We start from the raw sequence: 57,671 nt of genomic DNA on the forward strand, positions 1-57,671 counted from the left end.
TCGACCAGCACACCGTCGTGCTCCTGGCCTGGCCCGAGGACGCGCCGGAGCTGCCCCGGGACGCGGCGGACCGGTTGCGCGACGCCCACCTGGCCCACCAGGCGGGGCTGGTGGAGCAGGGCCTCGTCCTGGCGGCCGGCCCCTTCCTCGACCCCGACGACGACCGGCTGCGCGGCTTCGCGGTGCTCGCGGTCGATCGGGCGGCGGCCCGCGAGCTGTACGGCAACGACCCGGCGGTCCGGGCCGGCCGGCTCGTCGTGCGGGTGATGAGCTGGCTGGTGCCGCAGGGCAACGTCCGGTTCGGCGGCGTGCCGGTCCCCCGGTCGATGCTGGAGACGGCGGCGGGCGACTGAGCCGATCCGGGCCGTGGGCGTCCCGCCGGGCCGGTCAGCCGGCGGCGCCCTCGCGGGGCGTCGGCACCCCGGCGCCCGCGTCGAGCTGGTGGTCGGCCCAGACGTACTGGGTGGGCAGCAGCTCGGCGACCGGCACGGCGCGCAGCGCGTCCGCCGGGCCGACGATGACCCGGATCGACGGGAAGTAGTCCAGCAGCACCTGCCGGCACCGGCCGCACGGCGGGATGACGCCCCGCCCCCGGTCGCCCACCGCCACGATCGTCTCCAGCTCGCCCGCGCCCTGGGTGGCGGCAGCGCCGATCGCGACCACCTCGGCGCACGGCCCACCGGTGAAGTGGTAGACGTTCACGCCGGTGAAGACCCGGCCGTCGGCGGTGCGGGCGGCGGCGGCGACGGTGTGGTTCTCGCTGCGACAGCGCAGCTTGGCGACCGCCGTGGCGGCCTGTACCAGCGCCCGGTCGGTGTCTCGCATGGTCATTCTCGGCGTCCCCGCGGTCGGTGTCGGTCGGCGGTCAACTCTAGACGGCGATAACCGGGGGGCGGTCGGCACTCGGGCTGCCTATCCTTGGCGACGACATGCAGAATCCAGCCGTACCCGCCGCGCCCGACACCGTCCGCGAGCTGCACCGCCGCCTGCCCACGCTGATGTTCCGCGACCAGCGCCGAATCCAGCGGCGCCTCGACGGCATCCGGCGGCTGCGCGACCCGCAGCGGCGCGAGGCCGCCCTGGCCGAGATCACCGCCGACGTGGCCCGGGCCGAGCAGCGCCTCGCCGACCGTCGGGCGGCGGTGCCCGTGATCACCTACCCGGCCGGGCTGCCGGTCAGCGACCGCAGGGACGACCTCGCCGCCGCGATCCGCGACCACCAGGTGGTGATCGTGGCCGGCGAGACCGGGTCCGGCAAGACCACCCAGCTACCGAAGATCTGCCTGGAGCTGGGGCGCGGGGTGCACGGGCTGATCGGGCACACCCAGCCGCGCCGGCTGGCCGCCCGGACGGTGGCCGACCGGATCGCCGAGGAGCTGGGCACCGAGCTGGGCGACGTGGTCGGCTACAAGGTCCGCTTCACCGACCAGGTCGGCGACCGCAGCCTGGTCAAGCTGATGACCGACGGCATCCTGCTGGCCGAGTTGCAGACCGACCGGATGCTGCGCCAGTACGACACGTTGATCATCGACGAGGCGCACGAGCGCTCCCTCAACATCGACTTCATCCTGGGGTACCTGCGGCAGCTCCTCCCCCGCCGGCCCGACCTCAAGGTGATCATCACCTCGGCGACCATCGAGACCGGGCGGTTCGCCCGGCACTTCGCCGCCCCGCCCGCCGAGGGGGAGACGGAGGGCAGGCCGGCGCCGGTGGTCGAGGTGTCCGGGCGCACGTACCCGGTCGAGGTGCGGTACCGGCCGCTGGTCGAGGTCGCCGAGGCCGAGGCCGACGAGGCCGACGAGGCCGACGAGGCCGACGAGGCCGACGAGGCCGACGACGAGGAGAACGTCCGCGACCAGGTCCAGGCGATCGGCGACGCGGTGGAGGAGCTGGCCGCCGAGGGGCCGGGCGACATCCTGGTCTTCCTCTCCGGCGAGCGGGAGATCCGGGACACCGCCGATGCGCTGGGCCGGCTGGTGGAGAGGAAGCGGTCGCTGCTCGGCACCGAGATCCTGCCGCTGTACGCCCGGCTGTCCGCCGCCGAGCAGCACCGGGTGTTCGCCCCGCACGCCGGGCGGCGGGTGGTGCTGGCCACCAACGTCGCGGAGACCTCGCTGACCGTGCCCGGCATCAAGTACGTGGTGGACCCGGGCACCGCCCGGATCTCCCGCTACTCCAGCCGGCTGAAGGTGCAGCGGCTGCCGATCGAGCCGGTGTCCCAGGCGTCGGCCAACCAGCGCAAGGGCCGCTGCGGGCGCACCTCGGACGGCATCTGCATCCGCCTCTACGACGAGCCGGACTTCCTGTCCCGCCCGGAGTTCACCGACCCGGAGATCCTGCGCACCAACCTGGCCTCGGTCATCCTCCAGATGACCTCGATCGGGCTGGGCGACGTCGCGGCGTTCCCGTTCATCGACCCGCCGGACCGGCGCAACGTCACCGACGGCGTGAACCTGCTGCACGAGCTGGGCGCGCTGGACCCGGCCGAGACCGACCCGGACAAGCGGCTCACCCCGCTGGGCCGGCGGCTGGCCCAGCTCCCGGTCGACCCCCGGCTGGCCCGGATGGTCCTCGAGGGCGAGCGCAACGGCTGCGCCACCGAGGTGATGGTGATCGCCGCCGCGCTGTCCATCCAGGACCCGCGCGAGCGCCCGGCGGAGCGGCAGGCCCAGGCCGACCAGGCGCACGCCCGGTTCGCCGACCGGGAATCCGACTTCGTCGCGCTGCTGAACCTGTGGCGGTACCTGCGGGAGCAGCAGCGGGAGCTGTCCTCCAGCGCGTTCCGCCGGATGTGCAGGGCGGAGTACCTCAACTACCTGCGGGTACGCGAGTGGCAGGACATCGTCAGCCAGCTCCGCCAGGTGCTGCGTACCCCCGACCAGGGCGGCGCCGGGCGCGGCGGGCGCGGCGCGAAGGAGGCCGGGACGGACGGCGGTCGGCGCGGCCCGGCCGCGGACCTGCCGGAGGAGATCGACACCCCGAAGGTGCACCAGTCGCTGCTGCCCGGACTGCTGTCCCACGTCGGGCTCAAGGACCCGCAGAAACACGAGTACCTGGGGGCGCGGGGGGCGAAGTTCGCGCTGTTCCCCGGCTCGGCGCTGTTCAGGAAGCCGCCGCGCTGGGTGATGGCCGCCGAGCTGGTGGAGACCTCCCGGCTGTGGGGGCGGGTGGCCGGCCGGGTCGAGCCGGAGTGGGTCGAGCCGCTGGCCCAGCACCTGGTCAAGCGCAGCTACAGCGAGCCGCACTGGGAGAAGAAGCAGGCGGCGGTGCTGGCGTACGAGAAGGTCACCCTGTACGGCGTGCCGCTGGTCACCGCCCGGAAGGTGAACTTCGGCCGGATCGACCCGGCGCTGTCCCGGGAGCTGTTCATCCGGCACGCCCTGGTCGAGGGCGACTGGCAGACCCACCACCAGTTCTGGCAGGACAACCAGCGGCTGCTGACCGAGATCGCGGAGCTGGAGAACCGGGCCCGCCGGCGGGACATCCTGGTCGACGACGAGACGATCTTCCAGTTCTACGACGAGCGGATCCCGGCCGACGTGGTGTCGGGGCGGCACTTCGACGCCTGGTGGAAGCAGGCCCGCCGGGAGCGGCCGGACCTGCTCACCTTCACCCGGGAGCTGCTGGTCAACGCCGGCCGGGGCGGGGTGGACGAGGCCGACTACCCGGACGAGTGGCGGGCCGAGGGGGTCGCCCTCCCGCTGACGTACACCTTCGACCCGGGCACCTCGACCGACGGGGTGACCGTGGACATCCCACTGCCGCTGCTCAACCAGGTGCCGGCGGAGAGCTTCGACTGGCAGGTCCCCGGGCTGCGCGAGGAGCTGGTGATCGCGCTGATCCGATCACTGCCCAAGGCGGTCCGGCGCAACTTCGTCCCGGTCCCCGACTACGCCCGGGCCGCGCTCGCCGCGATCACCCCGGGCGAGGAGCCGCTGCTGGACGCGCTGACCCGGCAGCTACGCCGGATGACCGGGGTGACCGTGCCCCGGGACGCCTGGGAGCCGGCGAAGCTCCCCCCGCACCTGCGGGTCAGCTTCCGGGTGCTCGACGAGGAGAACAAGCCCGTCGCCGAGGGCAAGGACCTGCCGGCCCTGCAACGCCAGCTCCGCCAGGAGGTCCGCCAGGTGGTGGCCGCCGCCGCGCCGGACGTGGCCCGCGCCGGGCTGACGGAGTGGAGCATCGGCGCCCTGCCGCGCACCATCGAGCAGGTCCGCGCGGGGTACGCGGTGACCGGGTACCCGGCGCTGGTCGACGAGGGGCCGACGGTCGGGGTGAAGGTCTTCGACTCCGAGGCCGAGCAGGCCGCCGCGCACTGGGCTGGCACCCGGCGGCTGCTGCGGCTGACCGTGCCGTCCCCGGCGAAGTTCCTCCAGGGACGGCTGTCCAACGAGGCGAAGCTGGCGCTGAGCCGCAACCCGCACGGCGGCGTGCAGCAACTCATCGAGGACGCGGCCGGGGCGGCGATCGACAAGCTGATCGCCGACGCGGGCGGCCCGGCGTGGGACGCCGAGGGCTTCGCCGCGCTGCGCGAGCGGGTCCGCGCCGACCTGGTGGACACCGTGGTCGAGGTGATGGGTCGGGTCCGGCAGGTCCTCGCCGCCGGGTACGCCGTCGAGCAGCGGCTCGGCAAGACCCAGAACCTGGCCGTGGTGGCCGCCCTGGCCGACATCCGGGCCCAGCTCTCCGGCCTGGTGCACGCCGGCTTCATCACCGAGGCCGGGTACCCTCGCCTGCCCGACCTGCTGCGCTACCTGACCGCGATCGAGCGGCGGCTGGACCGGCTGCCGGGCAACCCGCAGCGGGACCGCCAGCAGCAGGACCGGATCGCGGTGGTGCAGAAGGAGTACGCCGACCTGCTCGCCGCGCTGCCGCCGAGCCGGCGGGGGTCGGCGGCGGTGCGGCAGATCCGCTGGATGATCGAGGAGCTGCGGGTGAACGTGTTCGCCCAGGCGCTGGGCACCCCGTATCCGGTCTCCGAGCAGCGAATCTACCGGGCGATGGACGACGCCGAGGGCCGCTGAGCCGGCGGGACGGCGTGCTGGCGGCGGTGCTGCCGGGTCAGTGCACCGGGGCCGGCACCGCCCGGCCGACCGGGAGCCCCCGCACGGAGTTGGTCAGGCCGCCGGGGCGGGCCTCCGGGTACGCGTGCGCCCACCAGGCCCGGTTCTCCCGGTACCAGTGGAAGACCTCGGACAGCCCCTCGGCGAACGGGACCTGTGGCTCGAAGCCCAACTCGTCGGAGATCTTGGTGTAGTCGAGCGAGTACCGCTGGTCCTGGACCTTGCGGTCGGCGACGTGCCGCACCCGGTCCCAGCCGGCCCCGGCGAGCAGCAGGATCTTCTCGGCCAGCGCCTTGTTGGTCAGCTCGACGTCGCCGCCGATGTTGTAGACCTCCCCGGCACGGCCTTTGCCCAGCACCAGCGCGATGGCCCGGCAGTGGTCGTCGACGTGCAGCCACTCGCGGACCGCGCCGCCGTCGCCGTGCAGGGTGATGTCCCCGCCGGTGAGCAGGCTGGTGACGAAGCGCGGGATGACCTTCTCCACGTGCTGGTAGGGCCCGTAGTTGTTGGCGCACCGGGTGATCGACACGTCGACGTCGAAGGTGCGCCAGTACGACCGCACGACGTGGTCGCTGGCCGCCTTCGACGCCGCGTACGGCGAGTTGGGCTCCAGCACGCAGCGCTCGGTCCACGCGCCGTCGGTGATCGACCCGTACACCTCGTCGGTGGAGACGTGCACCACCCGGCCCACCCCGGCGCGGGCGCACGCGGCCATCAGGCGGTGCGAGCCCATCACGTTCGTCTCGAAGAACGGGGCCGGGTCGTCGATGGAGCGGTCCACGTGCGACTCGGCGGCGAAGTGCACCACCGCGTCGTGCCCGGGGACCAGGTCGGCGAGCAGCGGCCGGTCGCAGATGTCGCCCCGGACGAAGGCCAGGCGGGGGTGGCTGGCGGGCAGATTGTTCCGGTCGCTCGCGTAGGTCAGCTTGTCCAGGACCGTCACGTGGCAGTCCTCGAAGCCGACGTACCGCCCGTTGAGCAGGCTCCGGGCGAAGTGTGACCCGATGAAGCCGGCACCGCCGGTAACCAGGATCCTCATGTGGTGGCCTCCCTGCCACGCGAGCCCGCGCGTTCGACTTCGATTTCGATTTCGACAGGCCGACGGGGCGTCGAGCCGGTGCAAGGCTTCACCATAGGGGACCAACAGGAGCAACGCGGCTCATACGACGCGCTTAAGGACTATTTAACTCAAGCGCGGCACAAACGGACGGCATGATCGCGGCCGTTCCCCCGACCAGGTCTCACCGCGGCTCCACTCCGGGCGGGAGGTCGTCCAGCTCGGTCGCGGTGTGCACGTAGTCCAGCAGGATGCGGCGCAGCTCGCGTCCGGAGTGGGTGGGCACGACGTCGCGCCGGCGGGCCACCGCGATGGTCCGGCGCACCCCGGGCGGGGCCAGCCGGGTGACCCGGATGCCGGGGCGGCGGGCCACCACGATGCCGGGCACCAGCGCCACCCCGAGCCCGGCCTCGACGAAGCTGAGCACGGCGTCCATCTCGCCTCCGTCGACGGACAGGGTGGGCTCGAAGCCGGCCTCCCGGCACGCCTGGAGGGTGGCGTCGCGCAGGTCGTAGCCCTCGCGGAACATGACCAGCGGCTGGCCGCGCAGGTCGGTTACGCGCAGCTCGCCGGCCGCCGAGGTGCCGGGGACCTCGTCCAGCGAGGCCACCACCAGGCTCTCCCGCAGGATCTCCTCGGTGCGCAGCCCGGGATCCGCGCCGTGGGCGGGCATGATGATCAACGCCAGGTCCAGGTCGCCGCGGAGCAGGCCGCGGACCAGGTCCTGTGAGCCACTCTCCTCCACCCGCAGGTCGACGCCGGGGTGGGCGTCGCGGAACCGGCGCAGCACCGGCGGGGCGAGCGAGGTGGCCAGGCTCGGGGTGGCGCCGAGGCGGACCCGTCCGCGCCGCAGCCCGACCAGTTCCTGGACCTCGCGGGTGGCGGTCTCGACGTCGGCGAGGATGCGTTTGGCCAGCGGGAGCAGCACCTCGCCGGCGGCGGTGAGGGTGATGTTGCCCCGCACCCGCTCGAACAGCGGCGCCCCGAGGTCGGTCTCCAGGGCGTGAATTTGCTTACTCAACGAGGGCTGGGTGATGCCGACGACGTCGGCGGCCTGGGTGAAATGTCGCACTTCTGCGACCGCGACGAAGTAGCGGAGCTGATGGAGCTGCATCTACATAGCCTATGGCTATCAAGACTGCGAGGTTGATGCATTGGACGACTAATCCAAGTACTCCTAGCGTCGGTCGGGTGGTACTCACGAAAACTCGGTCGCCCATCCGCTCCAACGTCGGCCTGAAGGCCGTCATGGCGGTGACGGGCATCCTCCTTGTGCTGTTCCTGATCGCCCACATGCTCGGCAACCTGAAGATCTTCACCGGCGAGACCGCGTTCGACCACTACGCGCACTGGCTGCGCGACATCGGCACGCCGCTGCTCCCGTCGACCTGGTTCCTGTGGCTGCAACGCACGGTGCTGCTGGCGGCCGTGCTGGGCCACATCGCCGCCGCCACCGTGCTCGCGATGCGCGCCCGGGCCGCCCGCCCGGTGCGGTACGCCCACCGCAAGGCCGTCCGGGGCAGCTACGCGGCCCGCACCATGCGCTGGGGCGGGGTGATCATCCTGCTCTTCGTGATCTACCACATCCTGGACCTGACCACCGGTCACCTGAACCCCCAGGGCGCTCCCGGCAACCCGTACGGCAACGTGGTCGCCGACTTCGCCCCGCAGCGCTGGTACGTCACGCTCTTCTACACCCTGGCGATCGTGGCGCTCGGCTTCCACCTGCGCCACGGCGCGTTCAGCGCGTTCCGCAGCCTCGGCCAGCAGAGCCCGAGGGGCGAGCGCCGGGCGCGCGCCGCCGCGCTGGTCCTCGCCGTCGCGCTCTGTGTCGGCTATCTGGTGGTCCCCTTCGCCGTACTCACCGGATTGGTGGCCTGACCATGGATCTGTTCACCGAGGGCGACCCGATCGCCGACACGAAGGCCCCCGAGGGCCCGGTCGAGACCCGCTGGGACCGCCGCCGCTTCGAGGCCAAGCTGGTCAACCCGGCCAACCGCCGCAAGCTGACGGTGATCGTGGTGGGCACCGGCCTGGCCGGCGGCTCTGCCGCGGCCACGCTGGCCGAGCAGGGCTACCGGGTCAGGTCGTACTGCTACCAGGACAGCCCGCGCCGGGCCCACTCGATCGCCGCGCAGGGCGGCATCAACGCCGCCAAGAACTACCGCAACGACGGCGACTCGGTACACCGGCTGTTCTACGACACCGTCAAGGGCGGCGACTTCCGCTCCCGGGAGTCGAACGTGCACCGGCTGGCCGAGGTGTCGGTCAACATCATCGACCAGTGCGTCGCCCAGGGGGTGCCGTTCGCCCGCGAGTACGGCGGCCTGCTGGACACCCGCTCGTTCGGCGGCGCGCAGGTGCAGCGCACCTTCTACGCCCGGGGCCAGACGGGCCAGCAACTGCTGCTCGGGGCGTACCAGGCCCTGGAGCGGCAGATCGGCCTGGGCAACGTGGAGATGAACGCCCGGCACGAGATGCTGGAGCTGGTCGTCGTCGACGGCCGGGCCCGGGGCATCGTGGTCCGGGACATGGTCACCGGCGAGATCAGCACCGAGCTGGCCGACGCGGTGGTGCTCGCCTCCGGCGGGTACGGCAACGTCTTCTACCTCTCCACCAACGCCAAGGGCTGCAACGTCACCGCGACCTGGCGGGCGCACCGCAAGGGCGCGTACTTCGCCAACCCCTGCTACACCCAGATCCACCCGACCTGCATCCCGGTCTCCGGCGACCACCAGTCGAAGCTGACCCTGATGAGCGAGTCGCTGCGCAACGACGGCCGGGTGTGGGTGCCGAAGGCCGAGGGCGACGACCGCGCGCCCCGGGACATCCCCGAGGGCGAGCGGGACTACTACCTGGAGCGGATCTACCCCTCCTTCGGCAACCTGGTCCCCCGGGACATCGCCTCCCGGGCCGCCAAGAACGTCTGCGACTCCGGTCGGGGCGTCGGGCCGACCAAGCTTGGCGTCTACCTCGACTTCGCCGACGCCATCGACCGGCTCGGCCGCAAGGCCATCGAGGCCAAGTACGGCAACCTGTTCGAGATGTACGAGCGGATCACCGGCGAGGACCCGTACCAGGTCCCGATGCGGATCTATCCCGCCGTGCACTACACGATGGGCGGCCTCTGGGTCGACTACGACCTCCAGTCGACCATCCCCGGCCTGTTCGTGATCGGCGAGGCGAACTTCTCCGACCACGGCGCGAACCGGCTCGGCGCCTCCGCGCTGATGCAGGGCCTCGCGGACGGCTACTTCGTGCTGCCCAGCACCATCGCCCACTACCTGGCGTCCGGGCCGCTGGAGAAGGTCGACGCCAGCCACCCGGCGGCCGTCGAGGCCCGCGCCGACGTCGAGGACCGCATCCGGCGGCTGCTGGCGGTGAACGGCGATCGGACGGTCGACTCGTTCCACCGCGAGCTGGGCCAGATCATGTGGGAGCACTGCGGGATGGAGCGCAGCGAGGCCGGTCTGCGCAAGGCGATCGACGAGATCCGGGCGCTGCGCGAGGAGTTCTGGAAGCGGGTCCGGGTCCCGGGCGACGGCGAGGGGCTCAACCAGTCGCTGGAGAAGGCCGGCCGGGTGGCCGACTTCTTCGAGCTGGCCGAGCTGATGTGCGTCGACGCCCTGCACCGCGAGGAGTCCTGCGGCGGCCACTTCCGCGCCGAGCACCAGACCCCGGACGGCGAGGCGCAGCGCGACGACGACCGGTTCGCCTACGTGGCGGCCTGGGAGTACACCGGCACCGGTGAGCCGGTCGTGCTGCACAAGGAAGACCTGAAGTTCGAATACGTGCACCCGACGCAGCGGAGCTACAAGTGAACCTGACCCTGCGCATCTGGCGCCAGCGCGGCCCCGAGGACAAGGGTCGGATGGTGACCTACCAGGTCGACGACGTCTCCCCCGACATGTCGTTCCTGGAGATGCTCGACGTGCTCAACGAGCGGCTGATCCTCTCCGGCGAGGAGCCGGTGGCGTTCGACCACGACTGCCGCGAGGGCATCTGCGGCATGTGCGGCCTGATGATCAACGGCGACGCGCACGGTCCGCAGCGCGGCACCACCGCGTGCCAGCTGCACATGCGGCAGTTCTCCGACGGCGACACGATCGACATCGAGCCGTGGCGGGCCCGCGCCTTCCCGGTCATCAAGGACCTGGTGGTCGACCGGGGCGCCTTCGACAAGATCATCGCTGCCGGCGGGTACATCACCGCACCGACCGGCAGCGCCCCCGAGGCGCACTCCACGCCGGTGGCCAAGGCCAACGCGGACGCCGCCTTCACCTCGGCCGCGTGCATCGGCTGCGGGGCCTGCGTGGCGGCCTGCCCGAACGGCTCCGGAATGCTGTTCACCGCCGCCAAGCTCACCCAGCTCTCGCTGCTGCCGCAGGGCCAGCCGGAGCGGTACACCCGGGTGGTCGGGATGGTCGACGCGCACGACGAGGCCGGCTTCGGCGGCTGCACCAACGCCGGCGAGTGCACGGTGGTCTGCCCGAAGGGCATCCCGCTGAACACCATCGGCCGGCTCAACCGCGACTACCTCGCGGCCACCGCCAAGGGCGGGGGCACTCCGGGCTCCTGACCCGGCCGTGCCCCGACGGGCCGACCGCCGCACCCCAGCGAGGGCCGGTCGGCCCGTCTCCGGGCAGGCCGCGCGGGCGACGGTGCCGGCCCGGCGGGCGACGGCCGGCCACCGGCGGTTCAGATCAGCACGCTCCAGGTCACCGGACCGACGAGACCGTCGGCGACGAGACCGTTGCGGCTCTGGAAGCTGCGTACCGCGGTGGTGGTGACCGAACCGAGCCCGCCGTCCACGACGAGGCTCGCACCCCGGGCGTTGAGCGCGGTCTGGAGGCCACGGACCAGGTCGCCGGAGTTGCCCTCCCGCAGGGGCAGGACGAGGGCCGTCCAGGTGATCGGGCCGACCAGGCCGTCGGCGTAGAGTCCTCGACCGCTCTGGAACAACCTGACCGCCGAGGCACAGGCCGGCCCGAAGACGCCGTCCACGACGACGGAGACGCCGCGCGCCCGCACCAGGTACTGGATCACCCGGGGCACCCACCCCGAGGCGCCCTGGCTGACGCTCGGGTAGCCGGTGCTGCCGACGGGGGCCGTCGCGCCGAGGGTGATACCCCGGTTGGCCAGGAAGACCCGGGGGTCCGTCGAGGTCAGCCGGGGCCGGTGGATCTCGAAGTGCAGGTGCGGGCCGCTGGAGTTGCCGGTGGTGCCCATCAGGCCGATCAGCTGTCCGCAGCTGACCTGCTGGCCGACGCCGACCAGCACCCGGTGGAGATGGCCGTAGTAGGAGAAGTAGCTGTCGGCGTGGTTGAGGTGGACGCTGTTGCCGGTGCGACCGGCCAGGGGACCGCTCGACGTGTCCCCCGGGTACGAGTTGGTCTTGATGTCCCGGACCGTTCCGTCCGCCGTCGCGTAGACCGGGGTGCCCTGGTCGTTCGCCACGTCCCAGCCCGTGTGGGTGGGCCGGCTGGGAGTCTTGTACCCGGAGGTCAGTGCGCCGAGCGTCGGGTTGCTCCAGCCGGCGACCGCCGCCAGCGCCGGGCTGGGCACGCCGACGACCCCGACGCCGATCCCGACGCCCAGCGCCGTGAAAAGGGTGCGGCGCCGAGCCGGCGCGTCGAGTAGGCGGCCCGTTTCCGGATCGTCGCTCATTGTTGTCTCCCGATGCTCGCTCACGCGCGGTGACCGGCGGACGCTCCGGTACCGGCCGGTAGTGATCGTAGATATTCCATCTCGATAGATCAATGTCCGGAACTCTTCCGCCGACTGCCGAGCCGACCGGGCGAGCCTCCGGGGGACGGCACCCACCTGGCAGGGCATGCGGGACGCCCAGGACGGGCGGCGACCGGATTCGACCGGGGTGCTCCGGACGGTTGGCGGGCCGACCAGCACGGCCCGCTCGGCAGTGATGCGGCGGTCACGATGAGTGATTCCGGGGGCCCGCCGGAATCGATCTCTTCCCCTAGGGTGGCGGGACGGATGATCCGCGACCACCAACGGGAGAGACGAGTGACGATCAGGGTGAACCGCAGGGCCGCGCTGGGGCTCGGCACGGTGGCAACCGCCGGCACGGTGCTCGGCGCCGGCACGCCGGCCTCCGCCGCCGGCCTGCGCCCCCGGAAGGCGGCCAACGCGAGCGAGGCCGCGAGCTGGGTGGCTGCCAGGTACGCGCAGGAGTCCGCCCGGGCCGGCGGCAACTGGCAGGCGTACGTGACGGTCGCCAACCCGTCCGGTGCCCCGCTGGTGGCCGTCGCCGACGAGGCGGACGCCCAGATCGAGGCGTACAGCGTGAACAAGATCGCGGTGGCCACGGCGGTGCTGGACAAGGTCGACCGGGGACTGCTCACCCTCGACCAGCGGGTCGACGTGACGGCGTCGATCGTGGTGCCCGGCGGGGACGGGATCTTCAGCCTGGACGGCGCGTACCCGAGCAGCGTCACCCTCGGGCACGCGCTGGCCAACCTGCTCACCGTCTCCGACGACACCGCCGTCCGGCTCTGCGGCCTGGTCTGCCCGGCGGTCGAGCTGAACCAGATCCTGGTGGCGAAGGGCTTCCCGAACACGCAGGTGCAGCCGGTGGCCAACCCGAACCGGTTCTTCCTCGGCACCAGCACCCCCCGGGAGACGCACGACCTGCTGCGGGCGCTGGTCGCCGGCACGCTGCTGTCGGCGTCCTCGACGGCGTTCCTGCTCGGGCTGCTGCGCTCCCCCGTCGCGTTCACCGACGGGATCCGGCGCGAGATGTCCTCCGCGCAGCGGGCCCGGATCGCCACCAAGGCGGGCTGGTTCGGCGACGCCCGGCACGAGGCCGGGGTGATCTTCGACTCCGCCGGCGCGGCGGTGCTGACGTACGCCCTGTTCGCCAACGGGCAGGCCGACGCGGACAACTTCGGCGCGACCCACCCGGCGGTGCAGGCCCGGGCCCGGATGGGGCGCAGCTTCCTGGCCACCATCGACGGGCTGAGCGGCGTCGGGGCCAGCTACCGGCCGACCGTGCGGCGGCCGAGCAACGGCGGCTGACCAGCCCCCGGGCACCCGCGCGGCCGAGCCGACCGGCACCCGGCGCGCGGGTGCGGCGGCGGACTACCGTGTACTGGCGGGACACCGGCGGAGGGGGCGGGCGACGATGGGGGCACCAGCGGAACAGGCCGGGCAGCGGGCGCTCGGGCGGCGGCTGCGCGGTGCGGCCGGGCTGGCCGCGCTCGCCGGCCTGGCCTGGGTCGCGCGGGACGTGCCGGCGGCGCTGGGCGGGCGGCTGACCGGGGCGCGCGCCGCGCGGGCGGCCCGCTCGCCGCAGTTCCGCGACGGCACCTTCCACAACCCGGCGAGCACCCGGACGATGGCCGGCGCGCCCGACCGCAACCTGGTCCGCGAGCTGATCTTCGGCAAGCAGAAGCGCCGGCCGTCCGCCGCCGTCCCGCTGCTGCGGCCGACCGACGCGCCCGCCGCGACCGAGCGCGAACTCAACGTCGTCTGGTACGGCCACGCGTCGGCGCTGATCGAGATCGAGGGGCACCGGGTGCTGGTCGACCCGGTGTGGAGCGACCGGTGCTCGCCGTCGGCGCTGGTCGGGCCGCGGCGGCTGCACGAGCCCCCGGTCGGCCTCGACGAGTTGCCCGCCGTGGACGCGATCCTGATCTCCCACGACCACTACGACCACCTCGACATGGCCACCGTGCGAGCGCTGCTGGCCGGGCAGTCGGCGCCGTTCCTGGTGCCGCTGGGCGTCGGCGCCCACCTGGAGCGCTGGGGCGTGCCGGAACACCGGATCGTCGAGCTGGACTGGTCGGAGAGCCACCGGGCCGGGCCGTTGACGATCACCGCCACCGCCGCCCAGCACTTCTCCGGCCGGGGCCTGCGCCGGGACGGCACGCTGTGGAGCTCGTGGGTGGTGGCCGGCGCGCACCGGCGGGTCTTCTACACCGGCGACTCCGGCTACTTCGACGGGTACGCCGAGATCGGCGCGGAGCACGGCCCGTTCGACGTCACGCTGATGCAGATCGGCGCGTACGACCGGGCGTGGCCGAGCATCCACATGTTCCCGGAGGAGGCCGTGGCCGCCCACCTCGACCTGCGCGGCGGGCTGCTCGTCCCGGTGCACTGGGCGACGTTCAACCTGGCCCTGCACGACTGGTCGGAGCCGGTGGACCGGATCTGGGCCGAGGCGAAGGCCCGCGACGTGCGGCTGGCCGTGCCCCGCCCCGGCGAGCGGGTGGTGGTCGACGACCCGCCCGCGGTCGACGGCTGGTGGCAGTCGGTCGCCTGAGCGCCCGCGCCGCGCGGGACGCGCCCGCCGTCAGAGCACGAAGGCGTCCGTCCACAGCGCCCCGGAGCGGCCGGAGAGTGCGTCCAGCATCGCCACCGCCTGGCCGTCGGTGAGCTGCGCGACGAAGTCGATGATCGCCCGCCCCCGGGCCCGGCCGACCCGGTCCGGGGTGCGCGGATGCAACTCCGCCTCGGCCAGCTCGACCAGGTCGTGCAGCCGGCGCGGCAGCCGGGACTCCTCCTCCGGGTCGAGCAGCCACTCCCACAGCGCCTCGACGAGGGTGTCCAGCAGCCGGGCCTGGCCGCGCTGGTGCAGGGCGAGGTCCGGCCGGGCCAGCACGAACCGGTGGTGGACGAACTTGAGCACCTGCACCTCGTGCCACTGCGCCGGGCCCAGCAGCACGTGCCCGGAGCGCACCGACGGGTCCTCGGCAACGGTGATCGCGTCGACGAACCGGGTGGTCCACCGGGCGGAGAACCGCGCCACGTACTGCTCCGCCTCGATGGAGCCGTCGAACGGCATGGCCAGCAGCCCCTCGACCAGTTCCTCGCGGACGTGCTCCACGGCGGCGGCGAACGCCTCGTCGTCGGCGATCCAGCCGTCCTTGCGGTGCAGTTGCCGGCGCAGCCGCTCGATCGCCGCCCCCGGCCGGCGGGCCGCCCCGGCCAGGGCCGGCCCGGTGACGGCGCGGAAGTGCCCGTTCTCCCGCTGCCAGGCCATCAGCTCGGCGGCCACGGCGCCCTGCTGGAGCACCCCGACCCGGTAGAAGTCCTCCACGTCGTGGATGGCGTAGGCGATGTCGTCGGCGGTGTCCATCACCGACGCCTCGACGGTCTGCTGCCAGTCGGCGATCCGCCCGGCGAAGGGCTCCCGGGCCTGCCGCAGGTCGTCCAGCTCTGTGCGGTAGGCGCCGAACTTCGCCGAGCCGCTGTCCGGGTCGTCGGGCGGGGTGGCGGCGCCCCGGGGCGGCGGGTCGAGCTGCCGGGGGTGCGGGTCCGGGTGGTCCAGCCGGGTCCACGGGTACTTCAGCAGGGCCGCCCGGACCGCCGCGGTCAGGTCGAGGCCGGTGGTCGCCGCGCCCCGGATCTCGGTGCTGGTGACGATCCGGTACGACTGCGCGTTGCCCTCGAACCCGTCGGCCAGGCCGAGCCGGTGCCGGGCCAGCCGGTCGAGCACCCGCTCCCCGAGGTGCCCGAACGGCGGGTGACCGAGGTCGTGGGCGAGCGCGGCGGCCTCCACCACGTCCGGGTCGCAGCCGCCCAGCTTCTCCAGCAGGTCCCGCCAGCGCTCGTCGGCGGCGAGCCGTTCGGCGATCGCCCGGGCCACCTGGGCCACCTTGAGGCTGTGGGTGAGCCGGTTGTGCACCAGCAGCCCGGAGCCGCCGGGACTGATCACCTGGGTGACCCCGTTCAGCCGGGCGAAGAAGGGCGAGGCCACGATCCGGTCCCGGTCGGCCCGGAACGGGCTGCCGGCGAGGTCGCCGAGGGCCCGGGCGCTGCCGCCGAACAGCCGCCGCGCCCGCGGGTCAGCGGGAGGTTCCATGATCACCACGCTAGTGCGGTGTGCACAGATGTTCACCGGGTTTCCGGTCACGTTTTGTGGATCCGCACGGGTCGGCCGAGCCCACCAGGGCGGCTCCGGCTGAACGCCTTACCCGGACCAGGCATGATGTCGCCCATGAAGATCACCGGCGCCGGCGACTCCGGCGGCCGGGGGCCCTGCCCCTGCCGCAAGCCGACCCACTGCCATGCCACGGGCCACTGCCACGGCGAGGTCGGCGCGCGTCGTCAGGGACCCGGCTGCAAGGGCCGCAAGGGGGCCCTGGACTCCTGTGGCGACGACCCTTGCAGCAGCAGCCCGGGCTGCTGCGACTTCGGGCTCTACTCCACCCTGCTCACTCTGGGCGCCGCCGTCGCGGGCGCCGCCGGCGGCCAGGCACCCGCCCGCCGGGGCCGGACGGCCGGCATTCGGCCGGGACCGCTGGACCGGGCCGGTCTCGCCGCGATCCGCGGCTACCGCCGCTGGCTGTCGCACCGCTGGCCGGGGCAGTGCCGGTACACCCCGACCTGCAGCGCGTACGGACTCGCCGCGGTCGACCGGTACGGGCTGGCCGTCGGCGGGCGACTCGCGGCGGCCCGGCTGCGCCGTTGCCGGCCGCAGGTGCCGCTCGGAACCGCCGACCCGCTGCCCTGACCGGCCCCGCCGCTCAGCTTGAAGATCAAGCTGAGGAAGCCGTGGGGATCAGGACCAGCCACCCGCTACCCGGGCGGCGGCGACGCGCACGGGCGGCGGGTCAGGGCGGCGGCGTCGGGGGCGGGCGGCACAATGCAGGACGGAACCCACCCGAGAAGGCGGATCAGATCGTGACCCAGTCTGTGCACCAGCGGATCGCCGACGAGCTCGGCGTCGCCGAACGTCAGGTCCGGGCGGCCGTGGAGCTGCTCGACGGCGGCGCCACCGTGCCGTTCATCGCCCGCTACCGCAAGGAGGCCACCGGCCTGCTCGACGACGCCCAGCTACGCACCCTGGAGGAGCGGCTGCGCTACCTGCGCGAGCTGGACGAGCGCCGCGCCGCGGTGCTGGAGTCCATCCGCGGCCAGGGCAAGCTCGACGAGGCCCTGGAAGCGCAGATCATGGCGGCCGACTCGAAGTCCCGGCTGGAGGACATCTACCTGCCGTACAAGCCGAAGCGGCGGACCCGGGCGCAGATCGCCCGCGAGGCCGGGCTGGCGCCCCTGGCCGAGGCGCTGCTGGCCGACCCGGCCCAGGACCCTCGGGAGCGGGCCGCCGGATTCGTCGACGCCGAGCGGGGGGTGGCCGACGCCGCCGCCGCGCTGGACGGCGCGCGGGCCATCCTCATCGAGCGCTTCGCCGAGGACGCCGACCTGATCGGCACGCTGCGCGAGCAGATGTGGTCGCGGGGCCGGCTGGTCGCCCGGGTACGCGAGGGCCAGGAGTCGGCCGGGGCGAAGTTCGCCGACTACTTCGACTTCGCCGAGCCGTACCCGAAGCTGCCCTCGCACCGGATCCTGGCGATGTTCCGGGGCGAGAAGGAGGGCGTGCTCGACCTGACGATGGACCCGGAGGCCGAGGGCGACTCCGACGCGGCGCCGGCCGGCCCGAGCCGGTACGAGGCGGCGATCGCCGCCCGGTTCGGGGTCACCGACCACGGCCGGGCCGCCGACCGGTGGCTGGCCGACACGGTGCGCTGGGCCTGGCGCACCCGGATCCTCATCCACCTCGGCGCCGACCTGCGGACGCGGCTGTGGCAGGCGGCCGAGGAGGAGGCCGTGCGGGTCTTCGCCACCAACCTGCGCGACCTGCTGCTCGCCGCCCCCGCCGGCACCCGGCCGACCATGGGGCTGGATCCGGGCCTGCGCACCGGGGTCAAGGTCGCCGTGGTCGACGCCACGGGCAAGGTGGTCGCCACCGACACGATCTACCCGCACGAGCCGCGCCGGCAGTGGGACGCCTCGATCGACACCCTCGCCCGGCTGGCCGGGGCGCACGGCGTCGAGCTGATCGCCATCGGCAACGGCACCGCCAGCCGGGAGACCGACAAGCTCGCCGGTGAGCTGATCAAGCGGCACCCGGAGCTGAAGCTGACCAAGGTGGTGGTCTCCGAGGCCGGCGCGTCGGTCTACTCCGCGTCCGCGTACGCCTCGCAGGAGCTGCCCGGGCTGGACGTCTCGCTGCGCGGCGCGGTCTCCATCGCCCGCCGGCTCCAGGACCCGCTCGCCGAGCTGGTCAAGATCGACCCGCGCTCGATCGGCGTCGGGCAGTACCAGCACGACCTGTCCGAGTTGAAGCTGTCCCGGTCGTTGGACGCCGTGGTCGAGGACTGCGTGAACGCCGTCGGCGTGGACGTCAACACCGCCTCCGCGCCGCTGCTGACCCGGGTCTCCGGCATCGGCGCCGGGCTGGCGGAGAACATCGTGCTGCACCGGGACGCCAACGGCCCGTTCCGCTCCCGGGCGGCACTGAAGAAGGTGGCCCGGCTCGGCCCCAAGGCGTTCGAGCAGTGCGCCGGCTTCCTGCGCATCCCCGGCGGCGACGACCCGCTGGACTCCTCCAGCGTGCACCCGGAGGCGTACCCGGTGGTACGGCGGATCCTCACCCGCACGGGCCAGGATCTGCGCTCGCTGATCGGGCAGAGCGCCATCCTGCGCGGCCTGCGGGCCACCGACTTCGTCGACGACACGTTCGGCCTGCCCACCGTCACCGACATCCTGGCGGAGCTGGAGAAGCCGGGACGGGACCCCCGGCCGGAGTTCCGGACCGCGACGTTCGTCGAGGGCGTGGAGAAGATCGGCGACCTGACCCCCGGCATGGTGCTGGAGGGCGTGGTCACCAACGTGGCGGCGTTCGGCGCGTTCGTCGACGTCGGCGTGCACCAGGACGGCCTGGTACACGTGTCGGCGATGTCCCGGACCTTCGTCAAGGACCCGCGCGACGTGGTGAAGTCGGGCGACGTGGTCCGGGTCAAGGTGCTCGACGTCGACGTGCCGCGCAAGCGGATCTCGCTGACGCTGCGGCTGGAGGACGAGACCGAGGCCGGGCGGCGCGGCCCGGACGACGCGCGGCGCGAGCGCGGTGGCCGGGGCGAGCCCTCCGGCGGTGGCCGGGGCGAGCGGTCGGGCGGCGGCCGGGGCGAGCCCTCCGGCGGCCGGGGCGGCCAGGGGCGCGGCGGCGGTCAGGGGGACGGCCAGGGGCGGGGCGGTGCGCGCGGCGGGGCGCAGCAGCGGCCGGGCCGTGGCGGCGGGGGGACTGCCCCGGCCGCCGACGGGGCGATGGCCGACGCGCTGCGCCGGGCCGGCCTGGCCTGACCGGTCGCGGGGCCCGATCCGGCGCCGCCGGTCCGCCGGTCCGCCGGTCCGCCGGCCCGCCCGGTCGCGCGCCGGCCCTCGCCGGTCCTTGATCCACTCCAGGTCAGTGACATTGGGGGCTGTCGGGGCCGGGACACCGCCATGTGCGTGACATGAAGGCGACACCCGCCCGCCCCGGCCGCGCCCGCCGCCGACGGCGGGCCGTCGACACCCGCCCGCCCCGGCCGCGCCCGCCGACGGCGGCCGGCGGGCGCCGCCGGGTACCGGGGCGGCGGGCGCGGCGCGTACCGTCGCCGGCATGGGCGGGGACGACGACCTCCAGTGGCGGGAGCGGCAGCGGCGGGCGGTGCGGGCGCACGCCGAGGCGGACGAGCGGCGGCGGGCGGCCGAGCGCGCCGAGGCAGCGGAGATCGTGACCTGGTTCGCGGCCGAGGCGACCCGACGAGGGCTGCGGCCCACCCGGCTCGCCGCCGTGCCGTACGCGGGCCAGGGGCGGTACCGCACCCGGATCACCGGCTGGTACGTCGACCGGGCCCGTACCCGGGCGGTGGACACCGCCGGGCGGTGGTACCTGCTGACCGTCCCGGCCGGCCTGCGGGCCCGGCTCCTCGGCGCCGACCCGCAGCCCGGCCCGGCGCCCCTGATCGTCGGCGAGGGAGGCCGGGACGGCGAGTCGGTCCCGCTACGTGACCTGCTCACCCGGCGGCTGGCGGCCGGCGACGACTGGTGACCCGCCCCGGGGCGGCCCCGTCAGCCGCCGGCCGGCCGGGTCCGGTCCGCGCGGCGCCGGACCTGCCGGGCCACGTGCCACCACCACGCCTGCTGCGCGGCCAGGGTGGCCAGCCCGGCGAGCACGATCGCGCACAGGTTGATCAGCAGTTGCAGCGCCGAGCCGGCCGCCTCGTGCCACACCCCGTACGCGACGGCGACGGCCACGTTCGCGGCGGCCGGCACGGTGGTGACCGAGATCAGGACGCCCACCAGGGACCCGGACTTCTTCGAGGTCAGCGAGAGCATCCCGGCGATCCCGGCGAGCAGGCCGACCACCCAGGACAGCGCGTCCGGCCGCCAGATGAAGTCGGTCAGCGGCCGTTCGGCGAGCAGCAGCTCCCGGTTGACCAGGCCGGCCAGGGTCAGCGCCCAGGTGCTGAGCACGGTGGCGAGCATGGCGGCCAGGAAGCCCACCGCCAGAGCCTGCACGGAGCGGCCGATGACGGCCGGCCGGCGGCGCAACAGGGCCACGCAGAGGGCGGCCAGCGGGCCGAACTCCGGGCCCACCACCATCGCGCCGACGATCAGGATGGGCTGGTCGAGCAGGACCCCGATCCCGGCGATCATGGTGGCCACCACGATGAGCACCAGGTAGGTGGCGGACAGCTCGGTCTGCTCGCCGGTCTTCGCGGCCACCTCGTCCCAGACCACGGCGTCCGCCCCGCTGCCGGGCGCGGCCTCGGCGGCCCGGTCGGCGGCCTCGGACACGGTCAGCTCCACGTCGTCGGCGGCGATCCCGCCGCGCGCCTCGATGCCCAACTGCTGCAACTCGTGCAGCACGTTGTCGGCCCGCTCGCGGACCACGTCGCAGAGGATCAGGTCGCCCTTCGGCCGCCGGGCCGTTCCGGGGAGCACCACCAGGTGGGTGACGCCGGGATCGGCGGCGAGCAGGTCGGTCACCGCCGACGACTGGTCCGCCGGGGCGATCACCCTGAGGTGCAGCACGGCCCGTCCCCTCACGCCTAGCCCGGTACCGCCCGGCGCGGCCGGCAGCACTCTACCGCCCGCCGGTCCGACCCGCGCGAGCTCGCCGATACGTGAAAGCGGCGGGCACCGGTCCCCCGTTTGGTAGAACGGTTCTGACCACTGTGATGCGGTCCAGGCGAGAGACGGAGAAAGCGTGGATTCCTCCCGTATTATGCGGAGCGGTACCGACCTTCCGCCCCGCACGGCCCGGTCCGTGGCGGCATGACCGCCGGCCCCGTCTACCTGTCCCCGCCCGACCTCGGGCCGGTGGAGGAGGCCTATCTGCTGGCCGCCTTCCGGGCGCGGCAGGTCGGCCCGTTCGGCCCGGACATCACCGCCCTCGAAGACGCCACCGCCGAGCGGGTCGGCATCCGGGCCGCGCTGGCGACCAGCTCCGGAACGGCCGCCCTGCACCTGGCCATGCTCGGCCTCGGCGTCGGCCCCGGGCAGGTGGTGATCGTCCCGACGCTGACCTTCGCGGCCACCGCGAACGCCGTCGCGTACACCGGTGCCCGGCCGGTCTTCGTGGACTGCGACGAGGAGACCGGGAACCTGGACGTGCCGCTGCTGGCCGCTCTGCTGGCCCGCCTGCGGGCGGCGGGAACGCCCGTCGGGGCGGTCATGTCCGTGGACCTCTTCGGCACCTGCGCGGACTACACCTCGCTGCTGCCGGTGTGCGCCGCGGCCGGGGTGCCCGTGATCGAGGACGCGGCCGAGTCCCTGGGCGCGACCCACCGGGGCCGCCCGGCCGGCTCGTTCGGCCACGCCGCCGTCCTCTCCTTCCAGCACAACAAGATCATGACCACGTCGAGCGGCGGGATGCTGCTCTCCGACGACGAGGCGTTCGTCGCGCGTTGCCGGTACCTGGCCGCGCAGGCCCGCCAGCCGGTGATCCACTACGAACACACCGAGATCGGGTACAACTACCGCCCCAGCAACCTGCTCGCGGCGATCGGTCGCGGCCAGTTGCACCGCCTGGACGGCATGCTGGCCCGGCGGCGGCTGCTGCGGGAACGGTACGCGAAGCTGTTCGCCACGGTGCCCGGCGTACGCCTGCTCGGCGACGACGACGGCGGCGGCAACTGCTGGATGTCCACGCTGGTCGTGGACCCCGCCCGGGCGGGGTGGCAGGCGGCGGACCTCGGCGCCGCGCTCGCCCTCGACGAGATCGAGACCCGGCCGGTGTTCAAGCCGATGCACCTGCAACCGGTCTACGCCGACGCGCCCGCGTCGGTCACCGGCGTCGCCGAGCGCCTCTTCGACACCGGCCTCATCCTGCCCAGCGGGTCCGCGCTCGACGAACGGCAGATCGACCGCGTGTGCGGGGCCGTCGAACGGTTCCTGGACCACCGGTGACCGGTGACTTCACGCTGACCGGGCAGGGCCCGCGGGCCGGCCGGCTCGACGCCGACTGCCCCGACGTCTACTTCACCGCCGGTTACGGGACGGCGGACGCGGCGGCGCAGGGCGGCACCTGGTACAGCGCCCGGCTGGGGCGGCGGATCCAGCTTCCGTACGTGCTGCGGGCCGTCGCCGACGGGGTGACCGACGGGATCAGCCCGTACGGCTACTGCGGCCTGCACGTCGAACCCGGCTGCCCGCCGGACGACCTGGCCCGGTTCTGGGCGCGGGCCGTGGCCTGTTGGCGGGACCAGGGCCTGGTGAGCCTCTTCCTCCGCTTCTCGCCGCTGGATCCCGCGCCGGTGGCGGCCGTCCGGGCACTCGGGACGGTGCGGCTGGCGCCGCACGGCGAGACCGTGGCCGTCGCCGTGGACGCGGGTCCCCGCCGGGTGTGGGAGGCGATGGCGGGCCGGGCCCGCACCGCCGTCCGCAAGGCCGCGAACGCGGGGCTGACGGTCGAGCTGCGGCCGGCCACGGCCCTCGACCTCACCGCCGCCGCGCCGTTCCGGCGGGTGTACGAGCAGACCATGCGCCGCATCGGCAGCGCCGAGCGCTACCTGTTCCCCGACGGGTACTACCGGCTGCTGTCGTCGGGCCTGGACAAGAACCTGCTGCTCGTCTCGGTACGCGACCCCGACGGGGAGGTCGTCGCGGCGGCGCTCGTGCTGCGGCACGGGGACCGGGCGCACTACCACCTCGCCGGCTCGGAGCCGGCGGCGGCCCGCGACGGCGCCAACAACCTGCTGGTCTGGCGCATCCTGGAGTGGGCCGCCGAGACCGGCTGCACCCGGGTGCACCTCGGCGGCGGGGTGCGCGGCCACGACGGGCTGCTCCGCTTCAAGACGTCGTTCGGCGGCGCCCTCGTTCCCTGGTGGACGGGCGCGGCGGTGCTCGACCGGGACCGGTACGCGGCGCTGACCGCCGCCCGCGCCCAGCACCTGGGCTGCCCGGCCGCCGACCTGCGCGCCGGGGGGTTCTTCCCCGCCTACCGGGCCGGCGGGCGCTGACCCGCCCCCGGCCCGATCGGGCCGTCAGCGCCGGATACCGGCCCACCCGTGGTGCAGCCGCACCGTGGAGAGGATGAAGCTGACGACCCGGCGGGAGGTGTCGGTGACCTGGTAGTCCACCGGGCACGGCACGCCCGCGGACGTCACCTGGGCGACCGCGACCGTCACCGCCTCGCGGACCGCGTCCGGGTCGAGCTCGGTCAGCAGGATGCCGCCGCTGTCCAGCGCCTCCGGGCGTTCGATCGAGTTGCGCAGCGTCACCGCGGGGAAGCCGACGATCGCCGCCTCCTCACTGATCGTGCCGCTGTCGGACAGGGTGCAGCGGGCCTGGGCCTGGAGGCGCACGTAGTCGAACAGGCCGAACGGCTCGTGGAACGTGATGCCGGCCAGGTCGGCCGGATCGGGCGCCAGCTCGGCGAGCCGCTTGCGGGTGCGGGGGTGGGTGGAGACGAGCACCGGCAGGTCCCAGTGCTCCCGGACCGCCCGCAGGCAGTCCAGGAGCCGGGCCAGCCGGGGGGCGTCGTCGACGTTCTCCTCCCGGTGGGCGCTGACCAGGAAGTAGCCGCCGGGGGTCAGCCCGAGCTGCTCCAGGACGCCGGACTTGTCGATCTCGGCGCGGTAGTGCTCCAGCACCTCCCGCATCGGCGAGCCGGTGTGCAGGATCCGCCGCGGGTGCAGCCCCTCGGCCAGCAGGTTGCGCCGGGCGTGCTCGGTGTAGACCAGGTTGAAGTCGGCCACGTGGTCGACCACCCGCCGGTTCGTCTCCTCCGGCACGTTCAGGTCGAAGCAGCGGTTCCCGGCCTCCATGTGGTAGACGGGCACCCGCATCCGCCGGGCGATCAGCGCGGCGATGCAACTGTTCGTGTCGCCGAGCACCAGCAGGGCGTCGGGCCGAAGGTCCTCGATCGCCCGTTCCACCCCGGTCAGCACGCCGCCGAGCACGCTGCCCAGCGAGGTGGTGTCCACCCCGAGGTAGCGGTCGGGCTGGCGCAGCCGCAGTTCGGTGAAGAAGACGTCGGAGAGGGTCGGGTCCCAGTTCTGCCCGGTGTGCACGAGCACGTGGTCGACCGTCCGGTCGAGCCGGGCGATGACCCGGGACAGCCGGATGATCTCGGGTCGGGTACCGACCACCGTCATGACGCGCGTCATCGACGCCTCCCCCGGTCGGCGGCCTTGATCATGATGTCCTCCAACTGGTCGACTCCCACCCGTAGCGACATGCGGTCCAGGTACACCTGGCGGGCGCGGTCGGCCGTCGCCAGCCGCTCGGCGGCGGGCTGGGCCGCCGCCGCCGCGAACCGGTCGGCGAGCGCCCGCCAGTCCTCCGGCGGGCAGGTGAGTCCGACCCGGGACGAGCGGACCAGCCGGGCGGCGTCGCCGCCCGCCGCGACGATCACCGGACGGCCGCAGGCCAGTGCCGCCTGGAGCTTCGACGGGACCGTCCCCCGCAGGCCGGCCGCGTCCCGCAGGCAGATGAGCTGGTACTCGGCCGCGGCGTACAGCTCGGCCATCCGCTCGGGCGGGCGGCGGCCGAGGAACCGGACGTTGTGGGCGCCGAGGTCGGCGGCGAGCCGGCGGGCGCTCTCCTCCTGCACTCCCGAGCCGACCAGCACCAGGTCGACGAGGTCGCGGGTCGCGGCGGCAGCCCGGACCGCCGTCTCGATCCCCTGGAGCAGCCCCAGGTTCCCGGCGAACATGATCGTGCATCGTCCGGTGTGGCCGATGGCGGCGCGGGCCGCGTCGGTGGCCGGCACCGGCCGGAACAGCCGGTCGTCGGTCCAGTTCCAGACCACCCGCACCTGGTCCGGGTCCGCGCCGCGCTCGATGACGAGTTCGGCCATCGCCGGCGAGATCACCGCGATGGCCGTGACCGACCGGTAGATCCGGCGCATGGCCGCGGCGATCGCCCCGTCCAGCAGCCGGCCCGCGCGCCCCTGCGGGGCCATCCCCGAGTGCCGCACCGACTCCGGCCACGGGTCCTGGACGTGCAGGACGGCCGGCGTGCCGCGCAGCAGCCGGCCGAGGGCGGCCGGGGCGACGGACGTGGGCGGCGGGTGGTAGACGTACGTCACGTCGACGTCGGCGAGGTAGCGGGCCCCGGCGAGGGTGCTCGTCGCCGCGAAGGACAGGTAGCTGGCCGCCCGGCGCACCGGGGACCGGTCGTGGCTGGGGTACGACGGCACCCGGCGCACGGTCAGCCCGCCGGTGCGGACGCAGTCGTTCCACCGCTGCCGGTAGCCGGGGTAGAGGCGGCCGTACGGATAGCTGGGGAAGGAGGTGAGCACCTTGACCTCGTGCCCGCGCGCGACCAGTTCGGCGGCGAGATTGTCCTGGATGAAGGCGCCCTCCGGCGGGTACCACTGGCTGACCAGGCCGACCCTCATCCGGCGACCACCGCGCTCGGCACCAGGACCGGCAGGTCGACCGGCTCGGGGTACGTGTCGGGCCGGTCCGGGTCGAAGATCTCGTTGGTCCAGAACAGGGTGACCAGTTCACCGGGCCCGGTGTTGGTGATCCGGTGCGCCCACATCGTCGGCATGTCCACGGCGACCGGCTCGTCGCCGGCGACCGCGAAGCGGACGACGTCGGCGTGGCCGACCCGGCGCAGGGCGATCTCCGCCGAGCCGCGCAGCACGACGAAGCGCTCGATCTTGGCGAGGTGGAAGTGCTCCCCCCGGGTCACCCCCGGGTGGCTGCCCGAGCAGAAGCTCTGGCCGCCGCCGTCGTGCACCTTGACCGTCTCCACCAGTTCGCCCCGCGCGTCCGAGCGCCGGGGCAGCGGCATCGGGACGCCGGACGGGAAGACGTGCGAGCGGTAGGTGTTGAACAGCCGCACGTCGTGCCGGTCCCGCAGCGGCGGGATCTCCCCCCGGCGGTAGGCGTCGGCGAAGCCGGTCAGCCGGTGGGCCAGCTCGCCCACCCCGATCCGCAACGCCGGCATGGCCGGGTCCCAGGACCCGCCGGCCGGCTCGCCGACGAGCCGGGCGGCGGCGTCGGTGGCGTGCACCAGCTCCATGTCCCGGTCGAGCTGCACCTGCGGCGGGTCGCCGGAGGCGAGCAGCCGGCAGAAGGTGGCGACCACGGAGTTGTAGAAGGGCCGGCCGTGCTCGCCGTACAGGTTGGGCAGCAGCAGGTCGTCGAGGGCGGCTCCGGTGTCGGCCAGGATCGCCGCCGCGGTGGCCTTCGCGTCGCCGTACGGGGTGCCGTTGCCGGCCTGGACCGAGTTGGCGAAGACCACCGCCGGCGGGGCGGGGCAGCGCCGCAGCCCGTGCGCGAGCTGCGCGGCCAACTGGACGTTCCCGGCGGCCACCTGGGCGGGGTCGCCCCGGTTCACACCGGCCAGGTGCAGCACCCGGTCGACCCCGGCGAGCTTCGCGGCGACGGCGTCCGGGTCGGTCAGGTCGGTCCGGGTGACGACGACGGGCTCCGGGCGGCCCAGCGCGCGCAGCAGCGTCCGGACGTGCCAGCCGAGGAAGCCGTCGGCGCCGGTGACGGCCAGCCTCAGCATGCCGGCACCGGGTCGCGCAGGGCCAGCTCCGCCCGGATCTCCGGCAGGGTGCGCAGCAGCTCCATGATCTCCGGTACGCCGAGCCGGGGCGCGTTGGCCGAGTTGAAGTCCTCCCGGGGCACCTCGCCCAGCTCGCCCTCGGAGACGTACAGCGCGTAGTTCAGGTCCCGCCCGTCGACCGGCACCCGGAAGAACTCCCCGAAGTCGTCGGCCTGGGCCAGTTCCTCCCGGCTGGCCAACGTCTCGTGCCACTTCTCGCTGTGCCGCACGCCGATGACGTCGAGCTTGCACGGCACGTCGAACAGCCGGCAGACCGCCTCGGCGAGGTCGGCGATCGTCCCGGCGGCGGCCTTGCGGATGAACACGTCGCCGGGCTGCGCGCGGTGGAAGGCGTGCTCGACCAGGTCGACCGAGTCGGCCAGCGACATCAGGAACCGGGTCATCGTCGGGTCGGTGACGGTCAGCGGCCGGCCGGCCTTGATCTGCTCGACGAAGAGCGGGATGACCGAGCCGCGCGAGTACATCACGTTGCCGTACCGCACGCAGGACACCGTGGTGGCGCTGCGCGGGTCGTTACGGGCGTGGGCCTGGGCCACCTTCTCCATCAGGGCCTTGCTCATGCCCATCGCGTTGACCGGGTAGACCGCCTTGTCGGTGCTGAGCACCACCACGGAGCCGACCCCGTTGCGCGCGGCGGCCTCGATCACGTTGGCGCTGCCGAGCACGTTGGTGCGGACCGCCTCCAGCGGGAAGAACTCACAGGACGGCACCTGCTTCAGCGCCGCCGCGTGGAAGACGAAGTCCACCTCGCGGGTCGCCCGCTCGACCGTGTCCCGGTCCCGGACGTCGCCGACGTGGTAGCGGACCCGCTCGTCACCGAGCGCCCGGCGCATCGCGTCCTGCTTGGCCTCGTCGCGGCTGAGGATGCGCACCTCGCCCACGTCCCGGGCCAGCAGTCGCCGCGTCATGGTCTGCCCGAAGGAACCGGTGCCGCCGGTGATGAGCACCCGGCGGCCCGAGGTCGTGAAAGCCATAGCCTCTCCCGTTTTCGTCACGCCCGGCGGACGGCTTTCCCCGTCCCGCCCGCCCGTGCCGCGGCGGTGCGTCGGCCGCGAGGGCGACCGCCCGGGCCTGCCGGCTCCGGTGCGGCACCCGGGTCAACGACGCCCCCACACCCACAGATACGCGTTTCGGGTTATATCCTCGAATCACTCTTAAATGGATGAGAAGGAGGGAAAATACCTTCCGAGCACGCCGCGGGCGAGCCCGCCAACGGGGTTCGCGGCGGTCTCATCCACCACTGGCGGTTCCCCCGATTCGCCCACCTTGTCGCGTCGCAACTGGTACAAAGGGCGCGGACCATGCGGACCCGCCAGGTCACGTCACGCTCCACAGCGGAGTAGTCGACCGGGGCGGCGACGCGGTCCGACAGCGTAAGGAGCACCATGCCACCAGTTCGACCACCGCAGCCGGACCGGTGCCACCCGGCCGGCGCGGGCCCGACCGTGGCCGCCCGGGGGCGGTCCGCCCGCCGATGACCACCTCACCACCTCGACTCGGCCCGCGCACCCCCGCCACCGGACGGCAGCCGCAGGCGGCGGACCGTCCGCCGGGCCCGGTCCCGTTCGGCCGGGGGCAGCGGCGGGCGGCGGGCCAACCCGGCACGTGGCTGCTCCGCGCGTGGCCGAACGGCCTGCCCAGCGTCGCCCTGCTCTGCTGGATCGCGTTCTGGGCGGCCCGCCCGCCCTGGTGGTCGTTCAACTGGCTGGCCCCGCTGGCCGTGGCGGCGCTGCTGCTCAGCGGCCGGCTGCCCCGGCCGCGCTGGGCGGATGCCCTGGCGGCGGCGACCGCGGGCTGGGCGTACAACACCAACCTCTGGTCGGACCGGCCGGACCTCACCGTGATGGGGGCCTACCGGTACGCGACGGTCTGCCTGCTCTTCGTGGCCTGCCGGCACGTGCTGCGCACCCGGCGGGACCTGCTGCTGGTGGGCGGGACGTTCCTCGCCGGGTGCGTGTTCGTCGCCCAGGAGGTGGTCACCGGGGCGGCCGAGGACCTCCGCTCGCGGGGACAGGTGCTCGACGTGGCCCACCGGTTCGGCGTCGAGGGCCGGGAGGTGAATCTCACCGCCTACACGCTGGCCGCCGGGATCGTGGTCGCCGCGCTCGTGACCGTCGCCCTGGCACGTCACCGGCGGTGGCGCCTGGTGCCGCTGGCCGCCGCTGCGCTGCTGCTCTGGGCCATGCTGCTCACCGGCTCCCGGGGCGCCGCGATCGGGGTGCTGCTCGGCCTGGCCGCCCTGCTGGCGGCCCGGTTCTGGCCCCGGCCGACGGTACTCGTCCTCGGCCTGCTCGGGCCCGGGCTCCTCTTCCTGGTGCCGCTCGGCAGGACCCCGGACTGGACGATGACCTGGCTCGACAGCATGTACGGCCGGGCCACCGGCGACATCTCCGGGCGGCTGTGGCTCTGGCCCTACGCCATCACCACCTGGTCGGAGCACCCGATCATCGGCTCCGGGCCGGGGGTGCTCATCGCGACCAACCCGTACGGCGTCGGCCCGCACAACCTGCTGTTGACCGTCGGCAACGACCTGGGGCTGATCGGCGTGCTGCTCTACTTCGGCACGATCACCGCCGCCCTGGTGACGACCGCCCGCGCGGCGCCGGTCGGCCGCCTGCTGGTCTGCGGCTTCGCCGCGCTGATGCTGCCGATCTGGCTCACCGGCCAGTGGGAGGCGTCGCCGGCCGCCTGGCTGGCCCTGGCCATGCTGACCGTGCTGCCCACGCTCCGCGCCCCGGCGACGCCGCAGGCCCCCACCGCAGGACGACAACCGAGAGCCGAGGTGCCCGCCAGCGGGTGAGCCCGGGCGGAACCCGCCGTCGGGCACCGCCCGGCCCGCGCCCCGGCCGACGGGATCGGGGGACGCGAACGCTCAGCCGCGCTCGGCGCCCGGGGCCAGCCCGGCCGGGTCGCGCCGGGGCTGCGGCGCGGGACCGACCGGCCCCCGGGCGGCCCGCGCCAGGGTCTCGGCGAACCGGGCGGCCACCTGGTCCGCCCGGTGGTGGCGGACGGCGAAGTCCAGCCCCTGCCGGCCCAGCCGCTCGCGCAGCGCGGGATCCGCGCAGAGCCGGGCGACCTCCCGGGCCAGCCGGGCGGGATCGTCCACGCCGACCACGGCACCGGCACCGGCCGCGTCCAGGTGGGCCATCGAGGCCAGTTCCGCCGGACCGAAACCCAGCACCGGCCGACCGGCGGCGAGATACTGGGGGATCTTGGTGGACAGCGAATACCGGGTGAAGTGGCAGTGTTCCTCGGCGAACGACTCGACGTGCACCAGCACGTCGGCGCGGCGCAGCACCCCGGCGACCTCGTCGCTGGCCAGCGACCGGCCCAGCCGGACGCCGGGCAGCCCGAGCCGCTCGCCGTACCGGTCCAGATCCTGCGGGGGCGCGTGCACGGTCAGCCGGGCCCGCAGGCCGTCGGCGGCAAGCCGGCCGAGGGCCTCGCCGACCTGGCGCAGCGACCGCCAGCGGTCCAGGTGCAGCCCGCCGACGTAGACGAGGTCCAGCACCGCCCCGTCGGTGGCCGGGCGGGCCGGGCCCGGCCGGCCGGCGAAGTCCGCCGGGTCGACGCAGTTGCCGAAGGCCGCGAAGGGCAGCCCGTAGCGGCGCTGGTACTCCCGCGCCATCGGCTCGCTGATCCCCAGGCCGTACGACGAGTGCCGGATCACCTCCCGGACCTCGGCGAGCAGCGCGCGCCGGGCGACGCCGAGCGTCTGCCGGTCGGTGTACAGGGTGCTGGGCCAGTCGTCCATGAAGTGCGGCACCAGCGGCACCCCGCACTCCCGGGCCGCCAGCACGGCCAGCCGCATCTGCCGGATGCTGCCCAGCGTCGCGTACACCACCTGCGGGCGCTGCTCCCGCATCCACCGGCGCGCCCCGGCCGGCACCCGCAGCGGGCTGAGGTCGACGAACGCCCGCAGCTCGGCCCGCATCCGGGCGCGCAGCGACCCCAGCTCGACGCCCGCCCCGCCGGCCCCCGCCCCGCCCACGCCCGACCGGTCCGGCACGCCCGACGACGTCCCCCGGATGGTCCGGGCCCGCCAGCGGAAGAGGTGGTACTCCACGGGCGCGCAGCGCGGGTCGAGCCGCAGGAACCGCTGGCAGACGTCCGTGGCGGGGTCCCGGTCCTCGGCATAGAGCTGGGCCAGCCGCTGCCCCGGCCAGCCGGCGAAGAGGTTGGACAGGGTGATCCCGGTGCCCGAGGCGCGGCCGAACACCGCCGCGCCGACGACCAGCACCCGGGGATGCTCCTCAGCCCACCAGTTGTCCATCGGATCTCCATTCCGGCGCCGGACGCGCAGCCCGGCGCAGCGCCTTGCGGTAGCCGTACAGGGCGGCGGGGACGACGGCGAGCGCGAACCCGGCCACCGCGACCCAGGGGACCGCCCGGAGCCCGAACCAGGAGGCGGCGTACCACTTGCCGACCAGCGACAGGACGGCGAACGCCGCCCAGCCGACCAGTTGCGGGGTGACCACGCCGGCGGCGTTCTGCACCATGAACCGCGGCGAGAGCGCCGCCTGCACCACCCACCAGGCGCCCAGCCCGGCCAGCAGCCACGGGTCGCCCCCGATCGGCACCGGCAGCCAGGCGTCGAGGATCCGCTCCCCGGCGACCGCCAGGACGACCGTGGGCAGCAGGGTGGCCAGCACCGAGACGACGGTCATCCGGCGGGTGATCCGCCGCACCCAGGCCAGTTGGCCCCGGGCCAGGGCGTCCCCGTTGGCCGGCCAGAGCGGCACGTTCACCAGCACGACGAGCTGGCCGAGCTGGCCGAGCAGCTTCGCCGGCACCACGTAGGCGGCGACGGCGGACAACCCGAGGGCATGGGCGACGATCAGGGTGTCCACACTGGTCGCGACCGACGTCACCACGGTCACCACGAAGAACAGCCCGCTGAGGCTCAGCAGTTCCCGGGCGGCGCGCGGGTCGACGCAGCGCAGCCGGGGACGGATCCGGGAGCCGTCGCGCCAGAAGAACCAGAGGCTGTTGACCAGGTTGACCAGCAGCGGCGCGGCGGCCGAGGCCGCGATGATCGCCACCGGCGGCAGCCCGGCCCGGACGATGCCGAGCACCACCAGCAGCCCGACCAGGCCCGCGCCGGCCTGCCAGAGGTTGCTCCGGCCGACCTGCTGGTACGCGTACTGGACCCGGACGATCAGCGACAGCGGCACGTTGAGCACGAACGCGGTGAGGCAGATCAGGGCGATCGCCCTCGCCTGCCCGGGCGCGACCTGGCCGGTGGCGTTGAACAGCGACGCCCAGGGCACCGCGTCGGCGAGCAGCCAGAGCGCGCCGCAGAGGGTGACCGCCAGCAGGGACAGCGCCAGGTAGGCGCTGGAGACGTAGCGGCGGGCCAGTTCGTGGTCGCCGGCCGCCTGGCAGGGCGCCAGCTTGGTCATCAGTCCACTGCCCAGGCCGAGGTCGGCGAAGGCCGCCATCCCGGCGAGCGCGGCCACGGCCATCCAGAGGCCGTACAGGTCGGTGCCGAGGTAGGGCAGCGTCACCGGGACCAGCACGATCGGGACCACGAACCCGGCCAGCCGGCCGAGCACGGCGGTGCAGACCCCGGTGACGAGCCGGCGGGTGCGGTCGGGCGCGCGCCGGTGGGCCCCGGGCGGGGGGCGCTTCCGCTCGGCGAGTCCGGCCGGGACGCTCGGCACTAGTGTCCGGCGAGCACGTGGCCGGCCATCCAGGCCACGGTCTCCTCCAGACCGACGCGCAGCGGCACCGGGCGCGCCGTGGGGAACAGCTCCCGCAGCCGGCCGCAGTCGGCCTGCGAGTCGCGCACGTCGCCGGGGCGGGGCGGCTCGTGCACCACCGGCAGCCGGCGGCCGAGCACGTCCTCCAGCTCGGCGACGAGGTCGAGCAGCGACACCCGGGCCCCGAACGCCAGGTTGACCGCGTCCGGCGCCGCCACCCGGCGCAGCACCGCCTCCACGATCACCGCCGTCACGCTGCCCACGTAGGTGAAGTCGCGGGTCTGCCGGCCGTCGCCGTGCACCCGCAGCGGCCGGCCGGCGAGCGCGGCGGCGACGAACTGCGGCACCACGGCGGCGTACGTGTGGTGCGCCGCCTGCCGGGGGCCGAAGACGTTGAAGAAGCGGAACGGCAGCACGGACAGCCCGTAGCAGGACGCGTAGGCCAGGGCGTACGCCTCGGCGGCCAGCTTGGACACGGCGTACGGGCTGACCGGCATCGGCCGCAGCGTCTCCCGGCGGGGCAGGACGGGGTTCGTCCCGTACACCGACGAGGACGACGCGAGGACGACCTGGGGCACCCCGTGCCGCCGGGCGGCCTCCAGCACCATCAGGGTGCCGGTGGCGTTGGCGTGGTGGCTGGGCAGCGGCCGGTCGATGGAGCGGGGCACCGAGCCCAGCGCGCCCAGGTGCACCACGCTCTGCGCGCCCACGAAGGCGCCGTCGAGCAGGTCCGGGTCGAGGACGGTGCCCCGCGCCAGCCGGACCGGCACGTCGAGCAGGTTCTCCACCGCGCCGGTGGAGAGGTCGTCGACCACCACCACCTCGGTCACCTGCGGTACCTCGCACAGCGCCCGAACCAGGTTGGCGCCGATGAAACCCGCGCCGCCGGTCACCACTACCTTCACGGTCTCCCCCACCACTGGTCGGTCTCCCCGAGCGGCCGGCGCGCAGCCGGGCCACCCGCTGAACAACGACCGCCGATCCGGCAAGTTACTGCAAAAGGGACAGCCGGCGGTCGTCACCCGCGCCGGGCGGGCACGGTCAGCGGCTGCCGCCCTGTCCCGCGCCCGCCGGTCGGCTGCCGGCGGGCCCGCCCCGGTGGCCGCCGGCGTCGATCCGGCCGCCCGTGGGGCCGAGCGCGCCGAGGAACGCCCGCAGCCGGCGGCCCTGCGCGGCCGGGCTCCGGGTCTCGGCGACGAAGGTCCGCCCCGCCGCGCCGAGCGCGGCGGCCGCCGCCGGGGGCAGTTCCAGCACGCGCCGGATCGCGTCCCGGAGACCGGCGGCGCTGTCGTCGTCGGCGTACACCAGGTGCGGGTCGTAGTCGGCGGGTATGCCGGGCAGCCGGGTGGTCACCACCGGCACCCCCGCCGAGAGGTACTCGATGAGCTTGGACGGGAACGAGTACGGCACGAAGTGCTGGTCGACCGGCCGGGGATTGACCAGCACCGCTGCCCCGGCGAGCCACCGGGCCAGGTCGCCGCGGTCCAGCAGCCGCGGTGGCTCGACCCGCGGGTCGAGCGCCGCCTGCTCGTGCAGCCACCCCTCCAGTTCGCCCCGACCGAAGACGCCCAGCCGCAGGTCCGGCGCCGGCAGCCCGTGGAACGCCTCGACCAGACGGTCCACGCCGTAGGCGCGGCTGAGCCCGCCCGCGTACCCGATCTGCCGGGCGGCGGCGACGGCGACCCGGGGCCGGACCCCGACCGGCGGGTTGCAGATCCCCTCCAGCACCAGCCGGGGACGGCCGGGCGCGAAGTCCTCGGCGAGCCGACCGGTCAGGGCGACGACGCCGGCGCACCGGCGCAGCGCGGCCCGGACCAGCGCGACGTCCACGGACCGCAGCAGCCGGACCAGCCGGCCCTCGTGCGGCAGCGGCACCCCCGGCGGGTCGGTCAGCACCGGCACGACCCGGACCCCGCGCAGCCGGCCCAGCAGCACGCCGGCCCAGAGGAACGGCGTGTGCACCCCGTGGACCAGCAGCACGTCGGCGGGGCGTTCCCGCAGCATCCGGGAACCCCGCCGGCAGGCCGCGACGAACCGGGTGAGGTGCTTGAGGCCGAGCAGGTTGACGAAGCCGAGGAGCTGGCCGTCCACCCCGTCGTGCCGGAACCGGGCAGCCCGGTACCGGATCCGGGGGTTACGGGGGTAGGTGGAGACCGGGGCGGCGGACAGCAGCCGGACCGGGCAGCCGGCGCCGCGCAACGCCTTCACCACCCCCCAGGCGAAGGCGTGGGTCTGCGTGGCGTGGATGGCGTCCCCGGCCATCGCCCGGTCCAGCGCCTCGTCGGACAGCGTAAAGCCGAGCAGGACGATCCGTGGCGGCTGCCCGGGCCGGGCCTCCCGGTCACCCGCGTCGCCGGCCGGCACCGCTCAGCCCGCCAGGATCCGCTGGTACGCCGAGTCCAGCGCCCCGAGCATCGCGTCCAGGCTGTACCGGTCGACGACCGTGCGCCGGGCCCGCGCGCCGAGCCGCGCCCGGGTCCCGGCGTCGCCCAGCAGCGCGGCGAGCGCGTCGGCCAACGCCGTCGGGTCGCCGGCCGGCACCAACCGCCCGCCGCCGTCGCGCAGCACCTCCACGTTGCCGCCCACCGCCGAGGCCACCACCGGCAGCCCGTGGGCCATCGCCTCCAGCAGGGCGTTGGACAGGTTCTCGTGCAGCGTGGGGAAGACGAACAGGTCGGCGGCGCAGAGCAGGTCCGGCACGTCTGCGCGGTTGCCGAGCAGCCGTACCCGCGCCGTGCCGGCCGCCCGCAGGGCCGCCTCGACGTCGCCGCGGGCCGGGCCGTCGCCGGCCACCAGCAGCACCGGGCGGACCGGGTCCGGCGGCAGCCGACGCAGCGCCTCGGCCAGCACACCGAAGCCCTTCTCCCAGGTCAGCCGGGCCACCACGATCATCGCCAGGTCGTCGGGGCACAGCCCGAGGTCGGCGCGGACCCGGTCCCGGGCCGCCTCGGGCCGGGCCGGCACCGGCACACCGTTCGGGATGACGCCGAGGAACCGGTCCGCGCAGCCGCGCAGGAAGTCCCGGCCGGCGGCGTACTCGCAGACGGTCGCGACGTGGCTGGCCGCCCGCAGGGTCAGCGGCTCGGCGCCGCGCACCAGCAGCGCGCGGCGCACCGGGCGGTCGACCCGCCGCAGGTCCCGCACGGTCCCGTGCACGGTGACCAGGACCCGCCGGCAGCCGGCCAGCCGGGCGGCGAGGACGCCGTGGAACCCCTCGTTCTGCAGGCCGCGTACGTGCACCAGGTCGGGGCGGACCCGGCGCAGCAGGGCGACCCAGTCCCGCAGCAGGCCGACGTTGAGCGCGCCGTTGCCGCTGCTCTGGTGCATCCGGACGAAGTCGTACCGGTCGGCCAGCCGGGAGCCGAGCACCCGTTCGACGGCGGTGAGCGGCCCGTTGGCGCCCGGCGTCCCGGCCGAGTGCTGCACGACGACGGGCCGGGTACGGGTCCCGGGGCCCGCGCGCTCGGCACCGGCGAGGTCAGTGCTCAGATCCACTTCCGCTCCTATCGACGCGCCAGGCAAGAGGCGGGCCCTGCGCCGCCGGAGTGCCTACACTAAACCGACCTATGGGACACAAGTTACAGACACGCGAAGACAGGAATATGCCGACATCATCTGAAGAGGACGTCGCTCCGCCGCCCGGTGCCGCGCCGCCACGGCTGCTCGCGCTGGCCGCCTTCCGGTTCCCGCACGGCGACGCGATGTCCAACCGGCTGCTCCAGCTCGCCCGGGCCGCCACCCCGCCCGGCACGCCCACCCTCGTGGTCAACGACTGGCCGGCCGACGGGACCCGGCCGCCCGCCGACCCGCCCCTGCCGCCGGGCGTACGGCTGATCTCCATCGGCGGGGGCGCCCACGGGCCGCTGACGCGCTGGCTGCGCCGGCGCGCCCGGCCCCTGCGGATGCTGGCCGCGCTGCGGCGCGCCGGCGTGCGGCCCCGCGACCTGACCGGCGTCTACCTGCCGCTGAGCCTGTGGAACCTCACCACCTGGGCGGTGCTGCGATCCGCGACACGCTGCCGGGTGACGGTGGACGTGCTGGAACGCCACGACCCGGAGCAGTTCCCCCGGGGCCGGCTCGCCCCCTACTTCCTGCGGCACCGGTGGGGCCTGTTCCTGGCCGGCCGGCTCGCCGACCGGGTGATCGCCGTGTCCGAGACGATCGCCGGGCACTTCGTCCGGCGCGGCCGGCCGACCCTGGTCGTGCCGCCGCAGGTCGACCTCGCCGAGCACCCCGCGCCGGCGCCGCCCCCGATCGCCGAGGGGGTCCGGCTGCTCTACGCCGGCTCGGCCGGGCCGAAGGACCTGCTGTCGGTGGTGCTGGCGGGCATGCGGGGGTTGCCCCGGGCCGAGCGGGACCGGGTCCGCCTGGTGATCGCCGGCTTCGACCGGGACCGGGCCGCGAGCCTGTCGGACCTCGACGAGGGCCTGCTGACGGAGCTGGCCGACCGGGTCACCTTCCTCGGCCGGGTGCCCCGCGACCGGGTGCTTGAGGAGCTGCGCCGGTCGCACTTCTCCGTGCTGGTCCGGCCCCTGGCCGGGTACGCGCAGGCGGGCTTCCCCTCCAAGGTGCCGGAGAGCCTCGCCGCCGGGTGCCCGGTGCTGCTGAACTCCACCAGCGACCTGGGACGGTACGTCGTGGACGGCCGGGAGGGGCTGGTGCTCGCCGGGCCCACGGCCGACGACGTCCGGGACGGGCTGGTCCGCGCCCTGGCCCTCGACGACGCCGCCTGGTGGGCGATGAGCCGGGCCGCCCGGGAACGGGCCGGGTCCTTCGACTACCGGTTGTGGGCCCCGGTCGTCAGCGCGTTCGTCGCCGGCCCGGGGTCCGCCGCCGACGGAGCACCGGCGAGCTCCGCCAGCGCGGCAAGTTCGTCCGGCGTCAGCCGGTGACCGGGCGGGTAGAGCGCGCGCTCGTGCGCCGCGATCGTCGCCACCGGCCAGCGCAACCGGAGCACCCGCGCCGGATTGCCGGCGACGATCGCGTACGGCGGCACCGGACGGGTCACCACCGCACCGGCCCCGACCACCGCGCCCCGGCCCACCGTCACGCCGTGCAGGATGACGGCCCGGGTGCCGACCCAGACGTCGTCGCCGATCGTCACGCCCCGGTCCAGGGCCTCGTCGCCGGGCTGCTTGCCCACGGCGGTCATCGGCACGCCGACCCGGTCCACCCGGTGGTTGCCGCCCCGGATCGTGACCTGCGGGCCGAACATGACGTTGTCCCCGATCCGGATCCGGGACCGGGCGGCGATGAGGACCGGCCGGTGTCCCAGGTCGACGTTGCGGCCCACCTCGATCGTCTCGTACGTGTAGACGCCGTCCGGGTCGAAGACGAAGCCGTCGCCCCGGGCGGCGAACCGGCCGGCCACCGCCAGGCCGCGCACCGCCCGGCGGGCCCGGGAACCGAGGGTCCAGAGCCGGTCGAGGGCACGGGCCAGCCCGCCGAGGACCGGGCCGGGACGGCTGGCCGACAGCCGCATCAGGCCCGCCCCCGCCCGGCGGCGGCCCGGTCAGCGCGCCGGCACACCGTAGATCTCCCGGATCGCCGCCGCCTTCTCCTGGGCGGGCAGGTGGCCGCAGCCCAGCGACTTGGCCCGCATCCGGTCCAGGTACTCGTCGACGGTGCGCACCACCCGGGCGGGGGCGCCGACGGCGACGCTGTTGGCGGGGATGTCCCGGGTGACGACCGAGCCGGCCCCGATCACGCACCGGTCACCGATCGTCACCCCGGGCAGGACAAGCGTGCGCACCCCGAGGTACACGTCGTCGCCCACCCTGATCGGCGCCGTCCACTCCAGGTCCGGATGCTCCCGGCGCAGGATGAGCGTACCGCCGTCATGGGTGACGAACTGCACCCCGGCGGTGATGTAGACGTTGTCGCCGAGGGACACCAGCCACGGCTCGGACCCGAACATCGCCCGGTTGATCCCGTAGAACCGGACCCGGCCCCGCAGGTCCACGCCGATGGCCCTAGCGAACCCCTCCGGGTCGCGGGCCGCCGCCCGACGGTCCCGCACCGACGCCCACAACGCACGGAGCATTCCCACCACCATCCCCTCCCGACGTCGGAGTCCGCTCGACGCCGGCCGTCGTCCGACCCGTCGACCTTGCAACGACGTTCCCCGCCCCAGGTGACCGTCGCGGGCCGGTCGGCCTGCGGTCCACGGCTGGCGATCGCCGGCGTGTTGGCACTGGTCGGCGTGCTGGCGCTGGTTGGCCCCGGCGGCCCGCAACGACCCGGCCGCCCGCGCGTCCGCCCGGCGCACCGGGATCGACAACCCGCCGCGCATACCGGACCGGCACCCGGCATGAGAGCAAAAATCGGAAACATCACATGAAAGCCTCCCAAGGCTGATAGAAACACGATTCGGTCTGTTCACCCCCGAGTCCTGGGAGGTCGGAACGTGAACGTTCACCGGGAGCTGGCGACACCACGGGGATCGGGCACCGTCCGGTGAGCGGGCGGCCCTCGCCCGCCCGGCTGCGCGTCAAGCGCGCCGTCGACGTGCTGCTGGTGCTGGCCGCGCTGGTGCTCACCACGCCGGTCGTGGCGGTCGCCGCGCTGCTCGTGCTGGCCCAGTTCGGTTCGCCCGTGTTCTTCAGCCAGGTTCGGACCGGCCGGCACGGGCGACCGTTCCGGATCTACAAGCTGCGGACGATGTCCGACGAGCGCGGCGCGGACGGCGCCCTGCTGCCCGACGGGGTCCGCTGCCGGGGGGTCGGTCCCGTCCTGCGTCGGCTCAGCATCGACGAGCTGCCCCAGCTCTGGAACGTCCTGCGCGGGGACCTCAGCCTGGTCGGCCCGCGACCACTGCTGCCCCGCTACGACCCCTGGTACACCGACCAGGAACGGCGCCGCTTCCTCATGCCGCCCGGGCTGACCGGCCTGCAACAGATCAGCGGACGCAACACCCTCCGCTGGGACGACCGGCTCGCCCTGGACACCCGCTACGTCGACGAGTGGTCGCTGCGGCTGGACCTGTGGATCCTGGTCCGCACAGTCGGCAAGGTGCTGCGGGGCACCGGCGTCGTCCTCGACCCGTCCGCGCACATGCTGGACCTCGACCAGGAGCGGCAGCTCACGTGCCTGCCCTCCTGACCGCCGCCGGGGTCACCGTCGGGGTCACCGCCCTCGACAGGCCCACCGACCCCGCACTGGGTTCGGTCACCCGGCTGCTGGCCGAGGCGATCCCGGCCGACTGCGCGGGCCTGGTGCCGTACCACGCGCCCGGGTACGCCGCGTTCCTGGCCGCCGCGCTGGCCCCGCCGGCCGGCGCCCGCACCGTCCTGCTGCGCTGCGTGCGCGACGGGGCCGACGTGCTGGCCGTGGCGGACTGGCGGTGGCTCGGTCGGCAGTTGCTGCTCAACGGGGTCGCGGTGGCCCAGGGGGTGCGGGGCTCGGGCCTGGGTGGCGCGCTGCTGGCCGACGGCCTGCGGCTGGCCCGCCGGCTGCGGTGCGCCGCGCTGGCCCTGGACGTGTCGCGCGACAACGTCGGCGCCCGCCGGCTGTACCGGCGCTTCGGCTTCGCCGGCCGGTCGCACAGCTCCTGGGCCGAGGTGCCGCTCGCCGCGGGAGCCGGCCCCGGACTCCGCTTCGCCGACTGGCCGGCCTTCGCCGCCCACCGCGCCGCCTACGGCTTCGGCGACCTGCGGGTGTTCACCGCCGCCGGCCCGGTGACCGTCCGGGCGGTCGGCCCGACGCTGCGGGTGCCCGCCGGCCCGGAGGCCGGCGGGCTCGCCACGGCGCTCGCCGGGCCGCTCGGCGCCACCCGGGCCTGGGCCGTCCGGGACGGGCTGGACCCCGGCGGCTTCGCCCGGTTCACCAGGATGCTGCGGCCCGTCACGCCCGGCTGAGCACCGCCGAGACCAGCTCCCGCGCCTCCTGCTGGATCCGGGCCAGGTGGTCGGGGCCCTGGAAGGACTCGGCGTAGATCTTGTAGACGTCCTCGGTGCCGGAGGGGCGGGCGGCGAACCAGCCGGAGGCGGTGGTCACCTTGAGCCCGCCGATCGCCGCGCCGTTGCCCGGGGCGGTGGTCAGCGTCGCGGTGATCGGCTCGCCGGCCAGCTCGGTCGCCGTCACCTCGTCCGGGGAGAGCTTGGCCAGCACCGCCTTCTCCTGCCGGCTGGCCGGGGCGTCGATCCGGGCGTACGCGGGGGCGCCGAACCGTTCGGCCAGCTCGGTCCAGTGCTGGCTGGGCGTCTTGCCGGTGGTCGCGATGATCTCCGAGGCGAGCAGGCAGAGCAGGATGCCGTCCTTGTCGGTGGTCCAGGTGCTCCCGTCGCGGCGCAGGAACGACGCCCCGGCGCTCTCCTCGCCGCCGAAGCCGACCGACCCGTCGAGCAGGCCCGGCACGAACCACTTGAACCCCACCGGCACCTCCAGCAACGGCCGGCCCAGGTCGCCGGCGACCCGGTCGATCATCGAGGAGGAGACCAGGGTCTTGCCGACCGCGGCGGCCGGGCCCCACTGCGACCGGGTGCGGAACAGGTGCCCGATCGCCACCGCCAGGAAGTGGTTGGGGTTCATCAGGCCGCCGTCGGGGGTGACGATGCCGTGCCGGTCGGCGTCGGCGTCGTTGCCGGTGGAGACCTGGTAGTCGGCGCGGGCGGCGATCAGCGACGCCATCGCGTTCGGCGACGAGCAGTCCATCCGGATCTTGCCGTCGCCGTCGAGCGTCATGAACCGCCAGGTCGGGTCGACCGTCGGGTTGATCACCGTGAGGTCGAGGCGGTGCCGCTGCGCGATCTCCCCCCAGTAGGCGACGCTGGCCCCGCCGAGCGGGTCGGCGCCGACGCGCACCCCGGCGTCCCGGACGGCGTCGAGGTCCACCGCGGCGGGCAGGTCGTCGACGTAGCGGGCGAGGAAGTCGTACTCACCGGTGGTGTCGGCGGCGCGGGCCCGCGCGTACGGGATCCGCCTCACCTCCTTGAGCCCGGCGGCGAGGATCGCGTTCGCCCGGTCCTGGATCCACTTCGTGACGTCGGAGTCGGCCGGCCCGCCGTGGGTCGGGTTGTACTTGAACCCGCCGTCGTCGGGCGGGTTGTGCGACGGGGTGATCACGATGCCGTCGGCCAGGCCGGAGGTGCGGCCCCGGTTGTGGGCGAGGATGGCGTGCGACACCGCCGGGGTGGGGGTGTAGCCGTCGCGGCTGTCCACCAGCACGGTGACCCCGTTGGCGGCGAGCACCTCCAGCGCGTCGACGGCCGCCGGGGCGGACAGCGCGTGGGTGTCCCGGCCGAGGAAGAGCGGGCCGTCGAGGCCCTGCTCCCGGCGGTGGTCGCAGAGCGCCTGGGTGACGGCGAGGATGTGGTCGGAGTTGAACGCGTTGCGCAGGCTCGACCCCCGGTGCCCGGAGGTGCCGAAGGACACCTGCTGCGCCGGATCGTCCGGATCGGGGTGCTCGGCGTAGTAGGCGGTGACCAGCCGGGGCACGTCGACCAGGTCGGCGGGCTCGGCGGGCTGACCGGCACGGGGGTGGGCCACTGCGCAACCTCCAGGGACGGGACGGACGTTGACTCTTTCCCGGCGAGCGCCGGGGTCACACGTGGCTCAGGGCTCGACCCGTTGGCCCTTGCCGATCACCACGATGCCGTTGTCGGAGACCGTGTAGCGCTGCCGGTCCCGCTCCAGGTCGACACCGATCTCGGCCCCCTCGGGGACGACGACGTTCTTGTCCAGGATGGCGCGGCGGACCACGGCGTGCCGGCCGATCTCGACCCCCTCCATCAGCACCGCGCCGTCGACGTGCGCCCAGGAGTGCACCTTCACCTTCGGCGAGACGATCGAGTTCTCCACCAGGCCGCCGGAGATCACCGCGCCGGGCGAGACCATCGACGCCACGGCCCGGCCGACCCGCTCGCCCCACTGGTGGACGAACTTCGCCGGCGGGTACGGCGGCTGCTCGGTGTAGATGGGCCAGTCGAAGTTGTAGAGGTTGAACACCGGGTGCACGTTGATCAGGTCCATGTGCGCGTCGTAGAACGAGTCGAGCGTCCCCACGTCCCGCCAGTAGCCTCGGTCGCGGTCGGTGCTGCCGGGCACCTCGTTGTCGCGGAAGTCGTAGACGTTCGCCTCGCCCCGTTCGACCAGCATCGGGATGATGCTGCCGCCCATGTCGTGCTTGCTGGTCTTGTCCTCCGCGTCCCGCTCGACGGCCTCCAGGAGGACCTTCGTGGTGAACACGTAGTTGCCCATCGAGGCGTAGATCTGGTCCGGCGCGTCGGGCAGCCCGGCCGCATCGGTGGGCTTCTCGCGGAACGCCCGGATGCGCCGGCCGTCCTCGCCGACCTCGATCACCCCGAACTGGTCGGCCGTCGACAGCGGCTGGCGGATACCCGCGACGGTCACCCCGGCGCCCGAGGCGATGTGGTCGTCCACCATCTGCCGGGGGTCCATCCGGTAGATGTGGTCGGCGCCGAAGACGATCACGTAGTCCGGCTGCTCGTCGTGGACCAGGTTGAAGCTCTGGTAGATCGCGTCGGCCGACCCGGCGAACCACCACGGCCCGCGCCGCTGCTGCGCCGGCACCGGCGTGACGTAGTTGCCGAGCAGGGTCGACATCCGCCACGTCTTGGTGATGTGCCGGTCCAGTGAGTGGGACTTGTACTGGGTCAGCACGACGATTTTGATGAAGCCGGCGTTGGCGAGGTTGGACAGGACGAAGTCGACCATGCGGTACATCCCGCCGAACGGGACGGCCGGCTTCGCCCGGTCCGTGGTGAGTGGCATCAGGCGCTTGCCTTCCCCACCGGCCAGGACGATCGCGAGCACCTTGTCAGCCATGAACAGACGCTAGCGATCCGCGTGCCACTTCACCACTCGTACGGGCCGACTTCTGCACTAGGGTGCGGGCATGACCGACTCCGCCCCGGCCACGGCACAGCTCCGCGTCGATCTGCTCACCCGCGAGTACCCGCCGGAGGTGTACGGCGGCGCCGGGGTGCACGTCGAGTACCTGGCCCGGGAACTGCGCCGGCTCGCCGACGTGCGGGTGCACTGCTTCGGCGCGCCGCGCACCGAGCCGGGCGTCACCGCGTACGCCGAACCGGCCGGCCTGGCCGGCGCGAACGCCGCGCTGCGCACCATGGGCGTCGACCTGGAGATGGCCGCCGGCTGCGCCGGGGCCGACGTGGTGCACAGCCACACCTGGTACGCCAACCTCGCCGGGCACACCGCGAAGCTGCTGCACGGCGTCCCGCACGTGGTCACCGCGCACAGCCTGGAGCCGCTGCGGCCGTGGAAGGCCGAGCAGCTCGGCGGCGGCTACGCCCTGTCCTCCTGGTGCGAGCGCACGGCGTACGAGGCGGCCGACGCCATCGTCGCGGTGAGCGCGGGGATGCGCGCGGACGTGCTGGCGGCGTACCCGGCGGTGGACCCGGACCGGGTGCGGGTGGTCCACAACGGCATCGACACCGCCCAGTACGCCCCGGACCCCGGCACCGACGTGGTGGACCGGCTCGGCATCGACCCGGCCCGCCCGAGCGTCGTGTACGTGGGGCGGATCACCCGGCAGAAGGGCCTGCCCTACCTGCTACGGGCGGCCCGCGAGCTGCCGGCCGACACCCAGCTCGTGCTGCTCGCCGGGGCCCCCGACACCCCCGACGTCGCCGCCGAGGTGGAGGGCCTGGTGGCCGAGCTGCGGGCCAACCGGTCCGGGGTGGTCTGGGTGGCCGAGATGCTGCCCAAGCACGAGGTGATCCAGGTGCTCACCCACGCCACGGTCTTCGCCTGCCCCTCGGTCTACGAGCCGATGGGCATCGTCAACCTGGAGGCGATGGCCTGCGAGACCGCCGTGGTGGCCACCGCCACCGGCGGCATCCCCGAGGTGGTCGCCGACGGCGAGACCGGGCTACTCGTGCCCATCGACCAGGCCACCGACGGGTCGGGCCGGCCGCTGGACCCGCAGCGGTTCGTGGCCGAGCTGGCGGCGGCGATCAACACCCTGCTCGCCGACCCGACGAAGACCGCCGAGCTGGGCAGGGCCGGGCGGCGTCGCGCCGTCGAGCACTTCTCCTGGGACGCCATCGCCGCCCGCACCCTCGACCTCTACCGCTCGCTGCCGCGCTAGGGCCGCGTCTTTGAACGTTGATCGGGTAGTCCGTCGGTTCTGCGGCAGGGTCTTGTGCGTAGTCGATTGAGGTGTGTCTGACCTGGGCGTACGCGGTGCCGTGGCCTGGTTGGAGGGTGACGCGGGGCAGGGCCATCGCCTGGTCGTGGGTGCGGTCCCCGGCCGGCGGGGGGACGGTGGTCCGGGCGGAACTGTGGGCGGCGGCCGATGACGTGGGCGACGGCGCCTATGGAGCTGAGTCGTTTACGTCATCACCGTCGGTCGGGCCACCACCGGTCGCGGTTACCCACCGCCCCGTTGGGTCGTGGCTGGCGGTCGTGGCGGTCGTCGCGTGCGGTCGCCGATGGCGGCGGGCGTGGCTGATGTCGTATTCGACTCAGCTCCACAGGCACCGGAAGGCACACCTGGGACCCCCCCGGACTCCCTGACCGAAGCGCTCCCGCCCGCATCTCGCCACCGCCGTGGGTGCCGAGGACGTGTCGGGCAGGCCGCCTCCCCACGCATGAGGCTGTGGGGGCGGCGATCGTGGCGCCGTTCTCGTCGAGGTCGGCATGGGTTGGCGGAGAAGACGTGCGCGAGTCCGGCTGCGCAGCCGTTGGCTGCCCGGCTACTGGCTGCGCCACCCCCTGTTCGGCCTCGTGGTCCTGCTGCTCGGAACCGTGACGTTCCTGTGGCTCGGAATCGACTCGGCACACCGCACGCATCGGCGACGGCTACCTCTCGGCGGTCCGGGCACCACTTCGCCTGACGGCAACCCTGAAGTCAGGTGACGTGGAGGGCGGCGGCGAGCCGGGCCAGGCCCGCCGGGGCGGCGGCGGACCGCGCCACGACGGCGACCAGGTCCCGTACCGCCGGCCGGTCGTGCACCTCGCCGCGCGCGGTGCGTTCCGCGTCCAGCAGCGCCCGGCCCGCCCGGAACATGTCGCCCGTCTGCGCGTACGCGCGGGCGGCGTCGAGCAGGTACGCGGCCCGGTGCTCGGGCGGCAGCCACCGCCACTCGCCGCCGGCCGTCAGCCGCTCGTGCCGTGCCGTCGCCGCCGTGCCGTCCCCGAGGGCCGCCTCGGCCACCACCCGGGCGGCCTCGACCGCCGCAAGGCCGAAGCCTCCGTCGCCAATCTCCTGGGCGGCCTGCGCGGCCTGGTCGAGCAACTCCTGGACGCCGCGTTCGTCCCCCTGGCCTGCGGCGGCGAGGGCTGCCTGGAGCAGCAGCGTGCCGAGCAGGGACGGGTCGGCCGGCAGATCGACCCCGGACCGGGACCGCATGATGCGGTGGGCGGCGACGACGGCAGTCTCCATCGCGGACCGTCGGCGGCCGACAGACCTCAGGGCCTGACTCAGCGGCACGGTGGCGACGGCGGCCACCCACGGGTCGTTCGTGGCCAGGGCGACGGCCATCCCCCGGTCGGCGGCCAGCCAGGCCGGCTCCCCCTGGTCGACCTTGACCAGCACTAGGGCGATGAGCCCGTACACGGGTACCAGCAGGCCGTCGGTCGCCCGACCGGGGCGGGTGGCCCGCGCCGCGCGGGCGGCGTCGAGCAGGCCGGGCAGCAGGGCCAGCAACTCCGGGTACCGGGCGTGCCGGTAGCTCTGGCCCGCGTGGCCCAGACGGGCCCGCAGCTCCGCGACGTCGGGCGGCCGGGTCGGGGCCTCGATGTGGTACCGGGCCAGGGCGGCCCGGACCTGTTCCACCCCTGCGGCGGTGGGGTTCGGCGTCCCCGGCCGCTCCGAGAGCAGGACCTCCAGATCGATCCGGAGCGCTTCGGCGATCTCCCGCAGGTTGGACACCCGTTCCAGCCGGCGCACCCCACGTTCGACCTTGTCCACCCAGCTCTTGGACTTGCCGAGACGGTCGGCGAACTGCTGCTGCGTCATGTTCCGCCGCACTCGCCACTGGGCGACCCGGCGGCCCACCGGCAGCTCGTTCACCGCCGGCCCGTCCCGCTCACCCGAAGATCCCGACCAGAAGCAGGACGAGTACGAGCAGCGCGACCGTGAGGCCGTAGGCGTACTGCCGCCGGGCGAGCGGCCTGCGGGCCGGGCGGGCCGGACATGGCACCCGGTCTCCGTCGGGGTGCGGAGGCCGGCCACCCGGAACCGGGTACGCCGCCGGCAACGGCCCGTCATGCGGGCGCTCGGGCATCGGTGCCTCCTCAGGGCTTGTCAGGGGGCGAGGTGGCACGGGGAACCACCCCGCCCCGGGTAGAGGTGCTCCGCTGCTGACGAGAGGACCCCTGCTACGAAGCAACTTAGGACCCTTAGTAGCAAGAGTCAACACAGGGTCCACACCGTGTCGCGCTTGGTGAGATTCTGGACAGGCTGACGAGAGGTGGTCCCCCCATGCCCCGCAAGCCTGTGTATGAGCAGGTCGTCGATGATGTCACCGCGTCGATCCGAAGCGGCACACTCAAGCCCGGCGACAAGCTGCCAACGATCGCCGAACTCGCCCGGCAGTACAGCTCGTCCGACAACCCGATCAAACGAGCCCTCTGGATCCTCGATGAGCGGGGCTGGATCGAGGTGCACCAGGGCAAGGGCTCCTACGTGGCACCGGAACCGCCCGCCTAGATCCAACCCGTCCACCATGATCGTCTGCTGAAAATGGAGACGACACGCCGACCCGTTTCTCCCTCATCAGCAGACGATCATGAGACCCGCCGCGCCGGCCTCGCCTACGCTTGGCCGCGCGCGAGGCGATCTCGCACAGTAGGTTGGCGGGGTGACTGGACGGTTTCCGATCGAAGACGTCTCCCCCGTCGTCTCCTGCGGTCGCTACCCGGCCAAGGCGGTGGTCGGCGAGGCGGTGCCCGTGTCGGCCCGCGCCTACCGGGAGGGGCACGACGCGCTGGGCTGCAACGTGGTCTGGCTCGGCCCCGACGGCCGGGCCCGGCCGTTCACCCGGATGCGCCCCGGCGAGCCCGGGCAGGACCGCTGGCACGCCACCATCCGCCCGGACGCCGTCGGCGCGTGGACCTTCGCCGTCGAGGCGTTCCAGGATCCGTACCTGACCTGGCAGAACGCCGTGACCAAGAAGGTCGCCGCCGGCCAGGGCGCGGCGGAGCTGGCCAACGACCTGGCCGAGGGCGCGCGGGTGCTGACGGCGGCCGTGGGCCTCGTCCCGGCCGGTGACGCCGACCGGGTGACGGCGGCGGTGGCGGCGCTGCGCGACGAGCGGCTGGAGCTGCCCCGGCGGGTCGCCCCGGCCCTGGAGCTGGCCGACCTGCTCTGGGCGCACCCGGTGCGCGAGCTGGTCACCACCGGCGAGGAGCACCGGCTCTGGGTGGACCGCCCCCGGGCGCTCTTCTCCGCCTGGTACGAGTTCTTCCCCCGCTCGGAGGGGGCGGTCCCGGCGACCGCCGATGCCCCGGCCCGCTCCGGCACCTTCGTCACCGCCATGGACCGGCTGCCCGGGGTCGCGGCGATGGGCTTCGACGTGCTCTACCTGCCGCCGATCCACCCGATCGGCCGGGTCAACCGCAAGGGCCGCAACAACACGCTCACCGCCGGCCCGGACGACGTCGGCTCGCCGTGGGCGATCGGCGCGGCCGAGGGCGGCCACGACGCCCTCCACCCCGACCTGGGTACGCCGGCGGACTTCCGCGACTTCGTCGCCGCCGCCGCCGAGCAGGGCCTGGAGGTGGCGATGGACCTGGCGTTGCAGTGCGCGCCGGACCACCCGTGGGTGACCGAGCACCCGGAGTGGTTCACCACCCGGGCCGACGGCAGCATCGCGTACGCGGAGAACCCGCCGAAGCAGTACCAGGACATCTACCCGCTGAACTTCGACAACGACCCCGAGGGCATCCGGGCGGAGATCCTGCGGGTGGTGCTGCACTGGGTCGGCGAGGGCATCCGGATCTTCCGGGTGGACAACCCGCACACCAAGCCGTTCGACTTCTGGCACTGGCTGATCTGGGAGGTCAAGCGGGTCGACCCGGACGTGCTGTTCCTGGCCGAGGCGTTCACCCGGCCGGCGATCATGCACGGGCTCGGCAAGATCGGCTTCACCCAGTCGTACACCTATTTCACCTGGCGCACCTCGCCGGCGCAGATGCGGGAGTACTGCGCGGAGTTGGTCGCCTCGGTCGACCACATGCGGCCGAACTTCTGGCCGAACACGCCGGACATCCTGCACGAGACGTTGCAGCACGGCGGCCCGCCGATGTTCAAGATCCGGGCGGTGCTGGCCGCGCTGCTCTCCCCCTCCTGGGGCATGTACGCCGGCTACGAGCTGTTCGAGCACACCGCCCGCCCCGGCGCGGAGGAGTACCTGGACAACGAGAAGTTCGAGCTGCGCCCCCGGGACTGGGCGGGCGCGCAGGAGCAGGGGCGCTCCCTGGCCCCGTTCGTCGCCACCCTCAACCGGGTCCGGCGCGACAATCCGGCCCTGCACCGGCTGCGCAACCTGGTCTTCCACGACATCGACAACCCGGCGCTGCTGTGCTGGTCCAAGCGCGACCCGGAGACCGGCAACACGGTGGTCGTGGTCTGCTCGTTCGACTCGCAGGCCGTGCAGTGGGGCAACACCACCCTGGACATGCCGGCGCTGGGCCTCGACTGGCACGAACGGTTCACCGTGTACGACGAGCTGACCGGTGCCAGCTACGACTGGGGGCAGCACAACGCGGTCCGGCTCGACCCGTACCTGCAACCCGCGCACGTGTTCACGGTGCGCCGGCCGGTCCCCCCGCCGCCGGTGCGGCCGGCCGCGCCCGACCTGACCGTGCGGGACGTGCCCGCCGACCTCTCCGGGGGCACCGCCCCCGCCGCTGCGGCTGACAAGGACGACGCACGATGGACGAGCTGATCGCCGGTGCGGCACACGACCCGCACGCCGTGCTCGGCGCGCACCCCGCCGACGGGCGCACCACCATCCGCACCATGCGCCGGGGCGCTCGGGCGGTGAGCGTGCTCGTCGGCGACGAGCGACACCAGACGACCCGGGTGCACGACGTCGGCGTCTTCGAGGCCGTCCTGCCCGGTGAGGTGCTCGACTACCGGGTCGAGGTCGACGGCGCGGTGCACGACGACCCGTACCGCCACCCGCCCACCCTCGGCGAGCTGGACCTGCACCTGATCGGCGAGGGCCGGCACGAGCGGCTGTGGGAGGCGCTCGGCGCCCGGGTCCGCGACGGGGGTGTGGCGTTCGCGGTGTGGGCGCCCAACGCGCGCGGCGTGCGGGTGGTCGGCGACTTCACCGGCTGGGGCCCGGACGACGGCTGGCCGATGCGCTCGCTGGGCTCCAGCGGGGTGTGGGAGATCTTCGTCCCCGACGCGCCGGTCGGGGCGAGGTACAAGTACCGGGTGCTGGGCGCCGACGGGCACTGGCGGGACAAGGCCGACCCGCTGGCCGCGTACGCGGAGGTGCCGCCGGCCACCGCGTCGGTGGTGCACCGCTCGACGTACGAGTGGAACGACGCCGACTGGCTGGCGCGACGCGCGCGGCGGCAGCCGCACCAGGAGCCGATGAGCGTGTACGAGGTGCACCTCGGCTCGTGGCGGCCCGGCCTCGGCTACCGGGAGCTGGCCGAGCAGCTCACCGCGTACGTCACCGAGCTGGGCTTCACCCATGTGGAGTTCATGCCGGTGATGGAGCACCCGTTCGGCGGCTCCTGGGGCTACCAGGTGACCGGCTACTACGCGCCGACCTCCCGGTTCGGCAACCCGGACGACTTCCGGCACCTGGTCGACACCCTGCACGCCGCCGGGATCGGGGTGATCCTGGACTGGGTGCCGGCGCACTTCCCCAAGGACGAGTGGGCGTTGGCCCGGTTCGACGGCACCCCGCTGTACGAGCACCCCGACCCGCGCCGGGGCGAGCACCCCGACTGGGGCACGTACGTGTTCGACTTCGGCCGCCGCGAGGTGCGCAACTTCCTGGTCGCCAACGCGCTGTACTGGTGCGACCAGTTCCACGTCGACGGGCTGCGGGTCGACGCCGTCGCCTCGATGCTCTACCTGGACTACTCCCGCCCCGAGGGCCAGTGGGTCCCCAACCAGCACGGCGGCCGGGAGAACCTGGAGGCGATCGCCTTCATGCAGGAGGTCAACGCCACCGTCTACAAGCGGCACGCCGGGGTGGTACTGGTCGCCGAGGAGTCGACGGCCTGGCCGGGCGTCACCCGGTCCACGGCCGGCGGCGGGCTGGGCTTCGGCTTCAAGTGGAACATGGGCTGGATGCACGACACCCTGCTCTACACCTCGAAGGACCCGATCTACCGGCAACACCACCACCACCAGCTCACCTTCTCCCTGGCGTACGCGTGGAGCGAGAACTACGTGCTGCCGATCAGCCACGACGAGGTGGTGCACGGCAAGGGCTCCCTCGCGGCCAAGATGCCCGGCGACACCTGGCAGCGGCTGGCCAACGTACGGGCGCTGCTGGCGTACATGTGGGCGCACCCGGGCAAGCAGCTCCTGTTCATGGGCTGCGAGCTGGCCGACGACCGGGAGTGGAGCGAGGAGCGCGGCCTCGACTGGTACCTGCTGCACGACCCGGCGCGGGCCGGCGTGCAACGCCTCGTCGGCGACCTGAACCGCGTCTACCGGGACACCCCCGCGCTGTGGGCGCAGGACACCGAGCCGGCCGGGTTCCGCTGGATCGCCGGCGACGACGTCACCCACAACACGGTGTCGTTCGTGCGGATCGCCCCGGACGGCGCGACGCTGGTCTGCGTGGCGAACTTCTCCGCCGTGCCGCTGGAGGACTACCGGATCGGGCTGCCCGCCGCCGGCACCTGGACGGAGGTGCTCAACACCGACGCCCACCACTACGGCGGGTCCGGGGTGGGCAACCTGGGCGAGGTGCACGCGCAGGACGTGCCGTGGCACGGCCTGCCGGCGTCCGTGGCGCTGCGGGTGCCGCCGCTCGGCGTCCTCTGGCTGCGCCGCGACTGAGCACCCGATGGCCTGCCTCGGGACGCCGCCGTTGTTCGGCTTGGTACCGGATGGTGCTGGGCGTTCCTAGCCAGCCCGATGGCTACCTTCTCGGCTCGTACCGCATCGCCACCGCCCCCGAGCCGAACTCCAGCCGGCTCACGAGCTTCAAGTCGACATGCTTCGATAGCCCCGCGAACAACGTCGGCCCGTGGCCCGCGAGCCTGGGCTGCACCACGAACTCGTACTCATCGATCAATCCCAGCTCTGCCAACGCCAGCGGGAGCTTCACACCTCCCACGAACAGTCCCTTGCCCGACTCCCGCTTGAGCCGCTGAACGGCCTTGCCCAGATCCCCGCGCACGAGTTCCGCGTTCCAATCGACCCGCTCCAGGGTGCTCGACACGACGTACTTCTTTGCCGCGTTGATCGTCTGAGCGAAGGGTTCCACCCAATCAGGTCTCGCTCCCGTCGGCGCCGGCGGCCGCCACGCTGATTCCATCATTTCGTACGTCACCCGGCCAAAGAGAAGCGCATCGGCCTGGTTGAGGTTCCCGACGTGGTGACGATGCAACTCTTCGTCCGCGGGGATTGCCCGATGATCGCAGCACCCGTCCAAAGTGACGTTGATGGAGTACCGAAGGGGTCGCACTTGGCAAGTGTACGGGGCACACGGGCAGGTGCCGCTTAAGGTAGGTGTGCCAGGCCAAGGCGTTGTTGTGGGCGGCGGACGGTGTATCGAACGCCGAGGTCTGTCTGTCCGTCGGTGGCGTAGCCGGTTCGCCGCGGAGGGAACCGCCGCAGAGGGGCGCAGCCGGGCGGGGCGCAGCCGTCCTTAGACCCGAGCTTCGAGTCGACGCTGCGTGACGTGGTCGGCCTGTACGTGAACCCGCCGGCGCTTTGCGCGCCGGCGGGTTCCCCGCAATTGGCAGTCGACCGTGAAGTCCCACCCCGATGGTGCCGGGGGGCCAGTGTCATTGCGTTGTCGCATTGCTCCTGGTCACGGCGTCGATGAGGTCGTTGGGGTGGCGGTTTGCACGTCTGGTGGTGCCGACCGTCGTTACCAGTTGGTGGAGTCCGTCACCTGCGGCCAGGCCACCCCGGTCGGCTTGACGAGGTAGACGATGCCGCCGGAGCTGCTGCTTGTGCCGCCGCTGGCCGTGGTCCGCTTGGTCCGCAGCCAGATCTGCTCGAACTGCGCCCGGGAGTAGATGTGCCGTACCGCGTCGTTGCTGGGTGAGGCCGGGTCGTTGGCGATCACGTCACCGGTGGCGGTGAAGCCGACTACCACCATCAGGTGCCCGGCGGTGCCGTAGCCCGCCCCGGTCAGCTCGCTGGCGAGGAAGGATTGACTGGTCACCACAGGGATGCCGGCGGCGATGAAGTGCTCGATCTCGTCGAGTGAGTGCAGCCGGGTCACCTTCGCCTCCAGCCCGGGAAAACTGGCCGCGTACGCGGTGTTGAACGGCCAGTTGCCGGTGCCCTTGTACTGGTAGTCGTAGGTCATCCGGGCGGCGTGGTCGACCGTCGGGTCCGCATAGCTGGGGTTCACCCAGGACGTGTCGGCGGCGGAGGGCTTCCGGCCCCAGTACTCGATCACCATTTCGACGGAGGTCGGCGAGCACCAGGCCTCACCGCCGCCGCCGTACTGGGTGTAATGGCCGGCGTGGACGTTCTGCGAGTAGCGCGGGACCGCCAGCTCGGTGCCCCAGGCGATGTGGCCGGCGCTGGGGGTGACGGTGAACCGGTCCGGCACGTTCGAGCTCATCGCGCCGACCGAGCGGACCAGCGGGGAAGCGGTCTGCGCCGGGTCGCGGTAGAGGGTCAGCCGGAGCTGGTACGCCCGCAGCAGCACCCCGGCACTCGCGTTGTCGATGGCGAAGGTGTCGGTCCAGATGCTGGACGTCCTGTCGCTCTGCCTGTCGACGCTGGTCCGTTTGACGTCGGCGTCGCTGGAGGCCCAGCGCCCCAGCACGTACCAGGGGGTGCGGGTGCCGGTGGTGTAGGTGCCCTGGAGTTCGACCTGGAGCCAGGTGCCGGCCGGGGTGTCGACGTTCCAGGAGGCGACCAGCTCGCTGGCGCCGAAGCCGACCTCGGTCAGCGGCGAGGTCCAGGTGCCGTACGCCCAGGTCCGCCTGATGCTGGTGTGCGGGTCCTTGTAGACGGTGGCGCCGACCGGGGTGCCGAGGGTGAGCCCGGCGGCGGTGACGGTAGTGCCGGCGGTGACGCCGGCTGACAGGGTGGTGCCGGACCAGCCCTGCCAGGTGATCTGCTCGTCGTGGGTGACCGTGCTGGCTCCGGCGGCCGACCTGGTGGCCCCTGCGGGGGCGGTGGTGCCGAGAAGGACGAGGGCGGTGGCACCCGCGAGGGCGACGGCGCGCAGCGGTGACATGGCCATGGCAGCTCCACAGGGGTGAGGCATCGTTGCCGTTCACTGTCCCGCTTGGAGGGAAGTTTCACCAGAGGTCTATGCATGGAAAATCATTGACGGCACGAGAATCCGGTCGGAATGAAGTTCCGTGAAGATCTACACCAAGCCCGGACCGGCACCGGGCCCGCCGCCATCGCCACACTCCGTAACAACCGCGATCGGCTACCACCGCACCAACGGCGGCGGGGAAAGAGTGGTCCGAGGTCACCACGCCTGCAGCGCGGAGCCGGTGATCATCCGGTCGTCGAGACGTCTCCGCCGATTCCGGTCTCGTTGCCGTCGCTGTCGTGGAAGACGTACTTCCAGACCGAGTCGTGCTTCTCAACGTCGACCGGCTCCAGGCCCCGTCCGGAGATCCTCGCAACCTCGGCGACTGGGTCGTCGACCCAAATCATGCTGACAGCTCCGCCGGCCCGGTCGGGATCCTGGATGATGTACACGTACCGATCCTCGGCCAACTGCCAGACCGCCTCGATCTCATTCGGATAGAAGGCCGGTTCAGCACCGAGCAGCCGCTTGTACCACTCCAGGGCGCTATCATAGTCGCGCACCGGGATGCCCGCAAACACTCCTACCGCCATGTCCGTCTCCTCAGTCGATGTCGAGCCCGACCGGTGCCGGGCCCTGAAGGACAGACCGGACCTGGCAGCGAAACCTAACGGGGTCGACCCGATCGCCTTCGGACGGGTCCCGCGCCCAGGTTACCCATTGCAGTGGCGGTGTGCGACGACCCAACGACCTCATCGACACCGCGACCAGGAGCAATCCGACTACGCAATGACCCTGGCGGGGCGACGCAGCAATCGTCCTGGACGAGCGGCGGTTCGCGCCGTACGAACCCGTAGGGTGCGCACGAACTTGACAGGGGAGGGCGGCGCCGGGCGGGAGTGCCGACACGGATGCCGGCGTCGTCGCCGATCCGCCGGTGACACCTGTAAGCCGCCTTTGCTCTGCTGCCCCCGGTGCAACGTGCGGGGGAGCGTGACGCTTCCGGCCTGCCCGCTCGTGCTGGCCTGCGACGTGAAGCGGCTGCACGGCTCGTGACGCGACGCGGGTGAGGATCAGAGCGACTATGTCCGTTCCCGCAGGCTGACCATCCCGTCACCAAACGCGGCAAACGCCTCGTCGGTATGCGCGGTACGTATACCGGCCCTGCACACAGCGCACTTGAATGGGTACGCTCGACGAGGCGCTACGGACGGAGCCACCCGCGGATGGCGAGGTTTCCCGTGACACACGCAACCTGTCCCCGCTGCGGCGGCCGGCTGGCCCGCGACAACGACAGTGGACGATGCGCCCCCTGCCAAGCCGCCGAGCGGAACCGGCTGAGTCAACCGCCGGTGGTGCCGGCCAACTTCTGGGAGCACGAGCCAGTACGGCGAGCGTTGGCCGCGCGGCACCTCGGGCGGGTGATCCGGGCCTTCCGCTGCCACCCCTACCACGGGCGTAACCCGCTGCCGCAGACCGCAGTCGCGGGATGGCTGGGCACGCAGACGAAGAACAGCCGGCCCACCAACCGACCGGCCCCCGGGACACCGCCGGACTGGCAACCCCCACCAGCCCCGGCAGATGCCGTCACCACGGCATCGGATGAAGGAGGTGGCACCACGGACCGCCGACAGTTCCACGCCCTCGCCGCCCTCGCGGGCATCGCCGCGACCGGCTCCCTCGACCTGCTCGCCACACCCACCAACACACCCAAGAACATCGACATGGAACAAGTACGCTTCGCCAGCTCGCTGGTCGACGATTTCCGTCGCGCCGACGCAGCCGTCAGAGCCGACCAGCTCTGCGACATCGCCATCCGAGTCCACGCCCACCTGACGTCCTGGGCCACGAAGGCCACCTACAGCCGAGAGGTCGGCGACGCCCTGCACACCGCACTCGCCGGACTCGCCTGCGAGGCCGCCTGGCTCACGATCGACGCCGAGCGACAGTCGGAGTCGAGGCCGTACCTCAACGAGGCGATCACACGAGCACGAATCGCCGACGACCCGCAGAGCGAAGTCACCGCATTGGACGGTCTCGCCCGGCTGCTTCGGGACGACCGGCCGCGAGAGTCGCTGCACTGCGCCGAAGCCGCCCTCCGGGTGTCCTCCGGCTGGCCACGCCCCGACTGACCACGCTGCTGCACCTGCGGAGGGCCCGCGCATACTCGGTCCTTGGCGATACGAGCGGATTCACCCGGGAGATGACGAAGGCGCGCCGCGAGTTCGAACGCGGCACTCATCAGGATGATCTGCCATTCCTTGGCTTCGTGACCGACCACGAGATGACTGGCGTCCAAGGCACGTCTTTCCTCGTCCTGGGCAACCCTGAACGCGCCGCCCAGTCCTTCCGCGCCATGACGATGGATCTCTCCCCATCGCACCGACGTAATCAGCTTTACTACACGACTCGGCTCGCGGAGGCGACATACAAACAGGGCGACGTGAACGAGGCAGCGCGCATCGGCATGAGCGTGCTGCCCGCCATCGGCCAGGTGAGCTCCGGGCGGGTGAGCCGTCACCTCGCGCAGCTCCGGTCGAACCTGGGACGGCCGCAAGGGTCGACGGCCACCACCCGCGAATTCGTCGACGCCTACGCGGCTGCTGCCGTTCGGCCGTAGGCACCCGGAAGGGCACCTACGGCCGAACAGACCGGTAAGGAATTGACCGTACGAGAAGTTTCTCTGTCGGCTCAGAGCCGGGTGATCCGTACGGCGTCGGCGACGACGTACCCCGACGTGCTGGTCCAGCGGCTGACCCCGACGATCTGGCGCGTACCCGCGACGAAGTCGTAGGTGCCCAGCACCCGCCACTGCCCGCCGCCGGTCCGCTGGTCGACCTTGGTCGTCACGGTCCCGTTGGCCGTCGCCACCAGGTACGGCGCGGCGCTGTTGTAGCCGGGGTCGGACGGGTACCAGACCTCGACCCGGTACGAGCCGGCGGCGGGCAGCGTCGCGCTGAACCAGGCCGGGTCGCTGACCGCCTGCGGGGTGACGAACCGGTAGTCGGCGCCGTACCGCGCGGAGGAGTACGACGACGTGCCCCAGGTGGCGGCGGCGGTGAAGCCGCCGACGGTGGCGTTGTCCACGATCACGCTGAACGTGCCGCCGGTGCCGGTGACCACCCGCGCGTTGCTGGCCGGGCTCTCGTGGTGCAGCCGGTCCAGGGCGGTCACCAGGTAGCGGTAGGTCGAGCCGGTCGCGGCGGTGGCGTCGACGAACGTCCCGGTGGTGCCCGAGGCACGGGCCGTGCCGAGCAGGTTACGGGCGTCGGTCAGGTCGCAGGGGTCGACCGCGCCGTCGCCGGGGAGCCGGTACACCGCGTACGCGGCCGTGCTACCGGTCGCGCCGCGCTGCCAGGTCAGGGTCACGCCGCCGGTGCCACGCACGGCAGAGGTGAGGGTCGGCGCGGCGGGCGCGACACCGCCCAGCCCGGCGGGCACCAGCGCCGGCCGGCGGTAGTGGTCGGCCGCCATCCGGGTGACGGCGCCGATCCGGTCGGCGCGGACGTCCTTGGCGCTGAAATGGATGTCGCCGGCGACCCGCGGGTAGACGCGGTTGGTTGTCAGGTGGTCGGTCAGTTCGGCCGGGTCCTGCCAGGCCGCGTCCTGCCCCGCCGCGCCGGCGCGGTAGGTGGCCTGCCCGACGAACAGTTGCACGTCGGTGCCG

Annotated in this window: 47 protein-coding genes (2 of these 47 running past the window's edge); 22 read left to right on the forward strand and 25 right to left on the reverse strand. The window is 73.6% G+C overall.

Annotated features, from left to right (window positions below):
* On the forward strand, positions 1-353 hold the 3' portion of the coding sequence (locus C5N14_RS18885) for a YciI family protein (protein WP_117669433.1). 7 nt of this gene lie to the left of the window's left edge; the window shows 353 of its 360 coding nt (coding positions 8-360); the start codon falls outside the window, past its left edge; its stop codon occupies positions 351-353.
* 34 nt (positions 354-387) lie between these two features.
* Here C5N14_RS18885 and C5N14_RS18890 read toward each other — a convergent pair whose 3' ends face one another.
* Entirely contained in the window at positions 388-831 is a 444-nt protein-coding gene (locus tag C5N14_RS18890; protein WP_117669434.1) for a cytidine deaminase, read from the reverse strand.
* A 98-nt stretch (positions 832-929) separates the two neighbouring features.
* Here C5N14_RS18890 and hrpA point away from each other — a divergent pair, with 98 nt between their 5' ends.
* A complete protein-coding gene (gene hrpA / locus C5N14_RS18895; RefSeq protein ID WP_117669435.1) occupies positions 930-5,024 on the forward strand; it encodes an ATP-dependent RNA helicase HrpA in 4,095 nt (1,364 codons plus the stop codon).
* 37 nt (positions 5,025-5,061) lie between these two features.
* Here hrpA and rfbB read toward each other — a convergent pair whose 3' ends face one another.
* Positions 5,062-6,102 carry a dTDP-glucose 4,6-dehydratase gene (gene rfbB, locus C5N14_RS18900; RefSeq protein WP_117669436.1) on the reverse strand — a complete coding sequence of 347 codons (1,041 nt, stop codon included), beginning with the start codon at positions 6,100-6,102 and terminating at the stop codon, positions 5,062-5,064.
* A 202-nt stretch (positions 6,103-6,304) separates the two neighbouring features.
* Positions 6,305-7,234 carry a LysR family transcriptional regulator gene (locus C5N14_RS18905; RefSeq protein ID WP_117669437.1) on the reverse strand — a complete coding sequence of 310 codons (930 nt, stop codon included), beginning with the start codon at positions 7,232-7,234 and terminating at the stop codon, positions 6,305-6,307.
* A gap of 35 nt (positions 7,235-7,269) precedes the next feature.
* Here C5N14_RS18905 and C5N14_RS18910 point away from each other — a divergent pair, with 35 nt between their 5' ends.
* From C5N14_RS18910 to C5N14_RS18920, 3 genes are read left to right on the forward strand one after another with little or no spacing between them, the layout of a single operon-like run.
* Positions 7,270-8,001 (forward strand): succinate dehydrogenase cytochrome b subunit, encoded by a 732-nt coding sequence (locus C5N14_RS18910; RefSeq protein ID WP_117669438.1) that lies wholly within the window; start codon positions 7,270-7,272, stop codon positions 7,999-8,001.
* Positions 8,002-8,003: 2 nt separating this feature from the next.
* Positions 8,004-9,941 (forward strand): fumarate reductase/succinate dehydrogenase flavoprotein subunit, encoded by a 1,938-nt coding sequence (locus C5N14_RS18915; RefSeq protein ID WP_117669439.1) that lies wholly within the window; start codon positions 8,004-8,006, stop codon positions 9,939-9,941.
* Positions 9,938-10,699, forward strand: a complete 762-nt coding sequence (locus C5N14_RS18920; protein ID WP_117669440.1) for a succinate dehydrogenase/fumarate reductase iron-sulfur subunit — start codon at positions 9,938-9,940, stop codon at positions 10,697-10,699. Before C5N14_RS18915 ends, C5N14_RS18920 begins: the two co-directional genes overlap by 4 nt.
* A 119-nt stretch (positions 10,700-10,818) precedes the next feature.
* Here the strand turns inward: C5N14_RS18920 and C5N14_RS18925 are convergent, their stop codons facing one another.
* On the reverse strand, positions 10,819-11,787 hold the full coding sequence (locus C5N14_RS18925; protein WP_117669441.1) for a peptidoglycan DD-metalloendopeptidase family protein: 969 nt from the start codon (positions 11,785-11,787) through the stop codon (positions 10,819-10,821).
* Positions 11,788-12,144: 357 nt separating this feature from the next.
* Here C5N14_RS18925 and C5N14_RS18930 point away from each other — a divergent pair, with 357 nt between their 5' ends.
* Together C5N14_RS18930 and C5N14_RS18935 are read left to right on the forward strand one after the other, a co-directional pair.
* Positions 12,145-13,155, forward strand: a complete 1,011-nt coding sequence (locus C5N14_RS18930) for a serine hydrolase (RefSeq protein ID WP_243639759.1) — start codon at positions 12,145-12,147, stop codon at positions 13,153-13,155.
* A 106-nt stretch (positions 13,156-13,261) separates the two neighbouring features.
* A complete protein-coding gene (locus C5N14_RS18935; protein ID WP_117669443.1) occupies positions 13,262-14,401 on the forward strand; it encodes an MBL fold metallo-hydrolase in 1,140 nt (379 codons plus the stop codon).
* A gap of 30 nt (positions 14,402-14,431) precedes the next feature.
* On the opposite strand, the gene C5N14_RS18940 is transcribed toward C5N14_RS18935, so the two are convergent.
* Complete coding sequence (locus tag C5N14_RS18940) at positions 14,432-15,943, reverse strand: deoxyguanosinetriphosphate triphosphohydrolase family protein (RefSeq protein WP_117669555.1); 1,512 nt, start codon at positions 15,941-15,943, stop codon at positions 14,432-14,434.
* A 135-nt stretch (positions 15,944-16,078) separates the two neighbouring features.
* Between C5N14_RS18940 and yidD the strand changes: the two genes are divergently transcribed.
* The 3 genes from yidD (at position 16,079) to C5N14_RS18955 (ending at position 19,957) form a co-directional block, all read left to right on the forward strand.
* A complete protein-coding gene (yidD, locus tag C5N14_RS18945) occupies positions 16,079-16,594 on the forward strand; it encodes a membrane protein insertion efficiency factor YidD (RefSeq protein ID WP_117669444.1) in 516 nt (171 codons plus the stop codon).
* 170 nt (positions 16,595-16,764) lie between these two features.
* Positions 16,765-19,227: a Tex family protein gene (locus C5N14_RS18950; RefSeq protein ID WP_117669445.1), complete on the forward strand. Its 2,463-nt coding sequence runs from the start codon at positions 16,765-16,767 to the stop codon at positions 19,225-19,227.
* A gap of 298 nt (positions 19,228-19,525) precedes the next feature.
* A complete protein-coding gene (locus tag C5N14_RS18955) occupies positions 19,526-19,957 on the forward strand; it encodes a hypothetical protein (protein ID WP_117669446.1) in 432 nt (143 codons plus the stop codon).
* A 20-nt stretch (positions 19,958-19,977) separates the two neighbouring features.
* Here C5N14_RS18955 and C5N14_RS18960 read toward each other — a convergent pair whose 3' ends face one another.
* Positions 19,978-20,958, reverse strand: coding sequence for a DUF389 domain-containing protein (locus C5N14_RS18960; protein ID WP_243639762.1), 981 nt, complete (start codon positions 20,956-20,958; stop codon positions 19,978-19,980).
* Positions 20,959-21,186: 228 nt separating this feature from the next.
* On the opposite strand from C5N14_RS18960, the gene C5N14_RS18965 reads away from it, so the two are divergent.
* Together C5N14_RS18965 and C5N14_RS18970 are read left to right on the forward strand one after the other, a co-directional pair.
* On the forward strand, positions 21,187-22,320 hold the full coding sequence (locus tag C5N14_RS18965; protein ID WP_117669448.1) for a DegT/DnrJ/EryC1/StrS aminotransferase family protein: 1,134 nt from the start codon (positions 21,187-21,189) through the stop codon (positions 22,318-22,320).
* Positions 22,317-23,372 carry a GNAT family N-acetyltransferase gene (locus C5N14_RS18970; RefSeq protein WP_117669449.1) on the forward strand — a complete coding sequence of 352 codons (1,056 nt, stop codon included), beginning with the start codon at positions 22,317-22,319 and terminating at the stop codon, positions 23,370-23,372. Before C5N14_RS18965 ends, C5N14_RS18970 begins: the two co-directional genes overlap by 4 nt.
* A 24-nt stretch (positions 23,373-23,396) precedes the next feature.
* Here C5N14_RS18970 and wecB read toward each other — a convergent pair whose 3' ends face one another.
* From wecB to C5N14_RS18990, 4 genes are read right to left on the reverse strand one after another with little or no spacing between them, the layout of a single operon-like run.
* Positions 23,397-24,521 carry a non-hydrolyzing UDP-N-acetylglucosamine 2-epimerase gene (wecB, locus tag C5N14_RS18975; RefSeq protein ID WP_117669450.1) on the reverse strand — a complete coding sequence of 375 codons (1,125 nt, stop codon included), beginning with the start codon at positions 24,519-24,521 and terminating at the stop codon, positions 23,397-23,399.
* Positions 24,518-25,756, reverse strand: a complete 1,239-nt coding sequence (locus C5N14_RS18980; protein ID WP_117669451.1) for a glycosyltransferase family 4 protein — start codon at positions 25,754-25,756, stop codon at positions 24,518-24,520. Before C5N14_RS18980 ends, wecB begins: the two co-directional genes overlap by 4 nt.
* Complete coding sequence (locus C5N14_RS18985; protein WP_117669452.1) at positions 25,753-26,880, reverse strand: NAD-dependent epimerase/dehydratase family protein; 1,128 nt, start codon at positions 26,878-26,880, stop codon at positions 25,753-25,755. Before C5N14_RS18985 ends, C5N14_RS18980 begins: the two co-directional genes overlap by 4 nt.
* Complete coding sequence (locus C5N14_RS18990) at positions 26,874-27,914, reverse strand: SDR family NAD(P)-dependent oxidoreductase (protein ID WP_117669453.1); 1,041 nt, start codon at positions 27,912-27,914, stop codon at positions 26,874-26,876. The genes C5N14_RS18985 and C5N14_RS18990 overlap by 7 nt, the downstream gene beginning before the upstream one ends.
* Before the next feature lie 500 nt (positions 27,915-28,414).
* Between C5N14_RS18990 and C5N14_RS18995 the strand changes: the two genes are divergently transcribed.
* A complete protein-coding gene (locus C5N14_RS18995; RefSeq protein WP_165878152.1) occupies positions 28,415-29,740 on the forward strand; it encodes an O-antigen ligase in 1,326 nt (441 codons plus the stop codon).
* Positions 29,741-29,812: 72 nt separating this feature from the next.
* On the opposite strand, the gene C5N14_RS33990 is transcribed toward C5N14_RS18995, so the two are convergent.
* The 5 genes from C5N14_RS33990 to C5N14_RS19020 all read right to left on the reverse strand — a co-directional run bounded on the left by C5N14_RS33990 (position 29,813) and on the right by C5N14_RS19020 (position 36,137).
* A complete protein-coding gene (locus tag C5N14_RS33990; protein ID WP_117669455.1) occupies positions 29,813-31,213 on the reverse strand; it encodes a glycosyltransferase in 1,401 nt (466 codons plus the stop codon).
* Complete coding sequence (locus C5N14_RS19005) at positions 31,194-32,603, reverse strand: lipopolysaccharide biosynthesis protein (RefSeq protein ID WP_117669456.1); 1,410 nt, start codon at positions 32,601-32,603, stop codon at positions 31,194-31,196. The genes C5N14_RS33990 and C5N14_RS19005 overlap by 20 nt, the downstream gene beginning before the upstream one ends.
* Positions 32,603-33,547, reverse strand: a complete 945-nt coding sequence (locus C5N14_RS19010) for an NAD-dependent epimerase/dehydratase family protein (protein WP_117669556.1) — start codon at positions 33,545-33,547, stop codon at positions 32,603-32,605. Before C5N14_RS19010 ends, C5N14_RS19005 begins: the two co-directional genes overlap by 1 nt.
* Before the next feature lie 136 nt (positions 33,548-33,683).
* The gene (locus tag C5N14_RS19015; RefSeq protein WP_117669457.1) at positions 33,684-35,006 is read right to left on the reverse strand and encodes a glycosyltransferase; all 1,323 of its coding nucleotides are present in this window, start codon (positions 35,004-35,006) and stop codon (positions 33,684-33,686) included.
* A 3-nt stretch (positions 35,007-35,009) separates the two neighbouring features.
* Positions 35,010-36,137 (reverse strand): glycosyltransferase, encoded by a 1,128-nt coding sequence (locus C5N14_RS19020; RefSeq protein WP_117669458.1) that lies wholly within the window; start codon positions 36,135-36,137, stop codon positions 35,010-35,012.
* 107 nt (positions 36,138-36,244) lie between these two features.
* On the opposite strand from C5N14_RS19020, the gene C5N14_RS19025 reads away from it, so the two are divergent.
* Positions 36,245-37,534 carry a glycosyltransferase gene (locus tag C5N14_RS19025; RefSeq protein WP_128763606.1) on the forward strand — a complete coding sequence of 430 codons (1,290 nt, stop codon included), beginning with the start codon at positions 36,245-36,247 and terminating at the stop codon, positions 37,532-37,534.
* Here C5N14_RS19025 and C5N14_RS33995 read toward each other — a convergent pair.
* Positions 37,420-38,124 (reverse strand): DapH/DapD/GlmU-related protein, encoded by a 705-nt coding sequence (locus tag C5N14_RS33995; protein ID WP_117669460.1) that lies wholly within the window; start codon positions 38,122-38,124, stop codon positions 37,420-37,422. The two genes, C5N14_RS19025 and C5N14_RS33995, sit on opposite strands and share 115 nt — an antisense overlap.
* 30 nt (positions 38,125-38,154) lie before the next feature.
* Positions 38,155-38,685, reverse strand: coding sequence for an acyltransferase (locus C5N14_RS19035; RefSeq protein ID WP_243639764.1), 531 nt, complete (start codon positions 38,683-38,685; stop codon positions 38,155-38,157).
* Between the two features lie 413 nt (positions 38,686-39,098).
* Here C5N14_RS19035 and C5N14_RS19040 point away from each other — a divergent pair, with 413 nt between their 5' ends.
* Positions 39,099-39,743 carry a sugar transferase gene (locus C5N14_RS19040; protein ID WP_117669461.1) on the forward strand — a complete coding sequence of 215 codons (645 nt, stop codon included), beginning with the start codon at positions 39,099-39,101 and terminating at the stop codon, positions 39,741-39,743.
* The gene (locus C5N14_RS19045) at positions 39,728-40,498 is read left to right on the forward strand and encodes an N-acetyltransferase (RefSeq protein WP_117669462.1); all 771 of its coding nucleotides are present in this window, start codon (positions 39,728-39,730) and stop codon (positions 40,496-40,498) included. Before C5N14_RS19040 ends, C5N14_RS19045 begins: the two co-directional genes overlap by 16 nt.
* Here the strand turns inward: C5N14_RS19045 and pgm are convergent.
* Positions 40,485-42,128, reverse strand: coding sequence for a phosphoglucomutase (alpha-D-glucose-1,6-bisphosphate-dependent) (gene pgm / locus C5N14_RS19050; RefSeq protein WP_117669463.1), 1,644 nt, complete (start codon positions 42,126-42,128; stop codon positions 40,485-40,487). The genes C5N14_RS19045 and pgm overlap by 14 nt on opposite strands.
* 66 nt (positions 42,129-42,194) lie before the next feature.
* Positions 42,195-43,427 (reverse strand): glucose-1-phosphate adenylyltransferase, encoded by a 1,233-nt coding sequence (gene glgC / locus C5N14_RS19055; RefSeq protein WP_117669464.1) that lies wholly within the window; start codon positions 43,425-43,427, stop codon positions 42,195-42,197.
* A gap of 70 nt (positions 43,428-43,497) precedes the next feature.
* Here glgC and glgA point away from each other — a divergent pair, with 70 nt between their 5' ends.
* Positions 43,498-44,712 (forward strand): glycogen synthase, encoded by a 1,215-nt coding sequence (gene glgA / locus C5N14_RS19060; RefSeq protein WP_117669465.1) that lies wholly within the window; start codon positions 43,498-43,500, stop codon positions 44,710-44,712.
* Between the two features lie 762 nt (positions 44,713-45,474).
* Here glgA and C5N14_RS19065 read toward each other — a convergent pair.
* Entirely contained in the window at positions 45,475-46,638 is a 1,164-nt protein-coding gene (locus C5N14_RS19065; RefSeq protein ID WP_243639766.1) for a helix-turn-helix domain-containing protein, read from the reverse strand.
* Positions 46,639-46,654: 16 nt separating this feature from the next.
* Positions 46,655-46,852, reverse strand: coding sequence for a hypothetical protein (locus tag C5N14_RS33265; protein ID WP_243639768.1), 198 nt, complete (start codon positions 46,850-46,852; stop codon positions 46,655-46,657).
* A 197-nt stretch (positions 46,853-47,049) separates the two neighbouring features.
* On the opposite strand from C5N14_RS33265, the gene C5N14_RS19070 reads away from it, so the two are divergent.
* The 3 genes from C5N14_RS19070 to glgB all read left to right on the forward strand — a co-directional run bounded on the left by C5N14_RS19070 (position 47,050) and on the right by glgB (position 51,606).
* Entirely contained in the window at positions 47,050-47,277 is a 228-nt protein-coding gene (locus C5N14_RS19070) for a winged helix-turn-helix domain-containing protein (protein WP_117669467.1), read from the forward strand.
* Positions 47,278-47,428: 151 nt separating this feature from the next.
* Entirely contained in the window at positions 47,429-49,516 is a 2,088-nt protein-coding gene (locus C5N14_RS19075; RefSeq protein WP_117669468.1) for an alpha-1,4-glucan--maltose-1-phosphate maltosyltransferase, read from the forward strand.
* Positions 49,504-51,606 carry a 1,4-alpha-glucan branching protein GlgB gene (gene glgB, locus C5N14_RS19080; protein ID WP_117669469.1) on the forward strand — a complete coding sequence of 701 codons (2,103 nt, stop codon included), beginning with the start codon at positions 49,504-49,506 and terminating at the stop codon, positions 51,604-51,606. The genes C5N14_RS19075 and glgB overlap by 13 nt, the downstream gene beginning before the upstream one ends.
* Before the next feature lie 82 nt (positions 51,607-51,688).
* Here glgB and C5N14_RS19085 read toward each other — a convergent pair whose 3' ends face one another.
* From C5N14_RS19085 to C5N14_RS19095, 3 genes are all read right to left on the reverse strand, one after another.
* On the reverse strand, positions 51,689-52,237 hold the full coding sequence (locus C5N14_RS19085) for a dihydrofolate reductase family protein (protein ID WP_117669470.1): 549 nt from the start codon (positions 52,235-52,237) through the stop codon (positions 51,689-51,691).
* Positions 52,238-52,645: 408 nt separating this feature from the next.
* A complete protein-coding gene (locus tag C5N14_RS19090; protein WP_117669471.1) occupies positions 52,646-53,983 on the reverse strand; it encodes a peptidase C39 family protein in 1,338 nt (445 codons plus the stop codon).
* 266 nt (positions 53,984-54,249) lie between these two features.
* Positions 54,250-54,597, reverse strand: a complete 348-nt coding sequence (locus C5N14_RS19095; protein ID WP_117669472.1) for a VOC family protein — start codon at positions 54,595-54,597, stop codon at positions 54,250-54,252.
* A gap of 648 nt (positions 54,598-55,245) precedes the next feature.
* Between C5N14_RS19095 and C5N14_RS19100 the strand changes: the two genes are divergently transcribed.
* Both C5N14_RS19100 and C5N14_RS19105 read left to right on the forward strand, forming a co-directional pair.
* Positions 55,246-56,136, forward strand: a complete 891-nt coding sequence (locus C5N14_RS19100) for a hypothetical protein (protein WP_128763607.1) — start codon at positions 55,246-55,248, stop codon at positions 56,134-56,136.
* Between the two features lie 71 nt (positions 56,137-56,207).
* Complete coding sequence (locus tag C5N14_RS19105; RefSeq protein ID WP_117669474.1) at positions 56,208-56,624, forward strand: hypothetical protein; 417 nt, start codon at positions 56,208-56,210, stop codon at positions 56,622-56,624.
* Positions 56,625-56,695: 71 nt separating this feature from the next.
* On the opposite strand, the gene C5N14_RS19110 is transcribed toward C5N14_RS19105, so the two are convergent.
* On the reverse strand, positions 56,696-57,671 hold the 3' portion of the coding sequence (locus C5N14_RS19110; RefSeq protein ID WP_117669558.1) for a family 10 glycosylhydrolase. It continues 869 nt past the right edge of the window; only the last 976 of its 1,845 coding nucleotides appear in the window; its start codon lies off the right edge, out of view; the stop codon is at positions 56,696-56,698.

This window comes from Micromonospora sp. MW-13 (genome assembly GCF_003434305.1).
Lineage (GTDB): Bacteria > Actinomycetota > Actinomycetes > Mycobacteriales > Micromonosporaceae > Micromonospora.

Excerpts from the sequence above, each read along its gene's own strand:
- C5N14_RS18890 (WP_117669434.1), bottom strand. The coding sequence starts at position 831 with ATGACCATGCGAGACACCGACCGGGCGCTGGTACAGGCCGCCACGGCG.
- hrpA (WP_117669435.1), top strand. The coding sequence starts at position 930 with ATGCAGAATCCAGCCGTACCCGCCGCGCCCGACACCGTCCGCGAGCTG.
- rfbB (WP_117669436.1), bottom strand. The coding sequence starts at position 6,102 with ATGAGGATCCTGGTTACCGGCGGTGCCGGCTTCATCGGGTCACACTTC.
- C5N14_RS18905 (WP_117669437.1), bottom strand. The coding sequence starts at position 7,234 with ATGCAGCTCCATCAGCTCCGCTACTTCGTCGCGGTCGCAGAAGTGCGA.
- C5N14_RS18910 (WP_117669438.1), top strand. The coding sequence starts at position 7,270 with ATGCATTGGACGACTAATCCAAGTACTCCTAGCGTCGGTCGGGTGGTA.
- C5N14_RS18915 (WP_117669439.1), top strand. The coding sequence starts at position 8,004 with ATGGATCTGTTCACCGAGGGCGACCCGATCGCCGACACGAAGGCCCCC.
- C5N14_RS18925 (WP_117669441.1), bottom strand. The coding sequence starts at position 11,787 with ATGAGCGACGATCCGGAAACGGGCCGCCTACTCGACGCGCCGGCTCGG.
- C5N14_RS18935 (WP_117669443.1), top strand. The coding sequence starts at position 13,262 with ATGGGGGCACCAGCGGAACAGGCCGGGCAGCGGGCGCTCGGGCGGCGG.
- C5N14_RS18940 (WP_117669555.1), bottom strand. The coding sequence starts at position 15,943 with ATGGAACCTCCCGCTGACCCGCGGGCGCGGCGGCTGTTCGGCGGCAGC.
- yidD (WP_117669444.1), top strand. The coding sequence starts at position 16,079 with ATGAAGATCACCGGCGCCGGCGACTCCGGCGGCCGGGGGCCCTGCCCC.
- C5N14_RS18955 (WP_117669446.1), top strand. The coding sequence starts at position 19,526 with ATGGGCGGGGACGACGACCTCCAGTGGCGGGAGCGGCAGCGGCGGGCG.
- C5N14_RS18965 (WP_117669448.1), top strand. The coding sequence starts at position 21,187 with ATGACCGCCGGCCCCGTCTACCTGTCCCCGCCCGACCTCGGGCCGGTG.
- wecB (WP_117669450.1), bottom strand. The coding sequence starts at position 24,521 with ATGACGCGCGTCATGACGGTGGTCGGTACCCGACCCGAGATCATCCGG.
- C5N14_RS18980 (WP_117669451.1), bottom strand. The coding sequence starts at position 25,756 with ATGAGGGTCGGCCTGGTCAGCCAGTGGTACCCGCCGGAGGGCGCCTTC.
- C5N14_RS18985 (WP_117669452.1), bottom strand. The coding sequence starts at position 26,880 with ATGCTGAGGCTGGCCGTCACCGGCGCCGACGGCTTCCTCGGCTGGCAC.
- C5N14_RS18990 (WP_117669453.1), bottom strand. The coding sequence starts at position 27,914 with ATGGCTTTCACGACCTCGGGCCGCCGGGTGCTCATCACCGGCGGCACC.
- C5N14_RS18995 (WP_165878152.1), top strand. The coding sequence starts at position 28,415 with ATGACCACCTCACCACCTCGACTCGGCCCGCGCACCCCCGCCACCGGA.
- C5N14_RS33990 (WP_117669455.1), bottom strand. The coding sequence starts at position 31,213 with ATGGACAACTGGTGGGCTGAGGAGCATCCCCGGGTGCTGGTCGTCGGC.
- C5N14_RS19025 (WP_128763606.1), top strand. The coding sequence starts at position 36,245 with ATGCCGACATCATCTGAAGAGGACGTCGCTCCGCCGCCCGGTGCCGCG.
- C5N14_RS33995 (WP_117669460.1), bottom strand. The coding sequence starts at position 38,124 with ATGCGGCTGTCGGCCAGCCGTCCCGGCCCGGTCCTCGGCGGGCTGGCC.
- C5N14_RS19035 (WP_243639764.1), bottom strand. The coding sequence starts at position 38,685 with ATGCTCCGTGCGTTGTGGGCGTCGGTGCGGGACCGTCGGGCGGCGGCC.
- glgC (WP_117669464.1), bottom strand. The coding sequence starts at position 43,427 with ATGGCTGACAAGGTGCTCGCGATCGTCCTGGCCGGTGGGGAAGGCAAG.
- glgA (WP_117669465.1), top strand. The coding sequence starts at position 43,498 with ATGACCGACTCCGCCCCGGCCACGGCACAGCTCCGCGTCGATCTGCTC.
- C5N14_RS33265 (WP_243639768.1), bottom strand. The coding sequence starts at position 46,852 with ATGCCCGAGCGCCCGCATGACGGGCCGTTGCCGGCGGCGTACCCGGTT.
- C5N14_RS19070 (WP_117669467.1), top strand. The coding sequence starts at position 47,050 with ATGCCCCGCAAGCCTGTGTATGAGCAGGTCGTCGATGATGTCACCGCG.
- glgB (WP_117669469.1), top strand. The coding sequence starts at position 49,504 with ATGGACGAGCTGATCGCCGGTGCGGCACACGACCCGCACGCCGTGCTC.
- C5N14_RS19090 (WP_117669471.1), bottom strand. The coding sequence starts at position 53,983 with ATGGCCATGTCACCGCTGCGCGCCGTCGCCCTCGCGGGTGCCACCGCC.
- C5N14_RS19095 (WP_117669472.1), bottom strand. The coding sequence starts at position 54,597 with ATGGCGGTAGGAGTGTTTGCGGGCATCCCGGTGCGCGACTATGATAGC.
- C5N14_RS19105 (WP_117669474.1), top strand. The coding sequence starts at position 56,208 with ATGACGAAGGCGCGCCGCGAGTTCGAACGCGGCACTCATCAGGATGAT.